Raw genomic sequence first — 54260 nt, 5'->3', positions numbered from 1 at the left:
CCCGCTCCCGTCAGCGCCCGCACCCGTTCCGCCTGGCCGGCCGTCTCCGACCCGTGCAACTGGATGAAGTCGGGCCTCAGCGTCCGCGCGATCTGCTCCAGCAGCGCATCGTCGGGATCGACCGTCACCGCCACGATCCCGGCCCGCCCCCGCGCCCGTTCGAACAACGTCGCCGCCGCCTCGGGCGCGATGTGACGCGGGCTCTTCGGGAACACCACCGCCCCCACGAAATCCGCCCCGCCGTCCAGCGCGGCGTCCAGAGCGGCTGGCGTGGTCAGGCCGCAGATCTTGATCAGGGTCGTCATGTCAGTGGAAGTGCGCGTCGCCCCCTGGATCGTCAAGCTCGATAGAGGTCCGCGTCGGGATCCACCTGCCCCCGGATCGCCCGGCCGACGATTTGCGAGGCGATGACCGAATAGGTGATGCCGTTGCCGCCGAAACCCATGACGGCGTGGACGTGGTCCATGCCCTCGACAGGGCCGATCTGCGGCAGGCCCGTCGCGCTTTCGCCGAACGCCCCGGCCCAGGCGTAGTCGATGTCGAAGTCCAGGTCGGGCAGCAGGTCGCGCAGTTTCGCGGCGATGGTCTCGCACTTGCGCTTCAGCTTGGCCTCGTCTTCGTGCGCGGTGGCGGACTCCTCGTCCTCGCCGCCGACGATCAGACGGCCGTCGCCGCCCATGCGGAAATAGAGATACGGGTCCGACCCTTCCCACACCAGCATGTCGCGCAGCCAGGTCGGGCGTCGCGTCCGGGGTTCGGACGCCAGCGCCCAGCTGGAAATGATCCGGGCGCCCGGCGTCGGCACGCCCTTGGGAATCTCGTAGCCGCAGCAGAACACCACCTGCCTGGCCCGCACCGCATGGCCCGCATCGGTCAGCAGGGTGACGCCGTCCGGATCGCTGACCGCTTCCAGGACCTCCACCGGCGAATAGATTCGGGCGCCCTTGTCCCCCGCCCGCCGCAGCAGTCCCGCCGCCAGCCTTGCGGGATCGGCGCTGGCCGATCCGTCGGAGACGATGGCGCCGGTCCGGTCGATGCCGTAGGTGTCGCGCAGTTCCGCCGGCCCGACATAACGACTTTCCAGCCCAATCTCGGCGCGCGCCTGGGCCTCCGCCTCCAACGCCCGCCAGCCGTATTCGTCCCCGGCCAGATACAATGCGCCCTTTGGCTTCAAACCACAGCGGATGCCTTCCCGCGCCACGATCTGCTTCAGGTCGTCCACCGCCGCGCGAGAGCGGAGATAGGCGCGCCGGGCCTTGTCCGCCCCGATCCGGCGGCTCAGGTCCGTCAGGGTCAGATCGATCTCCCATTGCAGCATGGCGGTCGAGGCCAGGGTCGAGCCCATCACCGGCGGCCGTCGATCCAGCACCGCCAACGAATGATCCCGCGCCAGTTCGTGCGCCATGAAGGCGCCGCTGATCCCCGCCCCAACGACGGCGACATCGACCGAGATCGCCTGGGTCAAGGCTTGCGTCCTGACGCCCAGCCCGGGGCTATCGGCCCACAGCGGGCGTCCGGTCCTCAGGTCTCTCTTGATGGTCGCGCCGGTCATGTCCGCTCCGTGTCAGCGGAGCCTTAGAGCTTCAGACGGCGGTCGGTTCCGCAAATATGGCCGCGACCTCCTCGGGCGTCAGCAAGCGCCACTGGCCCGGCGCAAGGTCGGCAGGCAGAGCCAGCCCCCCCACCCGTTCGCGGTGCAGGGCCTCGACATGGTTGCCGACGGCGGCGAACATCCGCCGCACCTGATGATAGCGGCCCTCGGTCACGGTCAGCAGGGCCTCGGTCGGCGTCACCACCTCAAGCACGGCGGGCGCCAGGGGCTTGTCCTCGCCTTCCAGCACCAGTTCGCCGGCGGCGAACAGATCGCGTTCCGTCCCGGTCAGCGGCCGCGCCAGACCGGCCCGGTAAACCTTGGCCACATGGCGTTTGGGGCTGATGACCCGGTGCAGCAGATCGCCGTCGTCGGTCAGCAGCAACAGGCCCGTCGTCTGCTTGTCCAGCCGCCCGATGGTTGAGATGGCCGGATCGCGCCGACGCCAGCGGTCGGGCAGGATGTCATAGACCAACGCCCCCTCTTCCTTGTGCGAACAGGTCATGCCCAGCGGCTTGTTCAGCATCAGGACCAGCCCCTGCACGGGGTCCAGCGGCGCTCCGTCGATCTCCATCCGGGTCGGCAGGTCGGGCGTCACCGGAATGCGTCTGGACACGTCCGTCAGGTCCGCCCCGTCCAGCACGATGCCCCCCGCCCGCGCCATGCGCGCCATCTCGGCGCGTGATCCATAGCCCATCGAGCCCAGCAGACGATCGACCCTCGACGTCGGGACTTTCTTCATGCGCTATAGCCCTTCGGGCTGTTTGAGCGCGGTCACTTCACCGCCTCGAACAGCTTGTATCCGCCCGCCTCGGCGACCAGCCGCACCCGCTTGAACGCCGCATCCAGCTCCGCCTCATAGGGCAGGTGCCGGTTGGCGACGATCCAGGCCACGCCGCCCTTCTTCAGCAGTTCCGCCGCCTTGCGAATGAAGGCCTGTCCCAGCCGCCGGTCCTCGGCCCCGCCGTCGTGAAAGGGCGGGTTCGAGACCACGAAGTCCTTGTCGCCCTGGGCCTCCAGCGTCCGGGCGTCGGACCACCAGACCTTGGCCCGGTCGTCCGTGATATTCTGGCGCGCGGCCTGGATGGCGCGGCGGTCCAGATCGACCAGCTTCAGCTTCGTCACCGCCGGCGAGCGCAGCACCACGGTCGCCAGCGCGCCGTATCCGCAGCCCAGATCGACCCCCTCGCCCTTCATCGGCGGCAGGTGTTCGGCCAGCAGGGCCGAGCCCGGATCGATCCGGTCCCAGGCGAAGATTCCGGGTTGGGACCAGGCGTCCAACCCCGCCACGATCTGCGGCCCGCCCGCGGCGATGGCCGCCTCGATCCCCTCGACCCTCTCGGGCCGGATGACGGTGCAACGGCGGTGGTGGGCCTTGGCCGTTTCGGCGACCTCCACCCCGAACGCCTTCAACTCCTTGCCCAGGCGCGAGCCGCCCTTGTCCTTGGGCGCCATCACGTCCAGCCGCCCGCCGACTTTGAGCGCTTTCAGCGCCAGAGCCAGGACATAGCGCCGCTCCAACACGCCAGGGGGGGCGTAGATCATGATGCTGTCGGCCGAACCGACAGGCTGGATCTCCAGCGCGGCGGAATCAGGAATCAGCGGCGAGGTCTGGGTCGCATCGCCGGGCGGATCAAAGACAACCGGCGGACGGCCATAGAGAAGCGTGCTCATGCCCGCCCCTTAACGCCGCGAGACGGCGCGGGCCAGTCTTCAGAATCCCATCTGCAACAGCACGATGCCGACCACCCCGACCACGATCCGCCACCAGGCGAAGACGCCGAACCCGCGCCTGGACACGAAGTCCAGCAGGAACCGCACCACCGCCAGCGCCGAGAGGAAGGCCACGACAAAGCCGATGACGATCAGGCCGATGTCGCTGAAATCCAGGGTCTTGTGGTTCTTCAGCAGGTCATAGGCGACCGCCGCCCCCATGGTCGGCAGCGCCAAGAAGAAGCTGAACTCGGCCGCCGAACGCTTGTCCGTTTTCAGCAGCAGGCCGCCCGCGATGGTGGCGCCGGATCGCGACACGCCGGGGATCATGGCCAGGCACTGGAACAGGCCGATCAGGAAATAGACCCGCATCGGATAGGTTTCGGCGTTCAGCCACTGGGGTCGCTTGTCCATCTTGTCCAGCGCCAGCAGGATGACGCCCCCGACGATCAGGGCGATGCAGATGACCATGGGCGTCTCGAACAGCACGGTCTTGATGAAGTCATAGGCGAAAAAGCCGATCACCACGGCGGGGGCGAAGGCGACCAGAAGCCCGATCAGGAACCGCCGCGCCTCTGGATCGAAGGGCCAGCGCGTCGCCAGCGCCCACAGCCGTTTGAAATAGACGCTGACGATGGCCAACAACGCGCCCAGCTGGATCACGATCTCGAACGTCTTGCCCGCGCTGTGGAAGCCCAGGAAATGGCCCAGCAGCAGCAGGTGGCCGGTCGAAGACACGGGTATGAACTCGGTCAGGCCCTCGACCAGACCCAGGATGATCGCGGACAGCCAGTCAGACATGGATTTCCCGTTGTCGCCGGCGCGCGACAGGCGGCCGGTTCGCGCCCCCCATAGCGCAGTCGGGGCGCGCTAGGCGAGCCGTCAATCGCTCCGGCCTCGGTTGGCTTTCGCCCCCGATTGCGCGACAAGGGGCCTGAATGACGACACCTTCCGCCCCTCCGTCCTCCCAACCCGGCCCGCTGGACGACGCCCATCGCGCGGCGCGGCGCATCACCCGCCTGTCGGTCGGGGTCGCCATCCTGTTGATCGCGCTGAAGGCCTTCGCCGTGGGCGCCTCGGGCTCGGTCGCCGTCCTGGCCTCGCTGACGGATTCGGCCCTGGACCTGGTCGCCTCCCTGGCCGTCTTCTTCGCCGTGCGCTGGGCCGCCGCGCCGCCGGACGAAGACCACCGTTATGGCCACGGCAAGGCCGAGGCTTTGGCCGCCCTGGTCCAGGCCGGGCTGATCTTCGCCTCGGCCGTCTTCGTCGGCTGGGAGGCGATCCAGCGCATCTTCGACCCGCGCCCCGTCGTCTCGGGCGGCTGGGCCACGGGGGTGATGGTCGTCTCCATCGCCATTACCGCCGGCCTTGTCTGGATGCAGACCAGGGCCATGAAAACCACCGGCTCCCTGGCCGTGGCGGGGGACCGCGCCCATTACGCCGCCGACCTTGGGGCCAATCTGGTCGTTCTGATCGGCGTGGTCTCGGGCGCCTTCCTGCACGCGCCCGGACTGGACGCCGCCGCCGGCCTGATCGTGGCCGTCTGGCTGTTCTGGGGAGCGGTGGGCCTGCTCAAGGACGCCGCCGATCCCCTTCTGGACCGCGCCGCGCCCGAGGCGGACCGCGCCGCCGTGGTCCGCGCCGTCCTGGCCGATCCGCGCGTTTCGGGCGTCCACCAGTTGCGCACCCGCCTGTCGGGCCAGGTGATGATGGTCCAGATGCACGTCGACCTGGACCCGACCCTGACGCTGGAAGCCGCCCACGCCATCGTGGTCGAGGCCGAGAACCGCATCCTGGCCCTCTATCCGGCCGCCGACATCCTGATCCACGCCGATCCGCGCGGCCGGACACGGACCGCGCCGGCCCAAACGACGGATCAGACGCCCGACCCGGCGCCGCCTTCGGAGCCCGCCCCGCGCGACGCGACGCCGGACGCCGCCCCGGCCAAGGGCCCGTGGTCCTGACGCGGTAAACGCGCGTTTAACAGGTGTGGGCGCATTGAGGCGCCATGGCCGACCCCAGCGTTCTCTACCACTTCCCGTTCCAGCCCGCCTCGCGCGCGGCGCGGCTGGCCCTGGGGGAGGCGCGGATCGACTGGATCGACACCCCCGTCCGCCCCTGGGAAGAGGACTGCCCGGTCCATGACCTGAACCCCTCAGGCCTGCCGCCCGTGCTTCAGACCAGCGAGCGCGGCCGCCCCCTGACCCTGTGCGAACTGCCCGCCGTCCTGGGCTGGATCGAGGATCAGCAGAAGGGTCCGCTGCTGCTGCCCGCCGACGCCGCCGAACGCGCCGAGGCGCGCCGCCTGACCGGCTGGTTCGAACGTCGTTTCACCGACGACGTGGACGCCGTCCTGCTGCACGAGCGGATGGAGAAACCCCTGCTGAAGCTGGGCCCGCCCGAGGCCCGCGCCCTTCGCGACGGCCGCGACGCCCTGAAGTCCCACCTGGCCATGCTGGAGGACCTGGTCGCCGTGCGCGACTGGCTGGCCGGCCGCCGCCTGTCCCAGGCCGACCTGATCGCCGCCGCCCACCTGTCGGTGCTGGACTATTTCGGCGAAATCCCCTGGCAGACCTGGCCCGCGCTGAAGACCTGGTACTCCAAGCTGAAATCCCGCCCCTGCTTCCGCCCTCTTCTGGCGGACAGGTTCGTCGGCGTACCGGCGTCGTCGTGGTACGCGGATCTGGATTTCTAGGCTTCAAGCAGACGCGTTTGATGATCGCTTAAGGTGGAAAGCGATCGTGGATCACCGCAAGCGATGAAAAAGCTTGTGACCCAGATAGAAAGCACCGGATCCGCTGGCAAAAACAGCCACCCCCAAGAGAAACACCAGCGGATTTCCGTCACTCCGAATACTAGGGATAAAGCTGGCGACAAAGCCGACGAGGCAAAAAGCGGCACCTATTCCGCCGAGAACGCTCCCCCACTTCAGTATCGTTGCCGAGCCGGGCCCAGGCCGAAGGCGCACGTTAAGCTTCGACTTTGGATCGTCGTAATCCGGCGCTGACATGGTGGCTTCCGTTCGTGAGAACGTCGCATCTCCTCCAAAGCTCCGCAATGGGTTTAAGGCAGACCCGAGCGCAGTGTTCAAAATTGCTCCTCTCAAGACGCATCGGCGCTCTCATGCTATCCCCCGCCCCCGTGTCCGATCGCCTGAAAACCTTCATCCGCCAGCGCGCGGCCGAGCTGGGCTTCGATGTCTGCCGGTTCGCCTCGGCGGCCGACGCCTGGCCGGCGGGCGAGCGGCTGCGTCATTTCGTGGACGAGGGCCGGCATGGCGACATGGAGTGGATGGAGACGACGCTGAATCGCCGCCAGCACCCCACCGCCATGTGGGACGAGGCGAAAACCGCCATCGTCCTGGGCCTGAACTACGGCCCGGAGCAGAACCCGCTGGATCAGCTGGCCGACCGTTCGGCCGGATACATCTCGGTCTATGCGCGCGGCGACGACTATCACGAGGTCATCAAGGGCCGGCTGAAACAGCTGGCGGGCCAGATCGCGGCCCGAAACGGCAAGGACATCAAGGTCTTCGTCGACACCGCCCCCCTGATGGAAAAGCCCCTGGCCCAGCGCGCGGGCCTGGGCTGGCAGGGCAAACACACCAATCTACTCAGCCGCACTCACGGCAACTGGCTGTTTTTAGGCACCATCCTGACCGCCGCCGAGATCGCGCCGGACACGGCCGAGACCGAACACTGCGGCCGCTGCACCGCCTGTCTCGACGCCTGTCCGACGAACGCCTTTCCCGCCCCGTTCCAGCTCGACGCCCGGCGCTGCCTGTCCTATCTGACCATCGAATTCGCCGATCCCTGGCCCGAGGAATTCCGCATCGCGGCCGGTTCGCGCATCTATGGCTGCGACGACTGTCTGGCGGTGTGTCCCTGGAACAAGTTCGCCCAGGAGGCGCGCGAGATGCGGCTCCTACCCCGTCCGGCGCTGGAGAGCCCGCCGCTGGCGGAACTGGCGGCGTTGGACGACCCAAGCTTTCGCGCCCTGTTCGCCAAGAGCCCGGTCAAACGCATCGGCCGCGACCGCTTCATCCGCAACGTCCTTTACGCCATCGGCAACAGCGGCGATCCGACCTTGAGGGTTTGCGCCGAACGCCTGATCGACGACCCGGCGCCGGTGGTGCGCGACGCGGCGACCTGGGCGGTCGGGCGGCTGTCCGAACAGGACTCGGTTCAGCCCTCGACGGCCGTGGAACGCTGAAGCGCGCGATAGGCCCGAGGCGTGGTTCCCGTCTCCTCGCGAAAGGCCCGGTTGAACGGCCCCAGGGAGGCGAAGCCGCAGTCCAGGGCGATCTGCAGGATGGACCCGGCCTGATCGGGCGACGCCAACAGACGTTTCGCCGCCTCCACCCGGTGATGATTGATCAGGCGATTGAAGTTGGGAAAGCCGGTCGCCGCGCCGATGCAGCGTGAAACCCGGTGTTCCGGCGCATTCAGCCGGGCGGCGACGTCCCCGATCCTCAGATCGGGATCAAGATGGAGGGCCGTGTCGCGCAACAGCCTTTCCAGCCGTTCGGCCAGCAAGAGGTCGTCCGCCGTGGCGGGCTTCCTCGCGGCCGTCGCGCGCTCGACCAGGACCAGGGGGCGCTTCAGGCGATACACCGTCGCCCCGATCGCGCCCGCCAGACCCACGACGGCGCAAGCCGTCTCGACCCGCTCCGGCGCCGTCCAGGCCGCCAGGACCGCGACGCCGACCAGCAGGGCGAACACGCCGAAAAAGATCGCCCGGAACAGGACCTCGTCCCGCGCCAGGGCGCAGCCGCGTCTCTGGAACGGCTCCACGAAGGTCATCAGCAAGGCCCCCGATCCGCTCAGGACATAGAGGTTGTTCGCCACGGTCGAAGCGGGCTGATGGGCGGGCGCCAATACCGCCGTCGCCCCCGACGCCGCCAGGACCAGCACCACCAGACGCGGCCACAGGGCGTCGTGTTTCGCTGGGTCGAACAGGGCGCGGGCCAGAAGCCAGGACCAGCCGCAGGCCGAAACCCCGAAGGCGGCGAAAGCCGTGGAAAATCCTCCGTGCGTCTCGCGCGCCAGGATGTAGGCGCAGAAGGCGACGACGGCGACGCAGGCGTGGGCCGCCAGCCGGTCCGGGCGCGGCCCCGACGGCCCCTGTCGATCCACGCCGAACAGGGTCGCGGCTTTGAATGCGGTCGCGGTCATCCGCCCTCCTGAAGCGATCCCCCGTCATCGCCCGGCGCGGCCGTCCCTGTCCAGCAGGACCTTGCAGCCAAAGAGACGGAAAAAGACCGGCCGAATTCCGAATCGGCGAGACCCCGTTCCAGCAGGCCCGCATGCGACGCCGTCTCTCCTTCATGTCCTCGGATATCTCATGCCCGTTCCCTCGCCCTCCCTCCTCTTCGCGTCTCGCCTGTTGCGTTGGACCGGCGCCGCCTGGTTCGTCGCGGCCGTGGTCGGTCAGGCCGCCTTCATCGTCTTCATCCTGGCCTTCTACGGTCTGCGGACGGCGACCGGGAACTTCGCCGGATGGAACGACAAGCCGCTGATCGACGGCTATGTGGCCGGCGACGCCCTGGGGAACCTGGTCTTCATCACCCATGTCCTGATGGCGGCGGTCGTCACCCTGGGCGGCCTGATGCAGCTGTGGCCCGCCCTGCGGCGCCGCCTTCCACGCCTGCACCGCTGGACCGGCCGCGCCTTTCTGGTCGTCGCCGTCTTCATGGCGCTCAGCGGAGCGTGGCTGACGCTCGTCAGGGGAACCTGGCTGTCCGAAGTCTCGGCCGTCGCCATCCTGGGCGACGCGGTCCTTATCCTGGTCTTCGCCGCCCAGGCCTGGCGACGCGCGCTTCAACGCAGGTTCGAGGCGCACCGCGTCTGGGCGATGCGCGCCTTCATGGCGGTCAGCGGGGTCTGGTTCCTGCGCGTCGGCCTGATGGCCTGGATCATCCTCTGCCGGGGTCCGGTCGGCATGACCAAGACCCTGTCCGGCCCGATCGACATCGTCCTGGTTTTCGGCAGCTATCTGATCCCGCTGGTGGTTCTGGAGCTCTATCTGGCGGCCGGGCGCAGCCGTCGAATAGCGCTGAAGATCGCGGCCGCCGCCCTGGTCGGCCTGGCCGCCCTTTATACGGCCGTGGGCGTGTTCGGGACCGTCGCCTTCATGTGGGGCCCGTATCTCTGACCCGCACAGGCTTTCGACCCCGTCGGGAAGCGTTTCAGCCCATCGCGGTCCCGACGCCCGATCCGCCGCCCGGCACCGGCGCCACGTCCAGCAGTTTCAGCCGGAAGATCAGCACCGAATTGGCCGGAATCCTGGGGCGCGGCGTGTCGCCGTAACCCAGCTCGGGCGGCACATAGAGGATCCACTCGTCGCCGACGCGCATCTTCTGCAAGGCTTCTGTCCAGCCCTTGACCACCTCTTCCGGCGTGAAGATGGCCGGGGCGCCGCGCGCGAACGAACTGTCGAACACGGTGTTGTCGACCAGCTTGCCCTCGTAATCGACCTTGACCAGATCGTTGCGGTCGGGGCTGACGCCGCCCGCCGGGCCAGACTGGACCACCTTGTACTGCAGGCCGCTGGGCAGGGTGACGACGCCCTCTTCCTTGGCGTTCTTGGCCATGAAGGCGGCCACCTCGGCCTTGCCTGCGTTCGGATCGACCGGCGTGGCCTGACCGCAGCTCGCCAGCAAGAAGGCCGCGACGACTGCCGCCTTACCCCATCCGAAGTTCATAGCCGCGTTCCTTCAAGGCCTCGCCGATCTCGTCGGCGTGGGCGCTATCGCGCGTTTCGACCATGATGTCGAACTCGGCGCCCTTGGCCGGCACGTCCAGCGCCAGGCGGTTGTGGACCACGTCGATGATGTTGCCGCCCAGCCCCCCGATCACCGCCGCCATGGCCGACAGCATCCCCGGCCGGTCGTCGCCCAGGATGCGATAGACCAGCAATCTCCGTTCACGGACCATCTCGCGGTTCAGCACGACGGCCAGCATCCGCGCGTCGATATTGCCGCCGGTCAGCTCGATGCCGACCTTCATCCCCTTGAACCGCTCGGGATAGCGCAGCAGGGCCGCCAGGCCCCCGGCCCCAGCGCCCTCGCACACCGTCTTCTCCATCGTCGCCATATAGGAGACGCCGCGTTCGAAATCGGCCTCGTCCACCACGAAGACCTCGTCGATCAGCCGGTCGGCCAGGCCGAAGGGGATGTCGCCCACCGCCTTGATGGCGATGCCCTCGGCGATGGTCTGGCCGGTGCAGACCGGCGGCTGGCCCGCCCGTTTGGCCGTGAAGGACGGATAGCGGGCCGCCTCCACGCCATAGACATTGATGTCCGGTCGCATCGCCTTGGCCGCGATGGCGCAGCCGGCGATCAGGCCGCCGCCGCCGATCGGCACGATCAGGGCCTCGATCTCGGGCGCGTCCTCCAGGAATTCGATGGCGCAGACGCCCTGGCCCGCCACGATCCCCTCGTCGTCGAAGGCCGAGACGAAGACATAGCCCTTCTCGGCCTCCAGCCGCTTGGCCTCCTCGGTCGCCCCGGTGAAGTCCAGGCCGTGGATCACCACCGTCGCCCCATGCTGGCGGGTGCCGTTGATCTTGGCGAAGGGTGTGCCCTCGGGCATGACGATGGTCACGGGCACGCCCAGCCGCCCGCCGTGATAGGCCAGGGCCTGGGCGTGGTTGCCGGCGCTGGCCGCCACCACGCCGCGCCGGCGTTCGTCCTCGCTCAGCAGCAGCAGACGGTTCAGGGCGCCGCGTTCCTTGAAGCTGCCGGTGTAGTGAAGATTGTCGAACTTCACCCACACCTGCGCGCCCGTCAGCTCCGACAGCCGGCGGGAATACCGCGCGGGGGTGTGGTCGACCTGACCTGCGATTCGCGCGCGGGCGGCCTGAATGTCGGCGAAACTGACGGTCATGAGGGCGTTCCCGGTCTGTCGCCGGTCGGGCCGGCGAATTTTCTTTCGCCTCTTTCGCGCGTTGTCGCCCCCTGGTCCAGAGGCCGCATCGACGCCGATGGCGTCGGCCCCGCCGACCGTGCGATAAGGCGAGCGCGATCCGGCCCCCGCCGCCGCCAACAGGAGGAATGCCCATGTCGATCCGCCCCATCGCCGCCGCCGGCCTGGCCTCCACGGCCCTGATCGCCGCCCTTGCCGCCTGCGCCCCCACCACCTATTCGCCCCGCACGCCGCTCCCCGCCGCCGCCGTCTTCAACGAGAACGAGTTCGCCTGGTCCCAGCGCGGCGGTCAGGCCGCCATCGAGGGGCGCGTGACCTATGTCCAGGACGGCAGGGCCTATGGCTGCGTCGGCTCCGCCGGACTGACGCCCGACACCCCCTATACGCGCGCGCGGTTCCGCACCCTGTACGGCTCCACCGACCGGGCCGCCGTTCCGGCCGCCGTGGTGCGCGCCCGCACCGTGGCCGACGCCAACGCCAACTACAGCGCCTATGTCCGCTCCGAACGCTGCGAGAACGGGCGCTTCGCCTTCACCGGCCTGCCCGACGGCGGCTGGTTCCTGATCGTGCCGGTGACGACGCCCGGCGCCGAAGGCCCGGTCGTCCTGATGCGCCGGGTGGAGACGCGAGGCGGCCGCGCCGTCAGCCTGACGCTCTGACCCCCCATCTCACGAAGATGCGACCCCGGTAACGCGGGTCGCCATCTTCTGGCCGTCTGCGCCCCGGACTGATCCCTTTCAGATCACAGTCGGGGGAATGCGTTCTTGTCCCAGCACAACATCATCGGTTCCGAAGCCTTCACGCGCGGGCCGTCCGTCATCATCCGCAAATATCGGGCGGGCGGCATGCGCCGTCGCCGCGCCCGCACCGCCATGGCCTTTGTCGCCGGAGCCGGGGCCATGCTGGCGGCCGGCGCGGTCGGCGCCGTCGCGGTGTTCGGCGCCGGCCTGCCCTGAGGCCGCCGTCAGGCCAGCCAGACCATCATCCGCGTATCGGCCTGGGCTCGGCGCGCCTGGCTCCAGGCCCGGCGCGTCTCGCCCGTATACAGAAAGCCGGCCTTTTCCAGCACGCGGCCCGAGGCGGGGTTGTCGGCGAAATGGCCGGCGATCAGCGCCCGGCGCTTCCACTTGCGGCTGGCCCAGACGACGGCGGCGTCCAGGGCCTCGGTGGCGAAGCCCCGCCCCCAGTAGGGCCGCCCGATCCAGTAGCCGGTCTCCGGCACGCGATCCTCGCCCTCGAACAGGCCGATGACGCCGACCGGGCCCAGATCCTCGTGCTCGATGACGAAGGTGTTGGCCCGGGCCGGATCCTGAGCCGCGACCTGCAGCACGAAGGCGTCGGCGTCGGCCATGCGAAACGGATGCGGCATCCGCTTGGTCATGCGCGCGATGTCCAGATCGTTGGCCAGGGCCGCGATGCGCGGCGCGTCCTGAGGCGCTGGCGCGCGCAGCAGCAGGCGCCGCGTCTCGACGACAGGGGAGGTTTCGATGACGCACATAGGCTTCGCCTCTTGGTCGGACCGCCTCCTTGGAGGGCTCGGGCGGTCTTCGAGGCGGGGAAACGCAAACGGGGAGCCTGGTGATCCAGACTCCCCGCGGAATAATTCCCTGGTCCGGATCGGCTGCTTTGGAGAGCAACGCGATCCGGTGAAATCCAGACTGCGTTACTCGGCGGCCATCGCCACTTGGGCGTCTTCGTTGGCCGCGAGGATCGACACGTAACAACGGCCGCCACGCTTGGTCGTGAATTTCACTGCGCCGCCGGTCAGGGCGAAGAGGGTGTGGTCACGGCCCATGCCGATGTTCTCACCCGGGTGGAAGGTGGTGCCGCGCTGACGCACGATGATGTTGCCGGCCAGCACGCGCTCGCCGCCGAACTTCTTCACGCCGAGGCGCTTCGACTCGGAGTCGCGACCGTTGCGCGACGAACCGCCGGATTTCTTGTGAGCCATCGTAATGCTCCTTCTTGGTGCGCTACCGGCCGTTCGGCCTGCTTGAGCGCGTCCATAATATCATATGGCGCTATGAAGCGCCGGTGAAAAGTCTCAGGCTTCGTCGCCGGCGGCTTCGGCCTTGGGCGCGGCCTTCTTCTTGGCCGGGGCCTTCTTGGCGGGAGCCGAGCTCTCGACCACGGCGGCCTTGACCTCGGCGCCTTCGCCCTTGGTCACGACCGTCTCGGTCGAACCCAGCGAGGAGGTCGCGCCGCGGGTGGCCAGGTTGCGGGCCCGCATGTTGATTTCGGCCTTGGTCGTCAGTTCGATCTTGCCGTCCCACTTGGCGGTTTCGCCGGCGCCTTCGATGCCGGTGATGCGCAGGACCGATTCCAGCTGGCGGTGGCCGTTCGTGCGGCGATAGCCCTGACGACGGATCTTCTTGAAGACCTTGATCTTCTCGCCCTTGCGGGTCTCGATCAGGGTCGCGCCGACGAAGGCGCCGTCGATCAGCGGCGCGCCGACGGTGACGCCCTTGTCGCCGCCCAGCATCAGCACGCTGTCGAACTTCAGCTCGGAGCCCGCATCGCCGTCCAGCTTTTCGACCACGATGGTGTCGCCCGGTTGGACCCGGTACTGCTTGCCGCCGGTCTTGATCACCGCGTACATGTTGAAGCCTCAGCGCAAACGCAAAAAAGAATGCGCCCGCCGGAGGGACCCCCGCGGGCGAAGAGCGGCGACATATACGGAAGGCCGCCCGAGAGTCAACGCCGAACCGGCCGCTTTATGCTCAGTCCAGCGCGCAGATGTCGGGAAGGCCACGCAGGCCGCCCGCATGATCCAGCCCATAGCCCACCAGGAAGCGGTTCGGGGCCTCCCAGCCGACGAAGTCGGGTTCGGGCGCGCGGGGCTTGGGCCAGGGCTTGCGCGCGAAGACGCAGGTCAGCACCTCGGCCGCCCCGGCCTCTCGCGCGATCCGCACCGCCTCGGCCAGCGAAAGACCGGTGTCGAACACGTCGTCCAATATGAGGACGCGGCGACCGGCGATGGGGCGCTGGAACGGCGCATAGACGTCGATCCGTCCCCGGCTGGACTGTTCGTCGCCGTAGGACGCCAGCCACAGGGCGTCGAAGCGGACGTGGCGCCCCGCGCGGGCCAGGGCGCGCGTCAGGTCGGCGGCGAACCACAGGCCGCCGGTCAGCAGGACGGCGGCGACGGTGTCGTCGTCTATGACCGGCGCGATTCGTTCGGCCAGGTCGGCGACGATGCGGGCGATGTCGGCCTCGGCCAGGAGAACCGTGGGCGTAAGCGGGGTGTCAGCCATGATGGCCGGCCGATACCTTCGCCCCATGCCCCTTGTCCACCGCCGCGTCCGTCGAGGCGACGGGTTTGGCGTCGATCGGGGCGGTCGCGGCCACGCCCGGCGACACGGCGGACCGCAGGCCGGCGGCGGCCGGAGCAGGCGCAGCGACCCTCGACGGCGCGGTCTCGGTCCGGGCCGGCGCAGGCGCAGCATGATCGTCAGGCTTGGCGACGCTGGCGTGGGGGGCTGGCGTCGGGGGCGCGAAGTCGACGTTGATTCCGGCCGCGTGCCCGCTGGGATCGGGGATCAGAGCGGCGAAACCCTGAACCTTGCCGGGCAAGACGGGGGCCGCGTCGATGCGGACGATCTTGAACCCCACCTCGGCCCCGTGATCGTCCAGCAGGGCCACGCGCACGGGCGGGGCGGTGATTTCGGCGTCGCGCACGTTCCTGAGGGCGCCCGAGACCACGACCATGCCGGGCAGGTTGGGCGCAGGCTTGGCCGACACGGCCTCGAAATCCAGCCCGACGGTGTTCACATCGATCCCCGCCAGGGCGTAGGCCGAGGCCGCGCGCGGCAACAGTTTGACGATCTCGACCCGGAACAGGAAGGCCGAGACGATCAGGCCGACGAAGACGGCGGCCAGGCCCGCCCAGACGATGCCGTGGGCGGCGGCGCGGCGCAGGCGGCGCTGCTGCTCGGCCCGGGCGCGAAAGGCCTTGGGCAACTCGGGCGCCGGGGTCTCCGCCAGACTTTCCGGTTCCGGATCGACCGCTGCGGGCGATGTCGCAGGCTCGGCCGGCGCGACCGCATGCGGCTCGGGCGCCAAGGTCAACTCCAGGGGTTCCTCGCTGGTGGCGCGCCACACTTCGCCACACGCCTGGCACCGCACCTTGCGGCCATTCGGCCCCATGGCGTCGTCGGGAATGAAATAGCTGGTGGCGCAGGCGGGGCAGGTCAGTATCATATGGCTGACTGCGAGGCTGTCGCCCCCTCCCGTAAGGCGCGACGCCGCGCCCGTTCCAGAAACAAACTCGATGCCGTCCCCGTCCGCAAGCGCCGCCGTTTCCTCCGCCGTGACCGAGACCGTCCGCCTGTCGGGCGTGGCCTTCGGCTATGCGGGCGCGCCCGACGTGCTGCGAGACGTTAACCTCATCTTGCCGCGCGGCTCTTTCCACTTCCTTACCGGACCGTCCGGAGCCGGCAAGTCCTCCCTGCTGCGCCTGCTGACCCTGGCGGACCGTCCGATCAAGGGGACGATCCGCCTGTTCGGAACCGACGTCACCCGCATTCAGCGGCGCGACATCCCGGCCTTTCGCCGCCGCATGGGGGTGGTGTTCCAGGACTTCCGCCTGCTGGACCATCTGTCGGCCTTCGAGAACGTGGCTCTGCCGCTGCGCCTGGCGGGCCAGGAACGCGCCCGCTACGCCGCCGACGTCGAAGAGATGCTGAAATGGGTCGGGCTGGGCGACCGGCTGTCGGCGCGGCCGCCCACCCTGTCGGGCGGCGAGAAGCAGCGCCTGGCCATCGCCCGCGCCGTCATCACCCGCCCCGGCCTGATCGTCGCCGACGAACCGACAGGCAGCGTGGACGCCGCCATGGCCGACAAGCTGCTGCGGCTGTTCCAGTCGCTGAACCGGCTGGGCGCCACCGTCCTGATCGCCAGCCACGACCAGGCTCTGGCCGAACGCTCCGGCGCGCGGGTGCTGCGGCTGAACGGCGGCCGGTTGTCCGAGACGGGGGGGCGGACCGCCGCATGATCCGCCTGTCCGACTTTCGACCCCGCGCGCGGCCGGGCCTGTTGCCGCCGACGGCGGCGGGCGAGCCCTGGCTGATGACGGTGATCGCCGTCCTGTGTTTTCTGGCCTGTCTGACCGCCGTCGCCGCCTCGGCCGCCGACCGGGCCGCCCACGGCTGGGCGCGCCGCCTGGGCGCCGAGGCGACCGTGCAGGTCCGCCCCCGCGTCGGCGAGACCGGCGACACCGCCGCCGCCCGCGCCGCCGAGACCCTGGCCGGGGTCGACGGGGTCGAGGAGGCCGCCGCCCTGGACCGCAAGGCGGCCGAGGACCTGGTGCGGCCCTGGCTGGGCGACGCCGTCCTGCCCGACCTGCCCCTGCCCCATCTGGTCGCCGTGCGGCTGAACCCCGATGCGCCCGCCGGCGCCGCGACCCTGAGCCGCGCCCTGGCCGAGGCGGGTCTGGACGCCACGGTCGACGACCACAGCCTGTGGCGCGGCGAGGTCGAGCGTTCGGCCGCCCTGATCACCGCCCTGGCCGGCGCGGGCTTTCTGGCCGTGGCCTTCGCCGCCGCCGCCGCCATCGCCTATGCGACCCGCGCCGGTCTGGCGGCCGGGCGGGGGGTGATCGAGACCCTGAGCCTGAACGGCGCCACAGACGGCCGCATCGCCTGGCTGTTCCAGCGACGCTTCGCCCTGCTGGCGGCCGGCGCCGGGGCCATCGGCGCCGGGGCGGCGGCCCTGATCCTGGCCTTCCTGCGGTTCCTGGGCGGATCGGGCGGCCTGACCCAGGCCCTGCCGGTGGCGTGGAGCGACCTTCTGCTGCTCTCGCCATGCCCGTTGCTGGCCGCTACGGTGGCGCTCCTCGCGGCCAGATTCGCCGCAATGCGCGTATTGGCCTCAGGCAGGGGAGAGGCATGAGGCTGCTGACCGTCATCGCCATCGTCGCCCTGATCTGGCTGGTCGGCCTGTTCGCCTTCGCCCACCGGGTGCGCGAGCTGACGCCGGCCGACGATCCCGCCCCCGCCGACGCCATCGTGGCCCTGACCGGCCCCTCGGCCGAGCGCGTAAACGCCGCCATCCGCCTGCTGGAGCAGGGCAAGGGCGAGCGGGTGCTGATCTCGGGCGTGAACCGCGACGTGCGGCGGCGCGAACTGCGCGAACTGGTGCCGGGCTCCAGCCGTCTGTTCAACTGCTGCGTCGATCTGGGCTTCGAGGCTGAGGATACCGTCGGCAACGCCCAGGAGATCGCCGCCTGGGCGCGCGACAAGGACTATCACAGCCTGATCGTCGTCACCTCCGACTATCATATGCCCCGGTCGCTGGTGGAAATTCGCGGCCAGTTGCCGGGCGTGAAACTGATCCCCTACGCCGTCTCCACCCCGTCGCTGGACAACGCCCGCTGGTGGCGCGCGGCGGTCACGGCCCGGCGCATGACGCTGGAATACATGAAATATCTGGCCGTCCTGGGGCGCGAGGGAATGCGCCGCATCCTGCGCGAACCCCCGGCCCGGACCCCGCCCTCCGTTCCGACCGAAAAGGCCCCTGCCTAAGTGTTGACGCTGCGCTCCCTGCTGTTCACGGCCTGGCTCTATCTGTCGATGCCGATCTTCGCCATCGGCCTGTCGCCGGCGCTCTTGATGCCGCATCGGTTCGCCATGGGCGTGGTCAAGCTGTGGGCCAGGACCGCCCTTTTCGGCCTGCGCTGGATCGCGGGCGTCAGGGTCGAGTTGCGAGGTCTTCGGAACATGCCGTCGGGCGCGGCCCTGGTCGCCTCCAAACATCAGGGCATGCTCGACGTGGTGGCTCTGCTGGCTCTGCTGCCCGACGCCTGTTTCGTGATGAAGAAGGAGCTGATGCCCCTGCCCTTCTTCGGCTGGTTCGCCTGGAAGACCGGGATGATCCCCGTGGACCGCGCCGGTCACGCCAAGGCGTTGAAGGACATGACCCGCCAGGCCCGGGATCGTCTGAGCAAAGGCCGCCAGATCGTCATCTTCCCCGAGGGCACCCGCAACGATCCCGGCGCGCCCGGCGACTACAAGCCCGGCGTCGCGGCCATCTATCGCGATCTGGAAGGCCCCTGCTGGCCCGTCGCCACCAACTCCGGCGTTCACTGGCCGGCCCATGGTTTCCGCCGTCTCCCGGGCGTGGTGGTGTTCGACTTCCTGGAGCCGATCCCCGCCGGGTTGAAGCGCGGGGCCATGATGGCGTTGCTGGAAAGTCGCATCGAGACGGCTTCGTTGGCCCTGCTGGAGCCAAAGGCGGCGCTGGCGCATTCCGACCCGGCCTGAAGCCTCCCCCGTTCGGGCGCAGTCAATGGAAACGCCCGTGCTTCGTCCCCTTCTTCTGTCCGTCGCCTTCGCCGCCGTCGCCGGTTCGGCCCTGGCCCAGTCCCAGCCCTATGAGCAGGTCGAAACGCCCAGGACCTGGCGCGTCGATGTCGGCGGCGGGATCACCCACGGCTTCAGCGCCACGGGCAATACGGGTGACGACGTCAACTACACCGCCTGGGGATCTGCCAACTACAAGGACGTGATCTACGCCAACGGCCTGGACGGGCTGGGCTGGAACGCGGTCAAGACCGACGACCTGCGCGCCGGCGTTCAGATCCGCCCCCGTTTCGCCGCCGGCGACATCGAGGGCTCCAGCCTGGATCGACCGGGCCTGGGCGCCGATGCGGCCCTTTACGCCTACAAGCGGTTCGGCGGGATCGTGGTCGGCGGCCGCATCGCCCACGACGTCTCGGGCGACCATGCCGGAACCCAGTATTTCGCCTCGGTCGGGCATCAGCGTGTCACGCCCGTCGGCCTGCTGCGCGTCACCGGCTATGTCGTCGGCGGCAGCGACGAACGCATCCAGCGCTATTACGGCGTCACCGCCGAACAGGCGCCGGGCAGCGGCTTCCAGCCCTATCAGGCGTCGGGCGGCCTGTCGGGCGCGGGCGCCGTCGCCTTCCTGGCGGTTCCGGTCGGCAAACGGTTCGGCATCGGCGGCTTCGTCAACTACGAACAGCGGCTGGGCGACGTGAAGGACAGCCCCCTGGTCAGCGACGACCACGTCTGGCGCGCGGGCCTGATCGGCGTGGTGCGGTTCTCCAGCGCGGACTGATAGCAGGCGAACCCCCGACTGGAAGCGGGCCTCGCCGTTCGCATGGTCGCACGGGCTTTCAAAGCCTGGCGTTACGAGCGTAGCATGGCGTCATGTCGATCACGCTGCGCATCATCGGAAGCTTGTGGATCCTTAGCTTGCCGCTCTTGGCGGGCGCCTGCGGCACAGCTGCGCGCCCGATTCCACTGACCGATCTGACCCCAAGGCCCAACCGGGCTATTGTCTTGTTCTCGCTTCAGGTTCTTGAGGACACCGCTCCTGTCAGCACATCGCCTGAACAGCCGGCCGGCCGATATGAAGTGGCCCTGGATCGTTATGACCTGACACGCCAGACCATCGTGGGCGGCTGCTTCAGCCGCCGGGACATCGTTCAGGCGAAGATCGCAGGCAAGCCAGGCTCGCCCGCCTATTTTGCATTCGATGTACCGGCAGGGGCCTACGTCATCAGTCCATTCATGTCTCATCGGGATCACCACGACCAAGCATGGATGGTTCCCGTTGGATCAATCACCTATGTCGGCGCCTTTACTCGCACACCATCGCCTTCATCTGTTGCGGGTTACGATTTCACAACCGAGCACACGGATCATTTGGCGCAGGCGCGCGAAGATACTGGACTGGATTTAAGCCCGGCCCAAACGCTCAACGTTACGCCTCCGAGAATTTATATCTGCACGCCTTAGAAGCTATAGTCGCATCCGGTCAGCCCGCCGCGAACTCGCTCAGGGCGTCGATCACCGCGCGGTTCTGGTCTTCCGTGCCGATGGTGATGCGCAGGGCCTGGGGCAGGCCATAGCCGCCGACGGGGCGCACGATGATCCCCTTGCTGTTCAGATAGTCGTTGGCGGCGGAGGCCTCCTCGGCCCCCTTGAACACCACCAGCACGAAGTTGCCGGCGCTGGGCAGAACCTCGAAGCCGAAGCCTCGCAGGGCCTGGGTCAGGCGCGGCTTCCACGTCGTGATCAGTTCGCGCGACGCCTCTTGGTGGGCCGTGTCGTAAAGGGCGGCCGTCGCCGCCTCCAGCCCCGGAACCGAGACGTTGAACGGCAGACGGATGCGGTCCACCGCCTCGGCGACCGCGACCGGCGCATAGCCGAAGCCGATGCGCAAACCGCCCAGACCGTGGATCTTGGAGAAGGTGCGGGTGACGACGACGTTCGACGCGTCGCGCGCCAGGGGGAAGGCCGTCTCCCAGTCCGGCTCGGTCACATATTCGGCGTAGGCCTCGTCCACCACCAGAAGGACATGGGCCGGAAGGGCGGCGTGCAGGCGGCGGATTTCCTCGCCCGAATTCCAGCTGCCGGTCGGGTTCGACGGATTGGAGACATAGACGATCCGGGTCCGGTCATCGACCTGGGCCAGCAGGGCGTCGACCTCGGCCTTGAAGTTCGGCTCGGGCGCCAGCTTGACCTCGGCCTCGCAGGCCTTGGCGCTGATGCGGTAGGCCAGGAACCCGTACTGGCCGCTGACGATATTGTCGCCGGCCGTCAGATAGGTCTGGTTCAGAAGGGCGAACACCTCGTCCGAACCATTGCCGAAGATCAGCCGTTCGGGCTCCAGCCCATGCACCTCGGCGACGGCGGCGCGCAGCTTGCCGGCCCGGCCGTCGGGATAGATGTGGATGTTGCGGACCGCCGCCTCATAGGCCGCGCGCGCCTTCTCGCCGGCGCCCAGCATGTTCTCGTTGGACGACAGCTTCATCGGCTCGGCGACGCCGGCGATGGACGACTTGCCGCCGACATAGGGGGCGATGTCCAGGATGCCGGGCTTGGGCGTGGGGCCCTGTTGCGCGGGGGCGTTGGGCGCGGTCGCGTCGGTCATGGGAAGCCTTGATCTCAGAAAACGGGGGCGGCGCCGATGACGCCGTTCAGACGTCCGGGCGCAGTCCTCAGCCGCCCGTCGTCGATCTGCACATAGCCCGCCAGCATGAACAGCTTCAAGCCGCCCGCCGCCGCCAGGGGTTCTCCGACCAGGCCCAGTTCGCTGAGGGCCGCGACGATCTTGGTCTCTGACCAGCCGCTGTCCGTGACCCAGAAGCTGCGGTCCTCGCCGGTCGGACCCGACGCCTCGCGCGAGATCATATAGGCCTGCGGCCGTCCGCGCCTGTCGTCGGGCAGGGCCCAGACGATGCGGATGTCGGGCCGCGCCAGCAGCCGTCCCCACCACGGCCGGTCCGGCGTCAGGTCGATCAGGGCGCGCGATCCCGCCTCGGCCGCCTTCAGGGCATCGTCGGCCGACAGAGGCCGCGCCCCTAGGCCGAACCGATCCGTCGCCAGCGCCTGGGCCAGGCCGCCGCAGGCGACCATCGCGGGGCCGTTCACCGCATCCACCCGGCCCCATACGGCCTTGACCGCCGCCGCCTCGGCCGGACCGACATCGGCCAGCAGCGAACGCAGGGCGATGGCTGCATCGTCAAGCCGCGCGCGTGGTCCAGCCGCCGTCCGCGCCCGCACGGCCTCGACCAGGGCGCGATCCAGGGCGTTCAGGGCGTCGTTCGGTTCGGGCGCGTCGAGCAGGCTCATCAGAACAGCTTGGGCGCCGGAGCCAGAGGGAAGGGTCCAAGCCAGGTGCGGCCGTCGCGAAACACCAGGGTCAGGGGCGTGTGGTCCTGCCCCGTCGCCTGACCCGCCGCCTGGGCGGCCCCGGCGGCGGCGACCGCCCCGGCGGCGCCGATGCGATTGATCGCGCCCTGGCGACCAGAGGTCAGGCCCGCCAGCGCCGGCAGGGGCTTTTGCGCCTGCAGGGTCAGGACGCCGGTCAGACGACCGTTCCCATCCGCGCCCAGGACGGGGCTGGACAGGGTGGCGCGGCTCTCGCCCGCCTGCAGATCGCCGCGCACGTTGCGAAAGGCGCCGCCCGCCCTGGCCCAGGCGGCGAGCACCCCGGCGGCGTCGCCGCCCCGTTTCAGCAGGCCGGCCTTGTCCAGCGTGGCCTCCAACTGGGTCGTCAGCTTGCCGTCCTGGGCGAACCCCTCCACCGGCCCGTCCGCGCGGCCCTGGCCGTCGACCAGGCGGAACATCACGTCGATGGCGTCGCCAGAGGCGTCAGCGGGCGCAGGCGCCGCCTTCGCATGCGGCCGGACGTAGAACTCCACCCGCGCCGCCCGCGCGATGGGAAAGGGCTCGGCCTGGGTCTGGGTCGTGAAGACAGGATTGACCATTTCCAGCGCCAGATCGGGCCAGGCCTGGTCGATGCCGCTGGCGCTCATGCGGATGGCGTCGCCCTTGACCGCCACCTGCCCCTTGCCCGCACGGGTCAGCATCAGGCCCTCGGGCGCGACCAGCACCCATTTGGTCGGCTGATAGGCGTTGGCCTCAGCGTTCAGGACGGGAAAGTCCAGAGCGTGGCCCGACGGCGCCTTCAGCTCCAGTTGCGTCAGACCCAGCCGGGTGCGGAAGGGCCAACCGGTGATCGACTTTCCGGCGTAACGCACCTCCCAGCCCGCCTGCCGCAGCATCTGGGCCTGGGCCTCCAGCCGACCGTCGATCTGGCGCGTCAGATACAGCCACCAGCCGCTCCAGACGGCCAGGGCGACCAGCACCAGGATGAACGGCGCATAGAGTCCCCGGCGGCTGTGGCGCTTGACGGCGGCGTCGATCATGAAGGCTCCGGTGTTCGGCTGTCCTATAGCGCGAGCGGCGCGCGCCTTCTAGGCGGCCACGTCGGCCAGGACGGCGTTCGTCGCCTTCACGGCGTCCTCGGGCGCGATCTCCAGCAGCAGGCCCCTCTGACCGGCGTTGATCAGGATGCGGTCGAACAGGATCGCGGTCTCGTCCAGTGCGGTCCTGACGGCCTTGCGCTGGCCGAACGGGCTGACGCCGCCGACCTTGAAGCCGGTCAGGCGTTCGGCGTCGGCGGGCTTCATCATCTGGGCCGACTTGCCGTCGAACACGGCCGCTAGTTTCTTCATGCTGACCTCGCAATCGGAGGGAACTACGACGCAGGCGGGCGCGCCGTCCACCAGGGTCATCAGGGTCTTGAACACCTGTTCCGGCGCCCAGCCCAGGGCCTCGGCCGCCTGCAACCCCGTGCGCGGCGCATCAGGATCGTAGTCGTAGGGATGCAGGGCGAAGGCGATCCCACCCTTGGTCAGGGCCAGGGTCGCCGGCGTGGTCTTCGACATCTCAGGTCGTCTCGGGATCGAGGAAGCTTCGGGTCAGCTCCACCGCATCGGCCAGACCCATGCGCTGGACCTCGGTTCCCGGCGGCAGGCTGGCGAACAGGCGGGTGGGGGTGGCGGCGTCCAGCATCAGGAACACCCCCTTGTCGTCGCCGCGCCGGATCAGCCGCCCGAACGCCTGGGCGATACGGGCGCGAGCCAAAGCGTCGTCATAGCCCTTGCCCCCCAGCCGCTCGCGCCGCGCCTTGTGCAGCAGGTCCGGGCGCGGCCACGGCACGCGATCGAAGGCCAGGACGCGCAGCGACCGACCCGGCACGTCCACCCCGTCGCGCACGGCGTCGGTGCCCAGAAGGCAGGAGTTCTCCTCCACCCGGAACATATCCACCAGCGCCCCGACCTCCAGCGGATCGACGTGCTGGGCGTACAGCGGCACGCCCGACCGGGCCAGGTCCGGCCCCAGCCGCTCATAGACCGCCTTCAGCCGACGGATGGCGGTGAACAGGCCCAGCCCCCCGCCGCCCGCCGCCAGGAACAGTTCGCGCATCGCCGCCGCCGTCTGGCGCGGGTCGTCCTTGACCAGATCGTTGACGACGATGACCCGGCTGTTTGCGGCATAGTCGAACGGGCTTTCGACCTTCAGGGTGCGCGGCGGCTCGATCAGGCGCGCCGATCCGGTCCGCATCCGCGCCAGGTCGAACGGGTCGTCCTGCAAGGGATCGGACAGGGTGGCGGACGTGACCAGCACCCCGTGCGAGGGCGCGATCACGGCGGCCTCCAGCGGCACGGTCGGATCGATCCAGTGGCGGCGCAGGGCCACGTCGTGGATGCGGCCGAACGCCGTCTCGGCCGACAGCCAGTCGACGAAATCGGGATCGGGCTGATCCCCGCCGTCCTCCAGCGCCGCCAGCATGGATCGCCAGCCCGGCAGGGTCATGCGCGCGCGCCGGTCCAGACCGCGCAAGGCCCCCTCGATCCGCGACCGCTGCGAGCCGTCCAGCTCGGCCGCCTCGTCGTCAAGAATGTCCTCCAGATGCCGCGACAGGGCCAGCAGCGGCGCCTCGATGGCGGCCAACGCCTGGGCCGCCGCCCGCGCCGTCTCGGCGACCGGATCGGTGACGGGTTTCAGCGCGCACTCCATGCCGAACTCAGGCCCGCCATAGGTGTTGGTCTCCGCCGTGCGGGCGCGCAGCTGGTCCAGGGCGGCGGCCAGGAAGGCTTCGATCGGGCCGATGGGATTGACCTCGCCCGAGGCCGGGGCGACGCGACCCGACACGCCTTCGCCCGGCAGGGCGGCCGAGGCGCGGATGGCGTCCTGAAGCGATTTCAGCGCCGCCTCGTTGTCGTTGACCATGTCGCCCAGCCTCTGCTCCAGCCCGCGCCCACGACGCCCCCGCCCCTCCGGCCCGCGTATCCAGCGGCGCAGCTCCGCCGCCTCCTGACCCGAGAGGCAGGCGGAAAAGGCGCTGTCGGCGGCGTCGAACAGGTGGTGGCCCTCGTCGAAGACGATCCGCTTCAGCGCCGCCGTCTCACCGTCCTGTTTCTGCCCCCGCGCCGAGCGCGCGCCGTCGAACGCCGCCTGGGTCAGGACCAGGGCGTGGTTGGCGATGACGAGATCGGCGCGGCGGCTGGCGCGGATGGTCTTTTCGACGAAACAACTGCGGTAGTGCGGACAGGCGGCGTGGACGCATTCGCCCCGCCGATCCACCAGATTGGCCGCCCCCGCCGCATGGGCCGCGGGCGTCGCGAACAGGCCGGGCAGCCAGCCGGGGAAGTCCCCGCCCGTCATGTCGCCGTCGCGCGTATGCAGCGCCCAGCGCCCGACCAGGGCCAGGCCGATCAGGTCGCCGTTCCCCAACTGGGCCGCCTGCACCATGTCCTGAAGGTTCAGGACGCACAGATAGTTCTCGCGCCCCTTGCGGATCACCGCCTTCTTCTTGCGCTCGGCCGGATCGGGCCACAGCGAATGGCTCTCGCGGTCGATCTGACGCTGCAGGGCGCGGGTGTAGGTCGAGATCCAGGCCGCCCCCTGATTCCGCTCGGCCCACAGGGAGGCGGGCGCCAGATAGCCCAGGGTCTTGCCCGTGCCGGTCCCCGCCTCGGCCAGCAGCACGCGGGGCCGCCCCTCTTCATTCCTCGGCGAAAAAGCGAAGGCGGCTTCGGCGGCGTAGTCGGACTGGCTGGGTCGCGTCTCGTCCAGGCCCGAGGCCTGAAGCAGTTTCTCCAGCCGGATGCGCGCGCTCTCGCTGTCGACCGGCGCCGAGCCCGCCTCGCCGCGCGGCGCCTCGTCCTCCCACTCCGTCAGGCGCGACCAGACGTCCATCCCCGATCCGCGATGCTGGCGCGCCCGCACCCCGCCCGCCTCCAGCGCCCGGACCACACGATCCCCCACGCCCACCCGGCCCGCTGCATCGTCAACGCCAGCCCATAGGCCGCCTCCCGCTCGGGATAGGCGGGCTGCGCCAGTTCGCGCAGCAGCAGCCCGGCCGCCTCGCGCAGCGCCGTCGCCTGCGCCTCGGCCGACTTCGGCTCGACCAGCCCCAGGGCCAGCGCCAGCCCCGTCGGCGACGGCGCGCAGAACCGCGCGGGCCGCACAAAGGCGTACAGCTCCAGCACATCCATCAGATCGGACGACCGCCCAGGCGGCGTCAGCCCCAGCCGCCGCGCCGTCAGCGACGCATGTGCGACCAGCACCGCCCCGGTCGAGAACACCCCCTCGGCCGCGCCCCGCCCGATCTTCCTGGCCCCCGCCCCGTCGCATACCGCCCCCGCCCCCGGCGGCGTCGCCAGCGCGGGAGGCAGATCGGCCCAGGGCTCGGCGCCGGCCGGGCGGGTTTCAGCGATGACGGATTCGTCGGACACGACAGATAGATAGCGACCTTGGGGCTGAAACGGAACGGGAACATTTCATTGACCAAGCCGCTTGCGAAGAGTATGGCCATCAACAATAGCCAGATCGGAGATGTCGCGATGAACTGGAGCGTGGCCAAGGCCAAGGACAACTTCTCCGAGGTCATCCGCAAATCTCGCACCGAAGGACCGCAGGAAATCTCGCTGCACGGCGAGGCGGCCGCCGTGGTAATCTCAGCCGAGGATTTCAGACGCCTGAAAGACCCCCGTGCGTCGCGAGACTTCAAGGACTGGCTGCTGAACGGCCCATCCCTTGAGGGTGTCGATCTGGAACGCGACCGACGACCTGCGAGGGAAATCGACCCCTTCTGATGTTCCTGCTCGACATCAACGTCATCAGCGAACCCAAGCGAGCGCGTCCCGACGCCGGCGTGATCGCGTGGCTGGCCGATCAGTTGCTTTCGGACCTGCACCTCAGCGTCATCACCGTGGGCGAGCTTCGACGCGGCATCGTGCGGCTGGAGCCGGGACGTCGACGCGACGATCTGGATTATTGGCTGTCCGACCTTTTGCTGAGGTATGGAGAACGCATCCTGCCGGTCGATCTGGAGGTCACCGAGCGTTGGGCGGCGTTGGCGGAATCCGCGCGAAAGCTGGGCCGGATTTCGGAGATGACGGACGAACTCATCGCCGCGACCGCCCACGTCCACGGCCTGACCTTGGTCACCCGCAACATTCGCCATTTCGAACATAGCGGCTGTCGATTGCTGTCGCCGTGGAGTGAATGAAGGACCTCCCCCCGCTCTTCGCCGACTGGTTCGCGGCGCGCGGCTGGTCGCCTCGGCGGCATCAGCTGGAGATGGTCGCGGCGGGCGCGGCGGGGCGGCACGCCCTGCTGGTCGCGCCGACCGGCGGGGGCAAGACGCTGGCGGGGTTTCTGCCCAGTCTGATCGACCTGGCCGAACGGGGGCCCAGGCCGCAGAGCGGGCCGGGGTCGGGGGTGCATACCCTCTATCTGTCGCCTCTGAAGGCGCTGACCACGGATGTCGAGCGCAATCTGATGACGCCGATCCGCGAGATCGGGCTGAACATCCATGTCGAGACGCGCACCGGCGACACCAAACAGTCCAAGCGCCAGAGGCAGCGGGACTTTCCACCCGACATCCTGCTGACCACGCCGGAGCAGTTGGCCCTGTTCTGCGCCTGGGAAGGGGCGCGGGCCTATTTCGCCGATCTGAAATGCGTCGTGCTGGACGAAGTGCACGCGATCTGGAGCGGCAAGCGCGGCGACCTGCTGTCGCTGGGCCTGGGGCGGCTGCAGCAGTTTGCGCCGGGGATGCGGCGCGTGGGGCTGAGCGCCACCATCGAAGACCCTGACCTGATCCGGGGATGGCTGAGCCCGTCGCCACGCATCGCAGATGTGGACCTGGTCAAGGGCGACCCCGGCGCGCCTGCCGTCATCGACGTGCTGATCTCGGAGGGGAAGGTGCCGTGGGCGGGCCATACCGGCCAGCACGCCATCCCCGAGGTCTATGCCGCCATCCAGCGTGCGACCCTGGCCCTGATCTTCGTCAACACCCGCTGGCAGTCCGAGTTCGTGTTCCAGCAGCTGTGGGCGATCAACGACGACAATCTTCCCATCGGTCTGCACCACGGTTCATTGGCGGCCGAGCAACGTCGAAAGATCGAGGCGGCGATGGCGCGGGGCGATCTGCGCGCCGTGGTCTGCACCTCGACGCTGGACCTGGGCATCGACTGGGGCGACGTGGACCTGGTGATCCAGATGGCGGCGCCGAAGGGATCGAGCCGCCTGGTCCAGCGGATCGGCCGCGCCAACCACCGGCTGGACGAGCCGTCGCGCGCGCTTCTGGTGCCCGCCAGCCGGTTCGAGATGCTGGAGTGCCAGGCGGCGCGCGAGGCCGTCGCCGCCAACGCCTTCGACTGGGAGCCGATCCACATCGGCACGCTCGACACCCTGGCCCAGCACGTCATGGGCGTCGCCTGTTCCGAGCCGTTCGACATGCAGGTCCTGTATGCCGAGATCACCGGCTGCGGCCCCTATCGCGCCCTGACCTGGGAGCAGTTCGAGGAGGTGGTCGATTTCGTCGCCACCGGCGGCTATGCGCTGCGCACCTACGACCGGTTCGCGCGCATCGTGCGCACGCCCAATGGCCGTTGGAAGGTCCGCAACCAGCATATCGCCCAGCGCCACCGAATGAACGTCGGCGCCATCGTCTCGGCGGGCACACTGAACGTCCGCGTCGCCAGCCGTCGCGGCGGCGCCTCGCGCCAGCTGATCGGCGGCCGCAAGGTGGGCGAGGCCGAGGAGTGGTATTTCGAACAGCTGACGCCCGGCGACACCTTCCTGTTCGCCGGTCAGGTCTGGGCCTTTCAGGGCATCGCCGGGACCGACGCCCTGGTCACACACGCCAACGACAGCGATCCGAAGATTCCGTCCTGGGGCGGGTCGAAGTTCCCCCTGTCCACTTCTCTGGCCGACCGTGTCCGCACCATGATCCACGACCGCGACCACTGGCGCGTCCTGCCGCCCGACGTGCAGGAATGGATGGAACTGCAAGAGACCCGCTCGGTCATTCCCGACGCCGAATCCATGCTGGTCGAGACCTTTCCCCGCGGCAGCCGCCATTTCCTGGTCGCCTATCCGTTCGAGGGCAATCTGGCTCACACGACGCTCTGCATGCTGCTGACCCGGCGGCTGGACCGGCTGGGCGTCGGGCCGCTGGGGTTCGTCGTCACCGACTATGCCCTGGCCATCTGGTCCATCAAGCCGATGGACGACATCGATCTGGACGCCCTGTTCCAGTCCGACATGCTGGGCGACGATCTGGAGGCCTGGCTGGAGGAAAGCTTCATGATGAAGCGGTCCTTCCGCAATTGCGCCCTGATCTCGGGCTTGATCGAACGCCGCCAGCCCGGCGCCGAGAAGACCGGCCGTCAGGTGACATTCTCCACCGACCTGATCTACGACGTGCTGCGCCGCCACCAACCCGACCACCTGCTGCTGAAGACCGCCCGCGCCGATGCGGCCTCGGGCCTTCTGGACGTCGCGCGGCTGGGCCAGATGCTGGCGCGGATCGAGGGGCGCATCCGCCATCAGCCTCTGAACCGCGCCTCGCCCTTCTGCGTGCCCGTTCTGGTCCAGATCGGACGCGAGCGGGTCAGCGGGGACGCCGCCGAAATGATCCTGGACGAGAGCGCGGAAGCCCTGATCGCCGAGGTCCTGGAGGGCGAGGCGTGAACGCCGCCCTGCGCCTGACCCTCGCGCCGGCCCGGCGGACCTGCGGCTCGCTGAGCGTAAGAATCGCGGGCGAGGTCTGTGTGCTGCGCTGTTCAGGAGCGATGTGGGTTCCGGCCCACGGCGCCCTGATCGTCGCGGACCTGCATCTGGAAAAAGGCTCAGCCTTCGCCGTGCGCGGCCAGATGCTGCCCCCCTATGACAGCCGCGCGACCCTGGACCGGCTGGAGGCCGAGATCGAGGAACTGGCGCCGGATCTGGTCGTCCTGCTGGGCGACAGCTTCCATGACACCCGGGCCGTGCCGCGCATGGCGCTCGAGGATCGCGCGCGGCTGGATCGGCTGGCGACAGGGCGCGACTGGCTGTGGCTGGAGGGCAATCACGACCGCGAGGCCCTGAACCGCAGCATGGCGCGCGACGCCGTAAGCGACGCTCGCCTGCCCGGCCGGATCGTCGGCGACATGATCCTCGGATCGCTGCGTCTGACCCACGAACCCGAACCGCTGACCGCGACCGACGACCGGCGCGGCGAGGTCGCGGGCCACCTGCACCCCGCCGCCAAGGTCGCCGCCTATGGGCGCGGCGTGCGCCGTCCTTGCTTCGTCACCGACGGATCGCGCATCGTCCTGCCGGCCTTCGGCGCCTTCACCGGCGGGCTGAACGTGCTGGATCCCGCCATCGCCGACCTGTTCGCCGCCCCGCCCCTGGCCGCCGCCTTGGGACGCGACCGGGTCCACGCCCTGGATTGGAGCGTGCTGCGCTAGAGGGCAACGGATCGAGCGGCGGGCGCGTTGAAGGAGATCGAACCGCGCGGAGACCGCCATGCCTGGACGCAACTCCGGCCGCCCCCTGTGGCAAGGCCATCTGAAACTGTCTCTGGTGACGTGCCCCGTCGCCCTCTATCCGGCGACCAGTTCCAGCGCCCACGTCAGCTTTCACCTGATCAATCCCGACACCAACAACCGCATCCGCATGGTGCCCACCGACCCCGATGCCGGTCCGGTGGAGCGGTCGGATCTGGTCAAGGGCTACGAGGTGTCCAAGGACGAATACGTCCTGTTCAGCGACGCCGACTTCGACAAGGTGCGGTTGGACAGCACCCGCACCATCGGCATCGACCAGTTCGTGGACGTGTCAGACATCGACCGGGTCTATTGGGACGCGCCCTTCTATGTCGTTCCCGACGAAGGGGTGGGCGTCGAAGCCTTCGCCGTCATCCGCGATGCGATGAAGTCGGCCAGGAAGGTGGCCATCGGCAGCCTGGTCCTGCGCGGGCGCGAGCGGCAATTGGCGCTGGAAGTGCGCGACAGGGGGCTGGTCGCCTGGTCCCTGCGTTCGCATGACGAGGTGCGCGACGCCGACGCCTATTTCGACGACATCCCGGCGGTGAAGGCCGACAAGGACATGGTCGAGATCGCCGGCCGGATCATCGCCCAGAAGGAGGCGCCCTTCGATCCGTCGAAGTTCGTCGATCGCTACGACGACGCCCTGCGAGCCATGATCAAGACGAAGCAGAAGGGCGGCAAGGGCGTGGTCGCCGCGCCCGAACCGGACGACACCAATGTCATCGACCTGATGGCCGCGCTGAAGAACAGTCTGAAGGGCGCCGCCCGTCCGGCCGTGAAGAAGGCCGCCCCTAAGAAGACCGCTTCGAAAAGTCCCGCCAAGTCGGCCGGCCGCAAGAAGTCCGCCGGGGGCAAGGCCGCCTAGAGGCCCAACCGTTTCAACGCCGGCCGCAGACTGGCTTCCGCCTTGCGGAAATCCGCCCAAGGATCGGCCTTCTTCAGCAGCCCGTCGGCCTCGGCCAGGGTAAAGGCTTGAGGATCCAGACCCGTCTTCACCTGGCTCCACGCAATTGGCGTGGCCAGGGGCGCGCCCGGCCGGGCGCGTGGAGACCAGGGCGCGACCGCCGTGGCCATTCGCCCGTTCCGCAGATAGTCGATGAAAATCTTTCCGCCTCGCGCCTTCTTGGCCAAGGTGGTGGTGAAGCGGTCGGGGGCGTCCTGACGCATCGCTTCGGCCACGGCCTTGGCGAAGGCCTTGCACTGGTCCCAGTCCACCCGGCTGCGGCTGTCGGAACGGATCGGCGCCACCACATGCAGCCCCTTTCCGCCGGTCGTCTTGACGAAGGGCGTCAGACCCAGCTCCTCCAGCCTGGCCTTCACCGCCTTGGCCGCCGCGATCACGGCGGCGAAATCGACGGCCGTGTCGGGATCCAGGTCGAACGTCACCTGGTCGGGCGTCTCCGGATCGCCAGGTCGGCAGCCCCAGGGGTGCAGCTCCAGACCGCCGCTCTGAGCCAGGGCGACCAGGCCGCCGACGTCCGTCACCCCGACATAGGGCTGGCGGTCCCCGACCTCGAACCGCTTCAGGCGCGGGCCGGCGCCCGGACCGGCATGGCGTTGAAAGAAGGTCTGACCCGTGATCCCTTCGGGCGCGCGGATGATGGACAGCGGCCGGTCGCCGACATGGGGCAAAAGCCGCTCGGCCGCCCTCTCGTAAAAGCGCGCCAGGTCGGCCTTCGTCACCTCCGGCGTGCGCTCGGTGGCCGGCCACAGCACCTTGTCCGGATTGGACAGGGTGACTCCGGCGATCACCGTGCGGCCGGATTTCCCGACCTTTGCCGGGATCTGGGGCCGGGCCGTCACCTCCTTGGCCGTCTTGTCCTCGCGCAGGCCCTTGAACGCCGCCTGGCGCAACGATCCTCCCTCCGTGTAACCGCCGTGCTCCACCTCCGCGATCAGGATCGGCTTGATCCAGTGGACCCCGCGCCCCGACGGCGCCGTCTTGCCGACAAAGGGCGAGGCGTCGGCCGCCGCCGCGTCCAAGGCCGGGCGCAGCGTCTTCATCAGGGCGGCGGAATAGCCCGTGCCGACCCGGCCCAGATAGGTCAGCCTGCCGCCCTTCATCGTCCCGACCAGCAGGGACCGGAACCGTCCCGCCTCCGACGACCAGCCGCCGATCACCACCTCGTCGCGTCCCCGGCATTTCGACTTCACCCAGGTCGCGGACCGGCCGCCGCGATAGGGGGCGTCCAGCTGTTTGGAGATCACCCCTTCCAGGTCCATGCGACAGGCGCTTTCCAGCACCGCCTGGCCCGAGGCGCCGAAATGATCGACATAGCGCAGACGCCCGCGCGCCTTGGCCGGAACCCGGTCCACCAGGGCCTCCAGCCGGGCCTTGCGGCGCGCCAGCGGCAGGTCGCGCAGGTCCTCGTCCCCGTCGCGCAGCAGGTCGAAGGCGAAGAAGACCAGGCCGCCGGTCTTCTGTTCCGACAGGGCCGTCTGCAGGGCGGAAAAATCGGGCGCGTCTTCGGCGTTCAGGGCGCAGACCTCGCCGTCCCAGACGCCCTCGGGCCAGGCGGCGGCGTCGCGCGCCAGTTCGGGAAACCGGTCGCTCCAGTCCAGGCCCTTGCGCGTATAGAGCCGCGCCTGCCCCCCGCCCGTGGCGATCTGGATGCGATAGCCGTCGAACTTGATCTCATGCACCCAGCCCGCGCCGCCGGGCGGATGATCGACCGTCTTGCACAGTTGCAACGGCAGGAAGGCGTGGGGCCCGGCCGCCGTCCGCCGCGCCTTCGGCCTAGGCGCCGGCTCGGGTTTCGTCCTGGCCCGTGCGCCGCCGGCCTTGGGCCGTGTCGGCCAGCTGGCGTCGCCCTTCGCGATCTCCGCCAGGGTCCGGCCCGTGGCCACCGAGGCGTCGATGTCCATATTGGCGTCGCCCTCGCCGGGGACGGCATGCTCGTCCTTTTCCTTGATCAGCAGCCAGTTGTTGCGCTGGGACGGCTTGCCGCGGTCCGACTTCATCCGCACCAGGGCCCAGCCTCCGGACAGCCGCTCGCCGTGCAGGATCATCTTCAGGGAGCCGCGCTTCAGCGCCGCCTCCACGTCCGGCTCCTGCGGCGTCCAGGTCCCGCGATCCCACAGCTGCACCGTGCCGCCCCCATAGTCGCCCTTCGGGATCGTCCCCTCGAACGTCCCATAGGCCAGCGGGTGATCCTCCACCTCCACCGCCAGTCTTTTGACGGCGGGGTCGCGCGACGGCGCCTTGGTCACGGCCCAGGATTTCAGCACCCCGTCGTGCTCGATACGGAAGTCATAATGCAGGCGAGTCGCATCGTGCCGCTGGATCAGATAGGCCCCGCCCTCGCCCCTGGCGCGCCCCTGCTTCCCGCGCGGCTCGGCGGTGCGCTTGAAGTCGCGTTTGGCGCGGTAAGGCGCCAGCTTGTCGGCCATCCGCCCCTCCCGGGTCATCGCCTGCGCCAGTCGTTGAACCCAACGCCGCGCCGCCGCGAAGGCTCCCGCCGCACGGGAACCCGGCCGATCACGACGCGAACGTCAATGTCCATGACGTCGCCCTGTCCGCCCTGCGCACCCTTGCGGCGCGCCCTTGCGGTGTGTTCGAGGTCCGAGCGCGAACGGATTTTGTTTGGCGGGAAATGGCGACCCCGGCAGGACTCCAACCTGCGACCTCGGCTTTAGGAAAGCCTTGCTCTATGCAGCTGAGCTACGGGGCCACGCTGTGTGCAGTAGCGGTTCACGCGGCGGGGCGAAAGACGTTCGATGTCAGTTCGCCAAAAAGCCCGACGCGACAAGGCGCCGCCGGCGCTGGGCGACGACCGATTGTGGTTAATCCACGTTAAGATACAATATGTTGCAGTGAACAAATCGCGAATCGAGCGGTGTCGATGATTCGGTCCTGATTCGTTTCTCCCCTGTTCCGCGCGCCCGCGACGCGCGTTAACCGCCGCCAGGGCGAGAATATCCATCGATGGCCTTGGTGGGCGCGTCCCTCAGAACAGCAGCAGATCGCCCGCATTGGCGGCGGGGGCCGGCGGTTCGCCGTCCACAGGGTTCAGACGCGCGGCCAGATCGGTCAGGGTCACGCCCGCGACGGCGCGGGCAGGTGTGACGCCGCCGCCCAGGCTGCGCAGGACGCCGGACAGGGCCTCGACCCTCTGGATCAGCACATCCAGGCTCTGCGCCTCGGTCAGGATGCGGGGGCGATCCTGCGACGGGGCATGGCGTGTCAGGTCGCCGACCAAGGTTTCGACGCCGTCCAGTTCCTGGCGCACCTGCGCCAGTTCGTCCGCGACGGCCTCCAGCAGTCGGGCGTGATCGGACGGCAGGCTCATCAGAACAGTTCCAGCGCCCCGGTCTCGACCGGCGGCGCGATCGGAACGGGACGGGGCGCGACGGTGTCCGTGACCCCCCGCTGCAGGGCCCGGCCCGAGACCGGCCAATAGTGGACGCGCCGCCCGCCGTCGCCCCTCAGGCTGCCGCCGACGACAGGTATGCCCTCGTCGCGCAGGAAACGTTCGGCGAAGTCGGCGTTGGCGCGGCCGACGTCGCGCAGGGAATCGAACATGCGGCCGCCGCCGAACAGCTTGGCCTCGAGCCGTTCGCGTCGCCCGCCGGCCTTGAGCACGTCGTTGATCAGCAGTTCCATCGCATAGGCGCCGTAGCGGCGGCCGGCGTCGGTCCCCGCGCCCGCACCGTCCGGCAGCAGGAAGTGGTTCATGCCGCCGACGCCCGCCAGCGGGTCGCGCAGGCACATGGCCACGCACGAACCCAGAATGGTCGAGAGCACGACATCGGGATCGGCCGTAACGTGATGTTCGCCCTGACCGACGTGCAGGCGCCGTTCCGCGCCGATCCTCAGGGCGGCATGGGTCATGTCAGGGCGCCGAAGACGGCTTCCAGCTTGCCTTTCAGCTGGGCCACGGTGAACGGCTTGACCAGATAGTTGTTGACCCCGAATTGGACCGCCTGCTGCACCAGTTCGCGGTCGGCCCGGCCGGTCAGCATGATGAAGGCGGTCTTGGAGATCGGCGGGTGGGCGCGCACGGCGCGCAGCAACCCCAGCCCGTCCAGATTGGGCATGTTGTAGTCCGAGATGATCAGGTGCGCGGGCTTGGTGACGATTTCGCGCAGGGCGATCTCGCCGTCGGCGGCTTCGCGGATTTCCCTCACCCCCAGTTGCTGCAGGCTGGTGCGGACCAGCGAGCGCATCGTCATCTGATCGTCGACGACCAGGCAGTGGAGAGAGGCGGCGGCGGGCATGATGAAGGCTCCCGGTTAGGCGACGGACCGTGCGGCCGGATCGGCGCACAGGTCAAGAATGGCGGTGGACAGGCGGTGCAGCGGCAGTTGCCGTTCCACGGCGCCCAGTTCGAAGGCGGCCTTCGGCATGCCGTAGACCACGCAGCTGGCTTCGTCCTGACCCAGCGTATGGCCGCCGGCCTCGCGCATGGCCAGAAGACCGCGCGCGCCGTCCTTGCCCATGCCGGTCAGGATGACCCCGGTCATCGGCCGTTTCAGCCGGGCGACGGATTCGAACAGGACATCCACGGATGGGCGATGGCCGTTGACCGGATCGCTGGCGACCAGGCGGCAGCGCGGCTGAACGCCAGGCGACACCTCGAGATGGGCCACGCCGCCGGGCGCCAGATAGATATGACCGGGCTTCAGTGGCGCCCCCTCGACGGCCTCGCTGACGGTCGGCGCGCAGACCCGGTCCAGACGCGCGGCGAAGCTGGCGGTGAAGGCGGCCGGCATATGCTGGGTGATGACCGTCGCCGGGCAGTCGGCGGGAAAACCGCCCAACACCGTCAACAGGGCCTCGACCCCGCCGGTGGACGAGCCGATGGCCAGGATGTGGTCGGGCGCGGCGCGATAGGCGCTGGGCGCGGCGGCGCCGGCGGGCGCATCGCCGCGCGCGCGCACCCGGGACCGGGCGGCGGCCTTCACCTTGGCGATCAGTTCATGGAAGGCCTCGGCGCTGGCGACGGCCGGCTTGGCCACGGCGTCCACGGCCCCGATCTCCAGCGCCGCCAGGGTCACGTCGGTGCCCGCCGCCGTCAGGGTCGAGACCATGACCACCGGCATGGGCCGCAGCCGCATGATCTTTTCCAGGAACTCCAGCCCGTTCATGTTGGGCATTTCGACGTCCAGTGTGACGACGTCGGGGTTCAGCGCCTTGATGGCGGCACGCGCCTCGATGGGATCGGCGGCCGTGCCGACCACCTCGATCTCGGGATCCGACTTCAGCGCGGCCGAGATCAGCCCGCGCATGGTCAGGCTGTCGTCGACGACCAGGACGCGAACAGGCGCCGTCATGCCGCGCCGCCCAGGCGATAGGTGGTCAGGCCGGCGGTCTGCAGCTGGGCCGCGGCCGGGCCGGACACGCGCTCGGAATGGCCGATGTAGAGGGTCGCGCCCGGCGTCATCAGCGGGGTGAACCGCTTCCACACCCGTTCCTGCGTCGTCTCGTCGAAATAGATGACCACGTTGCGGCAGAAGATGACGTCGAATCGGCCCTTCATCGGCCAGTCGCCGATCAGGTTCAGTTCGCGAAAGGCGACCAGCCGCTTCAGCTGGGCGCCGGCCGTCCACTGGCCGCGGTCCGCCCGGTCGAAATATTTGCGCCACAGTGTGACCGGCGCGGGCTCCAGCGCCTCTTCGGAATAGGTCCCGTCGTGGCCCTGGGCGACCATGTTGGGGTCGATGTCGGTCGCCAGGATGCGCACGTCTAGGTCCGCCGCCTCGGGCAGGACCGACAGGACCGTCAGCGCCATCGAATAGGGTTCCTGCCCGTTCGAGCAGGCGGCCGACCACAGGCGCACCCGCCCGCCGGCGCGCGCCCGCTCGGCCAACCGCGGCATGACCCGGTCGCGCAGATCGTCGAAATGGTGCGGCTCGCGGTAGAAGCGGGTGACGTTGGTGGTCAGGGCCGCCGTCATCTTCTGGCGCTCGTCCACCCCGTCCACGCCCTCGACCAGGGCGCAGTATTCGCGAAAGCTGGACAGCCCCAGCGTCCGCAGGCGCTTTGCCAGGCGGGAATAGACCAGCGCGGCCTTGCCCTCGTTCAGGGCGATGCCCGCATGGGCGTGCAGCATTTCGGCGATGTGGCGAAAGTCATCGGCGGTGAAGACGAACTCGCCTTCGACGATGGAGCCCCGGCCGGCGACGGAATTCATGCGGCCTCGGCCTCGACCTGCGGCAGGATGTGTTCCAGGTCGATCAGGCTGATCATGCGGCCGTCGATGGAGAAGATGCCCTTGACGAAGGTCTTGACCCGGTCGCTGGCCACGTCCGGCGTCGGCTGCACGGCGGCGTCGCTCATCTGCAGGATGTCGGACACGGCGTCGACCAGAAGACCGACCATCCGCCCGCCGATATGGGCGACCATGATGACGTGGCGGGCCGTCGGCTCGGACGTCTCGAGACCGAAGCGGGCGCCCAGGTCGATGATCGGCAGGACCGTGCCGCGCAGGTTGATGACGCCCTTCATATAGCCGGGCGAGCGCGGCAGCGGCGTCGCCGGCGTCCAGCCGCGGATTTCGCGCACCGACATGATGTCGACGCAGAATTCCTGGCTTCCGATGCGAAAGGCGATGAGTTCGCGGGAATCGTTGGCTTCGGTCATGGGTCAGCTCGCAAGCTTGAAGTCGGGTCGAAAGGATTTGCGGCGCATGTCGGTGACGAGGACATCGACATCCAGGATCAGGGCCACGCGGCCGTCGCCCAGGATGGTGGCGGCGGCGACGCCCTCGACCGGCTGATAGTTGGTCTCCAGGCTCTTGATGACGACCTGGCGCTGGCCCTGGATGGCCTCGAACAACAGGGCCGCCTGCTGACCGCCTTCGGTCTCGACCACCACGGCGACGCCGTCCGTCGGCGTCATCGGCGTGTCGCGGAAACCCAGGGTCAGGGCCACGTCGATCAGCGGCAGGAAGCGGTCGCGGAACCGGATGACGGGATCGACGCCGCCGACATGGTGCAGGTCGGCCGCCTGCGGCGTCAGGCTCTCGACGATGGTGGGCAAGGGCGTGATCAGCGTCTGTTCGGCGGCGGTGACGACCATGCCGTCCAGCACCGCCAGCGTCAGCGGCAGGCTGAGGGTGAAGGTCGAACCCTTGCCGGGAACGGAACTGATGGAGATGCGGCCCCCAAGCGCCTGGATCGAACGCTTGACCACGTCCATGCCCACGCCTCGGCCCGAGATGTCGGACACGACGGCGGCTGTTGAGAAGCCGGGCAGGAAGATCAGATTGTCGGTCTGTTCGTCGGTCAGGACGGCGTCGGCGGCGATCAACCCCTTGTCGACGGCGATCTTGCGGACCCGCTCGCGGTTGATGCCCCTGCCGTCGTCGGAAATCTCGATGACGATCCGGCCCGAGCGATGCAGGGCCGCCAGCCGCACCACGCCCTCGGCGGGCTTGCCTGCGGCGAGGCGCTCCTCGGGCGTCTCCAGCCCGTGGTCGATGGCGTTGCGCAGCATGTGGGTGATCGGCTCGGCCAGGCGTTCGACCACGGTCTTGTCGACCTCGGTGTCCTCGCCCGCTGTGACCAGACGCACCTGTTTGGAGACCATGTCGGCGACTTCGCGGACCAGGCGCGGCATGCGCTGGAACACCGACTTCACCGGCTGGGCGCGGATGGCCATGACGCTGTCCTGAATCTCGCGCGTCAGCAGCTCCAGGTCCTCCATGCCCAGGGCGATGCCGGACGACCGGGCCAGGCCGCTTTCCAGCACGCGCTGGGACAGCATGGCCTGTTGGATGACCAGTTCGCCGACCACGTTGATCAGCCGGTCGACGCGATCCAGATCGACGCGGATCGTCACGGGCGCCGGAGCGGCGGCGGGGGCGGGGGCGACGGATTGGGGCGGCGCGCTGACCAAAGGCGCCGGCTCGGGCGCGACTGGTTGGGGCGCGACAGGTTGGGGCGTGATTGGTTGGGGCGCGGGGGCCGGCTCGGCGACGGCCGTCGCCTTGGCCAGCAAGGCGGCGATGTCCAGGTCGTCGCTCGCGGGCAGGATCGCCGGCGGCTCGTCCTCGAAGACCGGCGCCGACCCGGCGGCGTCCAGCGGCGTGAGGGTCAGGTCGCAATCGGCCTCGACGAAGTCGAACACTTCGCGCACCGCGGCCTCGTCGACGGCGGCGCTCAGCTCGACCGTCCAGGTCAGGCAGCCGTCCTCGACGTTCAGGGTCTCCAGCATCGGGACTTCGCCCTCGTCCAGGGCGACCGTGGTCGGCCCCAGCCGCGCCAGTTCGCGCAGCAGCAGGCCGGTCTCGTTGGCGCTGGCGTACATGCGGCCGTGCGGCCTGAACACGATGCGCCAGCCCGATGCGGGTTCCGCAGCAGCGGAGATGTCCGGAAGCTCCAGCGGCATGTCGAAGGCCATGGGGGTGAAGCCGAAGTCGTCTTCCTCCGCCTCGACGACGACCGGCGCCTCGCCGCCGTGGGTCAGCATCTCCAGTTCCGCGACCAGACCGGCCGAGCGGGCCTCGTCCACGGCGGGCGCCAGACCCTGCGCGGCCTGGATATGGTCGGCCAGCACGTCGGACGCGCGCAGCAGGGTCTTGATCGTCACCGGATCGCACGGCTTACGACCCGCGCGCAGTTCGTCCATCAGGGTCTCGAAGACGTGGGCGAACCGCACCAGGTCCTCCAGACCGAACGCCCCGGCGCCGCCCTTGACCGAATGGACGGCGCGGAAGACGGCGTTGATCGTCTCCAGGTCGGTCTGCCCCTGCTCCAGCAGCATCAACTTCTGTTCCAGGTCCGCGAGCAGTTCGTCGCATTCCTGAAAGAAGGTGGCCTTGATGGCTTCGAAGGCGTCCATGCGTCCAGCCTGATCGGTCTCTTGGATTAAGCCGCCACGCGGCGGACGGCGTCCACCAGCTTGGCGGGGTCGAAGGGTTTGACGATCCAGCCCGTGGCGCCGGCGGCGCGGGCGCGGGCCTTCTTCTCGGCGTCGCTCTCGGTCGTCAGCACCAGCACCGGCGTGGTGCGATGGTTGGGATCCGCGCGCATGCCCTCGATGAAGCCGAAACCGTCCATGCGCGGCATGTTGATGTCGGTGATGACCACGTCCGCGCCCTTGGCGGCCAGGGTCTCCAGCCCATCCACGCCGTCGACGGCCTGGATCACGGTGTAGCCCGCATCCTCCAGCGCCATCAGCAGCATGTCGCGCATGGTGCGGGAATCGTCGACGGTCAGAACGGTCTTGGTCATGCAAGCGCCCCCTCGGCGTTGAAATCGGGCGCGCCGAACGCCGCCCATTGCTCGGCCAGAGCTTCGGAGACAAAGCCTAACCTTAGGTTGAGACCGTCCGCCGCCCAGGTCTTGCGGGCGGCCAGCAGCACCTGCAGGCCCAGCCCGCCCAGGCGTTCGACGGCGGAGCCGTCCAGCGTCAGGTCCTTGCCCCTGCGGACCAGGATGTCCGCCTTCAGGGTTTCGGCCGCCTTCAGGTCCAGTTGGGCGGGCAGAAGCAGGGTCTCGCTCATCAGAACTCCTCCCATCCGTCTTCGACGACGGTGGTCTGTGGCTTCAGGGCGGCGCCGCCGCGACCGAGGGTCTTCAGCGCCTGGACGATGCGACCTGCGGGCTTGGGCGCGGCCGCCGAAGCCGCGGCCTGCGGCCGGGCGTGCGACACGGGCGGGGACGCGACAGCGCCCACCTGGAAGTGCGACACCGAGGACTGAAGCGACTGCGCCTCCTGCGCCAGCGAATGGCTGGCGGCGGTGGATTGTTCGACCATGGCGGCGTTCTGCTGCGTGACCTGGTCCATCTGGTTCACCGCCGTATTGACCTGGGCCAGGCCGACGGCCTGCTCCTGGGCCGAAGCGGCGATTTCCGAGACCAGGCTGTCGATCTCGGCGACGCGGCCGACGATACGCTGCAGGGCCTCGCCGGTCTCGCCGACCAGTTTGACGCCCGCGCCGACCTGTCCGGCCGAGGCCGAGATCAGGGTCTTGATCTCCTTGGCCGCCTCGGCCGAGCGCTGGGCCAGGGCCCGCACTTCGGAAGCGACGACGGCGAAGCCGCGTCCCGCCTCGCCCGCCCGCGCGGCCTCGACCCCGGCGTTCAGCGCCAGCAGATTGGTCTGGAAGGCGATCTCGTCGATCACGCCGATGATCTGGTTGATCTGGTTGGACGACTGTTCGATGGCGGTCATGGCCGACACGGCGTCGGCGACGACCACGCCGCTGCGTTCGGCGTCGCCGCGCGCGGCCTGGACCACGTCCGAGGCCTGGCGGGCGCCCGAGGCGGTCTTGTTCACCGTGGCGGTGATCTCGTCCAGGGCGGCGGCGGTTTCCTCCAGCGAGGCCGCCTGCTGCTCGGTGCGACGCGACAGGTCGTCGGCGGCCTGAGAAATCTCGCCGGCGCCCGAACGGATGCCCGCGACGTTGGACACGACCACCGAGACCGCCTGCTGAAGCTGGGCGATGGCGGCGTTGAAGTCGGATTTCAGTTGCTCGGCCTTCGGTGCGAACTCGACCTCGATGCGGTGCGTCAGGTCGCCGTTGGCCATGGCCGACAGCCCCTGGCCCAGGGCGGCGATGGCGATCTGGTCGGCCTCGGCCTCACGGGCCTTTTCGGCTTCGCGGGCGGCGCGCTCCTGCTCCGTCTGCGAACGCTGCGACAGGGCCTCGGCCTCCAGGCGCGTCTTCTCGACGGCGGCGTCGCGGAAGGCGACGATCGCCTGCCCCATCTTGCCGAACTCGTCCTTGCGGTCCGCGCCGACGACCTGGATGGCGGTGTCGCCGGCCATCAGCTTCTGCATATAGCCGATCATGGTGAAGATCGGCCGCACGATGGCGCGCGTCACGACGAAGCCCGAACCCAGGGCGATGGCGATGGCGGCGATCATGCCGATGACGACGGCGATCATGGCGTCGTGCGCCGCTTTGCTCTGCCCGTTGCGCGCCGCCGTCAACGCCGCCAGGTTGGTTTCCTGCAGTTCGTTGATCGCATCTTCGCTGGGGCCCATGTAGTTGTCCGCGACGCCCTGGCGGCCGACCATGGTCGCGGCCTCGGCGACCTTGCCTTCGGCGATCAGCGCCTGCCCGGCTTCGACCACGTGCTTGTACCATTCGGCGTTGGCCTGAAGCGCCTTTTCGACCGGCGCATCGCGCTCAGCCGGCAGATCGGCGCGCAGCTTCTCCATCGCCTCCAGGAATTTGGCGCGGTGCTGGTTCACGCGATCCAGATAATAGCCGTCCCGCGACAGCAGATAGCCGCGATAGGCGTTCTCCTGGCGAGCCAGATAGAATTCGGCCGTTGCGGCGGTGCGGTTGATCTCGTTCTCATGTCCCCGGACCTCGCCCGCGGCGTTCAGCGCGCTCAGGCTGCTGACCACGACCGCGCCCATGACGGCGATCGCCGCCAGCACCATGGCGAAGGCCACGAACAACTTCCGGCCGACCGGCATATTCTCAAGAAACTTCACGCGCTTACACCCCAAAAATCTGTCACAAAGCAGCCGCGCGCGGTCATGGCGAGGGGACGGTTCCCTCGCATCGCGAAGCGCAGGGCTGCTGCATCGCGACGAAGGTGCCTTGGCGGTTCATATTATTCCTGAACCGGGGAATAAGTAAGATTACCTAGACCGAGCCCCGGCTCTGACGGCGAGGGTCCGTCGGAAAAGCAAAATCGCTTCAAAACAGGCGATTGATTGCGTATTTATACGGAATAGTATCCTAAACGGCGTCGCGCCGAATTCGGCCGGCCGGGAGCGGGAAAATTTCGGATGCGCTGTTCCGCATGACGCGGGATCAGGTTGCGAGCAGGATCGCGGCCGATCCCCAGCGGCCGTGGCTTTCGGTGGCGAAAGGCTGGCGGAGCGGACTCCTGATCGCCTGCGTCTCGGTCGGCGTCGCGGCGACGCTGCGGGCGCTGCTTCAGAACATCGGCCATTTTCACTATCTGCCGCTGCTTCCCGCCGTCATGGTCGTGGCGCTCATGGCGGATCGCCGGGCGGCGGCGGTCGCCGTGGCGCTGTGCGTCGCCGTCGACCTTGTCCTGACCCGCAGCGAACAGACGGACGCCATCGTCCAAGCCGTCGTCTTCGTCGTCGTCGCCGCCGTCGTCGCCGAACTGTGCCGCCGCTTCGCCGAAGCCGTCGAGGCGCTGCGCGACGCGCGCGACGCCGTCGATCTCGTCCAGTCCCCGCGCGAACAGGGTCCGAAAGACCAGCCTCACGGCGTCTGGCGGCTGAACGCGATGGGGGAAATGGCCGCGACCCTGGCGCATGAACTGAACCAGCCGCTGTCGGCCGCCGCCGTCTATCTGCACGCCGGCCGCCGCGACGCCGCCCTGGCGGGGCCGATGGGCGACAGCGTCACCCGCTCGCTGGATCTGGCCAAGACCCAGATTCTGCGCGCCGGCGACATCATCCGGCACATGCGCGAGCGGATCTCGACGGGCGACCACGCCATCCGGCCCGAGCGGGCGTCGTCCCTGGTGGAGGAGATGGCGCCCGTCTTCGCCATGATCGGCCGAGACGCGGGCGTGACCATACGGTTCGACATCGACGGCGAGGATGACCACGTCATGGCCGACCGCATCCAGATTCAGCAGGCCGTCTCCAATCTGGTGCGCAATGCGGTGGACGCCGTGAACGGTCGGGCCGAGCCGCTGGTCCTGATCGTCGGCCGTCGCATAGGATCCGAAGCCTACGAGTTCCGGGTCGAGGACAACGGCCCCGGCATATCGCAGGACCGGATCGACCAGATCTTCCGCCCGATGGCCACGTCCAAGACCGGCGGCATGGGCCTGGGCCTGTCCGTCACCCGCTCCATCGTCGAGAGCCACGGCGCGACCCTCAAGATCGACCGCAGCACTCTGGGCGGCGCCGTCTTCGCCTTCCGCCTGCCCCGCGTCACGGAGGCAGAGACCTCATGTTGACCCCCTATTCGGTGTTCATCGTCGACGACGACGCGCCCATGCGGGACTCGCTTTTGATGCTGTTGCGAGGGGAGGGCTTGCGCGCCCGCGCCTTCGTCGGCGCCGCCGACTTCCTGAACGCCCTGCCGGACGACCGCTACGCCTGCGTGGTGACCGACGTGCGGATGCCGGGCATGGAGGGACCCGAGCTGATCCGTCGATTGCGGTCGCTGCGCGGCGACGCCTGGCCGATCATCGTCATCACCGGCCATGCCGACGTGCCCCTGGCCGTGCAGACGATGAAGGCCGGCGTGACCGATTTCATCGAAAAGCCGTTCGATCCCGACCGCATCCTGGAGTCGGTTCGGGGCTGCATGGCCGCGCTGGACGTGCTGACCGCGGAACGGACACAGCAAGAAGAGACGCAGTCCCGCCTGCTGACCCTGACCCCGCGCGAACGACAGGTGTTCGACGCCCTGATCGAGGGCCGCTCCAACAAGGAGATCGCCCAGGCGCTCGACATCAGCCCCCGCACCGTCGAGATTTTCCGCGCCAAGGTCATGACCAAGATGCAGGCCGGCAGTCTGTCGGTGCTGGTCCGCATGGGCCTTCGTGCGCACGGCCGGTAGCCGCCGCGCTTGCCGTCGCCGGAAATCGTCGCCACCTTGACACCATCATGAGCGACCGGTCCGCAGGTCTGGCCCCCTCGCGCGTCACCGCGGTCCTGGGCCCCACAAACACCGGCAAGACCCATCTGGCGGTCGAGCGGATGCTGGGTCACGCCTCGGGCATGATCGGCCTGCCGCTCAGGCTGCTGGCGCGCGAAATCTATGAGCGGATCGTCAGACAGCGTGGGGCCTCAGCCGTCGCCCTGATCACCGGCGAGGAGAAGATCGTCCCGCCGCGCCCGCACTATTTCGTCTGCACCGTCGAGGCCATGCCCCTGGAGCGGTCGGTCGAATTCCTGGCCATCGACGAAATTCAGCTGGTCGCGGACCCTGAGCGCGGCCACGTCTTCACCCAGCGGCTGCTGCACGCGCGCGGCCGGTTCGAGACCATGTTCCTGGGCGCCGGGACCATGGAGCCGCTGATCCGCCGCCTGGTCCCGGACGTGGAGATCGTGACGCGCGACCGGCTGTCCACCCTGTCCTATGCCGGATCGAAGAAGCTGACCCGCCTGCCCCGCCGCAGCGCCATCGTCGCCTTCTCCACCGACCGGGTCTACGCCATCGCCGAACTGATCCGGCGCCAGAGGGGTGGGGCGGCCGTGGTGATGGGCAGTCTGTCGCCCCGCACCCGCAACGCCCAGGTCGCCCTTTATCAGTCGGGCGAGGTCGATTTCCTGGTCGCCACCGACGCCATCGGCATGGGGCTGAACATGGACGTGGACCATGTGGCCTTTGCGGGCTTGCGGAAGTTCGACGGGCGCCGGACCCGCTGGCTGCATGCCCATGAGATCGGCCAGATCGCCGGGCGGGCGGGCCGCCACCTGCGCGACGGGACGTTCGGCGTCACGGCCGAGGCCGAAGACCTGGACCCGGACCTCGTGGAGCAGGTGGTCGAGCATCGGTTCGATCCGGTCGAGGCGGCGGAATGGCGCAACGCCCGTCTGGACTTCGACACCCTGCCCGACCTGTTGCGGTCGCTGACGGTGACGCCGGGCCGGTCGGGCCTGAGCCTGACGGCCGAGGCGCTGGACGAGACCCTGCTGCGCCGCCTGATCAAGGACGAGGAGATCGCCCGCATCGGCCGATCGCGCGGGGCGATCATGCGGCTGTGGGAGGCGTGCCAGCTGCCGGACTTCCAGAAGACGACGCTGGACGAACACGCCCGTTTGGCCAAGGACGTGTTCCACGCCCTGACCGGCAAACGCGGGCGGCTGAACGACGACTGGATGGCGCCGCGCTTCGCCTTCGTGGACCGCGACGACGGCCAGATCGACCAGTTGTCAGCGCGGCTGTCGGCGGTGCGCACCCTGTCCTACATCGCCAACCGGCCCGACTGGGTTCACGACGCGCAAGGGTGGCGCGACAGGACCCGCGCGCTGGAGGATCGGCTGTCCGACGTGCTGCACGAACGGCTGACCGCGCGGTTCGTGGATCGGCGCACCACGGCCCTGATGCGCGCCCTGAACGTGCGCGACGACACATTTGCAGGCGTCGCCGACGACGGCGAGGTGACGGTCGAGGGTCAGGTGGTGGGCCAGCTGGAGGGGGTGCGCTTCCAGATGGAGAAGGGCTCCTCGGCGCTGGAGGACCGCACCCTGCGTCAGGCGGCGGTGCGCGCCGTGACGCCCGAGATCAACCGCCGCCTGGGCCGTCTGGCGTCAGAGCCGGACGAGGCGTTTTCCGTCACGCCCGACGGCGCGGTGCTGTGGCGCGGCGTGCTGACGGCCCAGGTCACGGCGACGCCGCAGGGAGCCGATCCGTTTTCGCCCGCCGCCCGCCTGTTGGGCGATCTGGGTCCGACACCCGCCCGCGAGCGCGCCCAGCGCCGCATCGAGGCCTGGCTGGCGTCCGAGGCGGGCCGGGCGCTGCGCGACCTGCGCCGTCTTCGCCAGGCGGTCGAGACCGGCGCCCTGAAGGGCCTGCCGCGCGGCGTCGCCTTCCGCCTGATCGAGGCCGGGGGCCTGATCGACCGGCGCGAGGTCGAGCGCGATCTGGCGGTCCTGAGCCAGGTGGAGCGCCGCACCCTGAGAAGCTTCGCCATCCGCGTCGGCGTCCATTCCATCTGGCTTCCGGGCCTGCAGAAGCCGCGCGCGCGCCATTTCGCACAGGCCTTCGTCGCCGCCCCTCTGATCCCGGCGACGCCCGACCTGATCCCCGCCCCGGTCGAGACGCCCTCGCCGCGCCTGTTGTCGGCCCACGGCCTGCGGCTGGCGGGACGCTGGCTGGCGCCGGTGGAGACGCTGGAAAAGATGGCCGAGCTGCGCGCCGCCAATCACGGGCGATTGTCGGACGAAGCCCTGACCGAACTCGGCTGGAACGCCGCTCAGGCGAAACAGGTCATCGCCGCCCTGAAGACCGAACGCGCCCGCCAGGCGGACAAGCCCGGCGTCCAGCCCAGGCCGGTGAAGGATTCGCCGTTCGCGGCGCTGGCGGCCCTGACGGAGACGCCGCCCGCGCGGCCCAGACGCCGCCGCCCGCGTCGGAAGGCCAAGGCTTGAGCGAGGACGCCTGCCGCATCGACATCTGGCTGTGGCGCGCGCGGTTCGTGAAGACGCGGGGGCTGGCCGCCGATCTGGTCGAGCGCGGCGCGGTGCGGCTGACGCATCACGGGCGCGAGACGCGGCTGGACAAGCCCAGTCGCGGCGTCCACGTCGGCGACCTGCTGACCTTCGCCCAGAACGGACGCGTCGTCAGCCTGCGCGTGGAAGCCTTGGGCGAAAGGCGCGGACCCGCCGAGGAGGCCCGCGCCCTTTATTCGCTTACAGCCTAAACGGCCTCATGTCGCGCGAAGCGCGGTAGGCCAGGAATGACCTCATGTAGCGCAAAGCGCGGTAGGCCTACTTCTGAATCACGAACTCGCCTTCGATGTGCAGCTTCACCTCGTCGGACACGGCCGGCAGGGCGTAGTTGATGCCGAAGTCCGAGCGTTTGATGGTCGCCTCGCCGTCGAAGCCGGCCTTGTAGGCGCCCATGACGGTGCCGGCGCCGTTGAACTCGACCTCGATGGTGACGGGCTTGGTCACGCCCTTCAGGGTCAGGTCGCCGACTACCATGGCCTCGTTCGGATCGGACGGATCGACCGTCACCGAGCGCGAGACGAAGGTGGCGGTCGGGTGATTGGCGGTGTCGAAGAAGTCGGCGGTCTGCAGGTGGGCCTTCAACCGGTCGTCGTTCGGCGCCACGTCGGTCAGCGGGATGGTGGCGGTCAGGGTCGAGGCGGACGGGTTGGCCGGGTCCAGCTTCAGTTGGGCCTTCACGTTCACGAACTGGCCCGTATAGGTCGACAGGCCGAAGTGGTTGACCGACCAGGTGATCTTGCCGTGGCTGGATTCCAGGTCGTAGTTCCCGGCGGTGACTTCGGCGGGGATCTTGGTCAGGGCGGCCTGGGCGACCACGGCGCCGCCGGCGGCGAGGCTGAGCGCCAGGGCGCCGACAACGGCGTATTTCACGAAGGGAGAGCGCATGGAGGAATCCTGTCGGTGGGATGAATATGCAATCGATACAGTTGCGATTAAGCCCTGCCGTTGTCAAGGCGGACGCGCCGGCCTTGAGAACCGCTCTCGCCTTAAGCCCCGCTGTTGACAGTTGGTTGCGCGGCCGCCATGTCGCAGGCCTCTCGCCCACAGACCGACGCCCGCCCTTCGCCTCATGACCTACATCGTCACCGACGCCTGCGTGAAATGTAAGTTCATGGACTGTGTCGAGGTGTGTCCGGTCGACTGCTTCTACGAAGGCGAGAACTTCCTGGTCATCGCGCCCGACGAATGCATCGACTGCGGCGTGTGCGAGCCCGAATGCCCCGTCGACGCCATCGTCCCCGACACCGAGGACGAGCCGGACGGCAAATGGCTTCAGGTCAACGCCGAATACGCCAAGGTCTGGCCCAACATCACCGTCAAGGGCACGCCTCCCGCCGACCGCGAACAGTACGAGCGCGAGACCGGCAAGTACGAGAAATACTTTAGCCCCAAACCGGGCAAGGGCTCCTGAAGTCCGGGCGCGGGCCCGGCCGGGCCTTGCCGCAAATCCACGTCCGCCTTGTGGACGTTTTGAAATTCCGCAGATTTGTGATAGGTTCTGTTTCATTGGATCGGGCGGTCCGCGAAATCTTCGCGCCGCCCGTGTTTGCGACAGACTCCCGCCCTCACGGGAGCGGCCAGAGGTTTGGTGATCCGTTTCCGCATTTGACGCCTGACAGCCTTCGCCCGACGGATCGTTCCGCCGGCGAGACCCTGTTTGCGTTCGACGCGCCTTCGCTTCGCCCGTCCCTGACCGGGAAAGGACGAATATGACGAGCAAGACTGGTCTGGAGTTCAAGGTTGGCGACGCGGTCGTCTATCCGGCGCACGGCGTCGGCAAGGTGGCGGCGATCGAGACCCAGGAAGTCGCGGGGATGTCGCTGGAGGTCTATGTCGTGACCTTCGACCACGAGAAGATGACCCTGCGCGTCCCGACCAAGAAGGCCGTGACGGCCGGCCTGCGTTCGCTGGCCGCCGACGACGTCGTGACCAAGGCCCTGACCACCCTGAAGGGCCGCGCCCGCATCAAGCGCACCATGTGGTCGCGACGCGCCCAGGAATACGAGGCCAAGATCAACTCCGGCGACCTGATCTCCATCGCCGAAGTGGTCCGCGACCTGCACCGCGCCGACACCCAGCCGGAACAGTCCTATTCCGAGCGTCAGCTCTATGAATCGGCCCTGGACCGCATGGCCCGCGAAGTCGCCGCCGCCAACAAGATCGACAAGGACGCCGCCGTCGAGCTGCTGGCCAAGTCGCTCAGCGCCAAGAAGCCGGTCCCGACCGCCGAAGCGGCCTAAGCTTCGACGTCGAACAAACGAAAAGGCCCCGGAGCGATCCGGGGCCTTTTTGCTGTGCAGATTCCGCCTTCACCCCGTCATCCTCGCTCTGGCGGCCAGGACGACAAACGTTCGGGCGAGCCGCCGCCTCAGAAATACTCGGCGTTGGCCGGGCACTGGGCGGCGAGGCGGCGCGCGGTGATGCTGGCGGGGATATAGGGGGTGCCGCGCACCAGCTGGGCGCCGCCGCGGAAGCTGAAGCTGGTGTCGGTGTAGGTCCCGCTCAGGCGCACGGCGATGCGGCGGCCCTTGCGGTCCTGACACGTGCCTTCGAAGCGGGCGTTTCCATCGCCGACCACGCGGGTCGGATAGGTGCAGCGCCATTTGTTGGTCGACAGGCCGCCGAAGAAGCGGTTGATCTCGCTGGGGCGCACGCACTTCTGTTCGGTGTCGCGCTGGCCCACCGCGCTGGTGGTGTATTCCCAGTAGCCGGGCAGGACTTCGGTCTGGGCCGCCGTCTGGGCCGGCGCCAGGGCAGGGGCGGCCAGCAGCACCCCGCCGGCGACGACAGGCGCCAGGACGGCCAGACTGCGAAGGGGCAGGCTGCGACGGGGCAGGCTGCGACGGGGCAGACGATCGATCAGGGTCGGACGGGACATGGCGGACTTCTGTTCATCTGTGGTCTTCATCATATGGCCCATAGGCCGCGTCATTTGAATGACGCCTGAACGGGCCGGTTCCCTGCCGTCCAGACTCGGCGGAGTCGCATCGGCCAAGACTCGGCTTGACGCCCACGCCGCTGATCCCTTATACGGCCCCCTCTCGCGCGGGACACCCTCCCGCGCGCACTCGTTTCATGCGTTCGCTCCCCGTATCGGGTCGGACGCCGCACCTTAAGGATCTGACGATGTCGCGTCGTTGCGAACTCACCGGTATCGGCCCGATGGTCGGCCACAGCGTGAGCCACTCGAACATCAAGACCAAGCGCCGCTTCCTGCCGTCGCTGAAGACCGTCAAGGTCACTTCGGACGCCCTGGGCCAGACCTTCAGCCTGCGGATTTCGAACGCCGCCCTGCGCACCCTGGACTACAAGGGCGGCCTGGACGCCTTCATCGTCAAGGCCCGCGACGAGCAGCTGTCGATCGCCGCCCAGCGCATCAAGCGCCAGGTCCGCGCCAAGCTGGCCGAGCAGGCCGCCGCCTAAGTCGGGCGACGCAAGCACGATCTGGAAAGGGCCGGCGGCGACGCCGGCCTTTTTCTTTGCCCGGCGCCGGGTCTTGACCGCCGCCCGCTGGAAACGCCGAAAACCCTCCGTCGCGATGAACGCAGGGCCCAGACGCCTGAGAGACGGCGCAAAAGAAAACGGGCGTGGATCGCGTCCACGCCCGCTTCCCTTGTCTCGACTTAGAGGAGCTTGAGGTCCACCGCCGAGGTCTTGCCGCGCTGGTTTTCCAGCTCGTATTCGACCTTGGCGTTCTCATCCAGCCCCTGAAGGCCGGCCTTCTGAACGGCGGTGACGTGCACGAACACGTCGGAACCGCCGCTGTCGGGCTGGATGAAACCATAGCCCTTGGTGGGGTTGAACCACTTGACCGTACCGGTCGCCATGTCTGCGTCTCCGTAAACGCGCTTTTCCAGGCGGATCCCTCTCGAGGTGATCCGACAATCCATCTGGACAGCTCGTTCAGTGAAGGAGCGAGACGCGGGTGTGGACCCCACGCAAAATCCGGATTGCGGCGATGTTGTCACCCGCCTTTTCCGGTCGGTCAACAGCAAAGCGAATCGCGCCCGGCCCAAACACCCTTAACGGCAGACCCCGCCCGAGGCCGCGTCCAGGTGCGGACGGCCCTTGTGCGCAGCCTTGTATTCGGGGCTGGAGCCCATTGGGAAACAGGGCGCACAGCATCGGGGCCGCCTTGCCGATCCCGCCCGTTTCGCGCCGACCGCTGCGGCCCGGTCGACGTCCGGCCGGTCCATCGGCTCCGCCCTTGCTCCCGCGTCAAACCTGGCCCAGTCTCGCCCCATGGGAAAGAAATCCGACGCCTACGACGCCGAGCTCGAACATCTGCAGCTTGCCCTGGTCCAGACCCAGGCGTGGACCATCGAACACGGCTCGCGCGTGGTCATCGTGCTGGAAGGCCGCGACACCGCCGGCAAGGACGGCGCCATCAAGCGTGTGACCGAATACATGTCCCCGCGTCAGACGCGGGTGGTCGCCCTGCCCAAGCCCAGCGACCGCGAAACCAGCCAGTGGTATTTCCAGCGTTACGTCCCCCACCTGCCGGCGGCGGGCGAGACGGTCATCTTCAACCGCTCCTGGTACAATCGCGCGGGCGTTGAGCCGGTGATGGGCTATTGCACGCCCGAACAGTACGCCCAGTTCATGACCGACGCCCCCCGGTTCGAGCGGATGCTGACCGACGACGGCATCGTCCTGATCAAGATCTGGCTGGACATCTCGCGCCAGGAACAGGCCAAGCGGCTGAAGGAACGTCGCGTCGATCCGCTGAAGAAGTTCAAACTTTCGTCCCTGGACGCCGAGGCCGAGGCCCGGTTCGACGCCTATTCCGACGCCCGCGACCGGATGCTGGACGAGACCGACCGCCCCTTCGCCCCCTGGACCGTGATCGCCACCGACGACAAGAAGATCGCGCGGATCAACCTGCTGCGCTATGTCCTGCGCACCCTGGACCACACCGACGCCAAGATCGAAAAGCCCGACCCCGACGTGGTCCTCACCGCCGCCAAGGCCAAGGGGCGGCTGGCGCGGTAGGTTCCCGCCTTCTCCTCATTGCGGTTCTTCGCTGCGGCATGAGGGGAAGACGTCCGCCAGGCCGATCCGATGGATGTCGCGCGACCGGGCGCCGTCGCCGCTTTCGTTTCAACCGCTTACCGCAGCCCCAACCGTTTCCCGTCGCCTGGGTCGGGCGGCGTGCCATCCTTCGGACGACGCCCCGCCCCGGCGGCCGCCAGCGGAATTTCGGACAAGTCGGACTGTTCGGACTCTGTTTTTTCCGCCGCCCCGTCCGACGCCCTGTCCGACGCCCTGTCCGAATCCGTCGCGGCAGGTGACGAACGGCCCCGGAGACCCTACCTAGCGACCATGACCGTTCACGCCGCACCTCCCCCCATCCTCGACGCCGCCGGCGTCGATCCGGACGAAGCCCTGTCCATCCTGAAGGCGGCCCTGACCGGCGCCGACGACGGCGAACTGTTTCTGGAGCGGTCCGAAAGCGAAAGCCTGGTGTTCGACGACGGTCGGCTGAAATCCGCCGCCTATGACGCCAACGAAGGCTTCGGCCTGCGGGTCGTGGCGGGCGAGACCGCCGGCTACGCCCACGCCAATGAAATCTCGGCCGCCGCCCTGCGGCGCGCCGCCGACAGCGCCGCCCTGGCCAAACAGGGCCACGCGGCCCGCGTCGCCGACAGCCCCCGCGCCACCAACCAGAAACTGTATGGCGAGGTCGATCCCCTGGCCGCGCCCGCCTTCTCGGACAAGATCGCGCTTCTTGCCGAGATCGACGCCTGGGCGCGGGCGCGCGATCCGCGTGTGGTCCAGGTGTCCGCCTCTCTGATCGGGGAACGCCGCGCCATCGAAATCCTGCGCGCCGACGACCGGGCCGTGCGCGACATCCGCCCGCTGGTCCGGCTGAACGTCTCGGTCACGGTCGAGCAGAACGGCAAGCGCGAGAGCGCCTCGTCCGGCGCAGGCGGCCGCGCGGGCTTCGAGGAATGGATCGCCCCCGACCGCTGGCAGGCCCAGGTGGACGAGGCCCTGCGCCAGGCCCTGGTCAACCTCGACGCCGTCGACTGCCCGGCCGGAGAGATGGACGTGGTCCTAGGCGCCGGCTGGCCCGGCGTCCTGCTGCACGAGGCCATCGGCCACGGCTTCGAGGGCGACTTCCACAGGAAGGGCTCGTCCGTCTTCAACGGCATGATGGGCAAGCGCGTCGCCGCACCGGGCGTGACCGTAGTGGACGACGGCTCCATCGCCGGGCGTCGCGGTTCCCTGTCCGTCGATGACGAGGGCACCCCCACCTCGCGCACCGTCCTGATCGAGGACGGGATCATGGTCGGGCTGATGCACGACCGACTGTCGGCGCGTCAACTGGGGGTCGCGGCCACCGGCAACGGCCGGCGCCAGTCCTTCGCCCATATGCCCATGCCGCGCATGACCAACACCTTCATGGAAGGCGGCAAGGATTCCAAGGCCGACATGATCGCCAATACGAAGCGCGGCCTCTACGCCGCCAACTTCTCGGGCGGCCAGGTGGACATCACCAACGGCAAGTTCGTGTTCCAGTGCAACGAGGCCTATCTGATCGAGGACGGGGTGATCACCGCCCCCGTGCGCGGCGCCACCCTGATCGGCGACGGGGCCACGGCCCTGACGAAGATTCAGATGATCGGCGACGACTTCGCTTTCGATCCCGGCGTCGGCGTCTGCGGCAAGGCGGGTCAGGGCGTGCCGGTCGGCATCGGCCAGCCCAGCCTGAAGATCGGCGGCCTGACGGTCGGCGGCACCGCCGTCTGACCGCGTGCGGAACCGGATCGCGCGACCGTGAGTTTCCCCGCCACACTGGAGAGGAGA

Annotated in this window: 59 protein-coding genes and 1 tRNA gene (1 of these 60 only partly in view); 26 read left to right on the top strand and 34 right to left on the bottom strand. The window is 68.9% G+C overall.

Annotation, left to right across the window (positions count from 1 at the left end; translation table 11 throughout):
• The 5 genes in view from ACWPV3_RS05590 to ACWPV3_RS05570 are tightly spaced (at most 39 nt apart) and all read right to left on the bottom strand, a layout consistent with a single transcriptional unit that may run on beyond the window.
• Window positions 1-305 carry the start of a phosphoribosylanthranilate isomerase gene (locus ACWPV3_RS05590; RefSeq protein WP_453977149.1) on the bottom strand. Its footprint begins 337 nt before the window's first position, so 305 of the gene's 642 nt are visible here — the first part of the coding sequence; it begins with the start codon at window positions 303-305; the stop codon falls past the left edge of the window.
• A gap of 32 nt (window positions 306-337) precedes the next feature.
• Window positions 338-1552: an NAD(P)/FAD-dependent oxidoreductase gene (locus ACWPV3_RS05585; RefSeq protein WP_453977148.1), complete on the bottom strand. Its 1215-nt coding sequence runs from the start codon at window positions 1550-1552 to the stop codon at window positions 338-340.
• A gap of 31 nt (window positions 1553-1583) precedes the next feature.
• On the bottom strand, window positions 1584-2333 hold the full coding sequence (locus tag ACWPV3_RS05580) for a pseudouridine synthase (RefSeq protein WP_453977147.1): 750 nt from the start codon (window positions 2331-2333) through the stop codon (window positions 1584-1586).
• 32 nt (window positions 2334-2365) lie between these two features.
• Window positions 2366-3265, bottom strand: coding sequence for a class I SAM-dependent methyltransferase (locus ACWPV3_RS05575; RefSeq protein WP_453977146.1), 900 nt, complete (start codon window positions 3263-3265; stop codon window positions 2366-2368).
• Between the two features lie 39 nt (window positions 3266-3304).
• Window positions 3305-4105 (bottom strand): undecaprenyl-diphosphate phosphatase, encoded by an 801-nt coding sequence (locus ACWPV3_RS05570; RefSeq protein WP_292087972.1) that lies wholly within the window; start codon window positions 4103-4105, stop codon window positions 3305-3307.
• Between the two features lie 137 nt (window positions 4106-4242).
• Between ACWPV3_RS05570 and ACWPV3_RS05565 the strand changes: the two genes are divergently transcribed.
• From ACWPV3_RS05565 to queG, 3 genes are all read left to right on the top strand, one after another.
• Window positions 4243-5268 carry a cation diffusion facilitator family transporter gene (locus tag ACWPV3_RS05565; RefSeq protein WP_453977145.1) on the top strand — a complete coding sequence of 342 codons (1026 nt, stop codon included), beginning with the start codon at window positions 4243-4245 and terminating at the stop codon, window positions 5266-5268.
• A gap of 44 nt (window positions 5269-5312) precedes the next feature.
• Window positions 5313-5999 carry an FtsZ-binding protein FzlA gene (gene fzlA, locus ACWPV3_RS05560; protein WP_453977144.1) on the top strand — a complete coding sequence of 229 codons (687 nt, stop codon included), beginning with the start codon at window positions 5313-5315 and terminating at the stop codon, window positions 5997-5999.
• Window positions 6000-6427: 428 nt separating this feature from the next.
• On the top strand, window positions 6428-7516 hold the full coding sequence (gene queG, locus ACWPV3_RS05555) for a tRNA epoxyqueuosine(34) reductase QueG (RefSeq protein ID WP_453977143.1): 1089 nt from the start codon (window positions 6428-6430) through the stop codon (window positions 7514-7516).
• On the opposite strand, the gene ACWPV3_RS05550 is transcribed toward queG, so the two are convergent.
• Window positions 7489-8478, bottom strand: coding sequence for a helix-turn-helix domain-containing protein (locus ACWPV3_RS05550; protein ID WP_453977142.1), 990 nt, complete (start codon window positions 8476-8478; stop codon window positions 7489-7491). The two genes, queG and ACWPV3_RS05550, sit on opposite strands and share 28 nt — an antisense overlap.
• A gap of 169 nt (window positions 8479-8647) precedes the next feature.
• Between ACWPV3_RS05550 and ACWPV3_RS05545 the strand changes: the two genes are divergently transcribed.
• Window positions 8648-9457, top strand: coding sequence for a DUF2306 domain-containing protein (locus ACWPV3_RS05545; RefSeq protein ID WP_453977141.1), 810 nt, complete (start codon window positions 8648-8650; stop codon window positions 9455-9457).
• 34 nt (window positions 9458-9491) lie between these two features.
• Here the strand turns inward: ACWPV3_RS05545 and ACWPV3_RS05540 are convergent, their stop codons facing one another.
• Entirely contained in the window at window positions 9492-10007 is a 516-nt protein-coding gene (locus ACWPV3_RS05540) for an FKBP-type peptidyl-prolyl cis-trans isomerase (RefSeq protein ID WP_453977140.1), read from the bottom strand.
• Window positions 9988-11190, bottom strand: coding sequence for a threonine ammonia-lyase (locus ACWPV3_RS05535; RefSeq protein WP_453977139.1), 1203 nt, complete (start codon window positions 11188-11190; stop codon window positions 9988-9990). Before ACWPV3_RS05535 ends, ACWPV3_RS05540 begins: the two co-directional genes overlap by 20 nt.
• Window positions 11191-11363: 173 nt before the next feature.
• On the opposite strand from ACWPV3_RS05535, the gene ACWPV3_RS05530 reads away from it, so the two are divergent.
• Both ACWPV3_RS05530 and ACWPV3_RS05525 read left to right on the top strand, forming a co-directional pair.
• Window positions 11364-11888 (top strand): hypothetical protein, encoded by a 525-nt coding sequence (locus ACWPV3_RS05530; protein ID WP_453977138.1) that lies wholly within the window; start codon window positions 11364-11366, stop codon window positions 11886-11888.
• A gap of 105 nt (window positions 11889-11993) precedes the next feature.
• Window positions 11994-12185 (top strand): hypothetical protein, encoded by a 192-nt coding sequence (locus ACWPV3_RS05525; protein WP_312735931.1) that lies wholly within the window; start codon window positions 11994-11996, stop codon window positions 12183-12185.
• Between the two features lie 8 nt (window positions 12186-12193).
• Here ACWPV3_RS05525 and ACWPV3_RS05520 read toward each other — a convergent pair whose 3' ends face one another.
• From ACWPV3_RS05520 to ACWPV3_RS05500, 5 genes are all read right to left on the bottom strand, one after another.
• Window positions 12194-12727, bottom strand: coding sequence for a GNAT family N-acetyltransferase (locus ACWPV3_RS05520; RefSeq protein ID WP_292087993.1), 534 nt, complete (start codon window positions 12725-12727; stop codon window positions 12194-12196).
• Window positions 12728-12892: 165 nt separating this feature from the next.
• A complete protein-coding gene (gene rpmA, locus ACWPV3_RS05515; protein ID WP_292087994.1) occupies window positions 12893-13180 on the bottom strand; it encodes a 50S ribosomal protein L27 in 288 nt (95 codons plus the stop codon).
• A 93-nt stretch (window positions 13181-13273) separates the two neighbouring features.
• Window positions 13274-13828: a 50S ribosomal protein L21 gene (gene rplU / locus ACWPV3_RS05510; protein WP_292087995.1), complete on the bottom strand. Its 555-nt coding sequence runs from the start codon at window positions 13826-13828 to the stop codon at window positions 13274-13276.
• Window positions 13829-13949: 121 nt separating this feature from the next.
• On the bottom strand, window positions 13950-14483 hold the full coding sequence (locus ACWPV3_RS05505; RefSeq protein WP_292178764.1) for a phosphoribosyltransferase: 534 nt from the start codon (window positions 14481-14483) through the stop codon (window positions 13950-13952).
• Complete coding sequence (locus ACWPV3_RS05500) at window positions 14476-15429, bottom strand: MJ0042-type zinc finger domain-containing protein (RefSeq protein WP_453977137.1); 954 nt, start codon at window positions 15427-15429, stop codon at window positions 14476-14478. Before ACWPV3_RS05500 ends, ACWPV3_RS05505 begins: the two co-directional genes overlap by 8 nt.
• Window positions 15430-15499: 70 nt before the next feature.
• On the opposite strand from ACWPV3_RS05500, the gene ACWPV3_RS05495 reads away from it, so the two are divergent.
• From ACWPV3_RS05495 to ACWPV3_RS05470, 6 genes are all read left to right on the top strand, one after another.
• On the top strand, window positions 15500-16222 hold the full coding sequence (locus ACWPV3_RS05495) for a cell division ATP-binding protein FtsE (protein ID WP_453977136.1): 723 nt from the start codon (window positions 15500-15502) through the stop codon (window positions 16220-16222).
• Window positions 16219-17118 carry a cell division protein FtsX gene (locus ACWPV3_RS05490; RefSeq protein ID WP_292088003.1) on the top strand — a complete coding sequence of 300 codons (900 nt, stop codon included), beginning with the start codon at window positions 16219-16221 and terminating at the stop codon, window positions 17116-17118. Before ACWPV3_RS05495 ends, ACWPV3_RS05490 begins: the two co-directional genes overlap by 4 nt.
• On the top strand, window positions 17115-17750 hold the full coding sequence (locus ACWPV3_RS05485) for a YdcF family protein (protein ID WP_292088004.1): 636 nt from the start codon (window positions 17115-17117) through the stop codon (window positions 17748-17750). The genes ACWPV3_RS05490 and ACWPV3_RS05485 overlap by 4 nt, the downstream gene beginning before the upstream one ends.
• Window positions 17751-18488 carry a lysophospholipid acyltransferase family protein gene (locus tag ACWPV3_RS05480; RefSeq protein ID WP_453977135.1) on the top strand — a complete coding sequence of 246 codons (738 nt, stop codon included), beginning with the start codon at window positions 17751-17753 and terminating at the stop codon, window positions 18486-18488. It begins immediately after the preceding gene.
• A 37-nt stretch (window positions 18489-18525) separates the two neighbouring features.
• The gene (locus tag ACWPV3_RS05475; protein WP_453977134.1) at window positions 18526-19305 is read left to right on the top strand and encodes a MipA/OmpV family protein; all 780 of its coding nucleotides are present in this window, start codon (window positions 18526-18528) and stop codon (window positions 19303-19305) included.
• Window positions 19306-19397: 92 nt separating this feature from the next.
• The gene (locus ACWPV3_RS05470; protein WP_453977133.1) at window positions 19398-19988 is read left to right on the top strand and encodes a hypothetical protein; all 591 of its coding nucleotides are present in this window, start codon (window positions 19398-19400) and stop codon (window positions 19986-19988) included.
• Between the two features lie 19 nt (window positions 19989-20007).
• Here the strand turns inward: ACWPV3_RS05470 and hisC are convergent, their stop codons facing one another.
• The 6 genes from hisC to ACWPV3_RS05440 are packed head-to-tail and all read right to left on the bottom strand — an operon-like array spanning window position 20008 to window position 26284.
• Entirely contained in the window at window positions 20008-21126 is a 1119-nt protein-coding gene (gene hisC / locus ACWPV3_RS05465; protein WP_453977132.1) for a histidinol-phosphate transaminase, read from the bottom strand.
• A gap of 14 nt (window positions 21127-21140) precedes the next feature.
• Window positions 21141-21827 (bottom strand): hypothetical protein, encoded by a 687-nt coding sequence (locus tag ACWPV3_RS05460; protein ID WP_453977131.1) that lies wholly within the window; start codon window positions 21825-21827, stop codon window positions 21141-21143.
• Entirely contained in the window at window positions 21827-22906 is a 1080-nt protein-coding gene (locus tag ACWPV3_RS05455; RefSeq protein WP_453977130.1) for a DUF2125 domain-containing protein, read from the bottom strand. Before ACWPV3_RS05455 ends, ACWPV3_RS05460 begins: the two co-directional genes overlap by 1 nt.
• Before the next feature lie 48 nt (window positions 22907-22954).
• Window positions 22955-23428, bottom strand: a complete 474-nt coding sequence (gene ybaK / locus ACWPV3_RS05450; RefSeq protein ID WP_453977129.1) for a Cys-tRNA(Pro) deacylase — start codon at window positions 23426-23428, stop codon at window positions 22955-22957.
• 1 nt (window position 23429) lies between these two features.
• A complete protein-coding gene (locus ACWPV3_RS05445) occupies window positions 23430-25814 on the bottom strand; it encodes an ATP-dependent DNA helicase (RefSeq protein ID WP_453977128.1) in 2385 nt (794 codons plus the stop codon).
• Window positions 25724-26284 (bottom strand): hypothetical protein, encoded by a 561-nt coding sequence (locus ACWPV3_RS05440; protein ID WP_453977127.1) that lies wholly within the window; start codon window positions 26282-26284, stop codon window positions 25724-25726. The genes ACWPV3_RS05445 and ACWPV3_RS05440 overlap by 91 nt, the downstream gene beginning before the upstream one ends.
• Before the next feature lie 18 nt (window positions 26285-26302).
• Between ACWPV3_RS05440 and ACWPV3_RS05435 the strand changes: the two genes are divergently transcribed.
• From ACWPV3_RS05435 to ku, 5 genes are read left to right on the top strand one after another with little or no spacing between them, the layout of a single operon-like run.
• Window positions 26303-26644 carry a type II toxin-antitoxin system Phd/YefM family antitoxin gene (locus tag ACWPV3_RS05435; RefSeq protein ID WP_313453178.1) on the top strand — a complete coding sequence of 114 codons (342 nt, stop codon included), beginning with the start codon at window positions 26303-26305 and terminating at the stop codon, window positions 26642-26644.
• On the top strand, window positions 26644-27060 hold the full coding sequence (locus ACWPV3_RS05430; RefSeq protein WP_453977126.1) for a PIN domain-containing protein: 417 nt from the start codon (window positions 26644-26646) through the stop codon (window positions 27058-27060). The genes ACWPV3_RS05435 and ACWPV3_RS05430 overlap by 1 nt, the downstream gene beginning before the upstream one ends.
• Entirely contained in the window at window positions 27057-29531 is a 2475-nt protein-coding gene (locus tag ACWPV3_RS05425) for a ligase-associated DNA damage response DEXH box helicase (RefSeq protein WP_453977125.1), read from the top strand. The genes ACWPV3_RS05430 and ACWPV3_RS05425 overlap by 4 nt, the downstream gene beginning before the upstream one ends.
• Window positions 29528-30292 (top strand): ligase-associated DNA damage response endonuclease PdeM, encoded by a 765-nt coding sequence (gene pdeM / locus ACWPV3_RS05420; RefSeq protein ID WP_453977124.1) that lies wholly within the window; start codon window positions 29528-29530, stop codon window positions 30290-30292. Before ACWPV3_RS05425 ends, pdeM begins: the two co-directional genes overlap by 4 nt.
• Before the next feature lie 58 nt (window positions 30293-30350).
• Window positions 30351-31238 carry a non-homologous end joining protein Ku gene (gene ku / locus ACWPV3_RS05415; protein ID WP_453977123.1) on the top strand — a complete coding sequence of 296 codons (888 nt, stop codon included), beginning with the start codon at window positions 30351-30353 and terminating at the stop codon, window positions 31236-31238.
• Here ku and ligD read toward each other — a convergent pair.
• From ligD to ACWPV3_RS05355, 12 genes are all read right to left on the bottom strand, one after another.
• Entirely contained in the window at window positions 31235-33763 is a 2529-nt protein-coding gene (gene ligD, locus ACWPV3_RS05410) for a DNA ligase D (protein ID WP_453977122.1), read from the bottom strand. The two genes, ku and ligD, sit on opposite strands and share 4 nt — an antisense overlap.
• A gap of 204 nt (window positions 33764-33967) precedes the next feature.
• Window positions 33968-34044, bottom strand: a tRNA-Arg gene (locus ACWPV3_RS05405).
• 276 nt (window positions 34045-34320) lie between these two features.
• Window positions 34321-34662, bottom strand: a complete 342-nt coding sequence (locus ACWPV3_RS05400) for a hypothetical protein (protein WP_453977121.1) — start codon at window positions 34660-34662, stop codon at window positions 34321-34323.
• Window positions 34662-35204: a chemotaxis protein CheD gene (locus ACWPV3_RS05395; RefSeq protein WP_453977120.1), complete on the bottom strand. Its 543-nt coding sequence runs from the start codon at window positions 35202-35204 to the stop codon at window positions 34662-34664. Before ACWPV3_RS05395 ends, ACWPV3_RS05400 begins: the two co-directional genes overlap by 1 nt.
• Complete coding sequence (locus ACWPV3_RS05390; RefSeq protein ID WP_292088026.1) at window positions 35201-35590, bottom strand: response regulator; 390 nt, start codon at window positions 35588-35590, stop codon at window positions 35201-35203. The genes ACWPV3_RS05395 and ACWPV3_RS05390 overlap by 4 nt, the downstream gene beginning before the upstream one ends.
• A gap of 15 nt (window positions 35591-35605) precedes the next feature.
• Window positions 35606-36646 (bottom strand): protein-glutamate methylesterase/protein-glutamine glutaminase, encoded by a 1041-nt coding sequence (locus tag ACWPV3_RS05385; RefSeq protein ID WP_453977119.1) that lies wholly within the window; start codon window positions 36644-36646, stop codon window positions 35606-35608.
• A complete protein-coding gene (locus ACWPV3_RS05380; protein ID WP_453977118.1) occupies window positions 36643-37506 on the bottom strand; it encodes a CheR family methyltransferase in 864 nt (287 codons plus the stop codon). The genes ACWPV3_RS05385 and ACWPV3_RS05380 overlap by 4 nt, the downstream gene beginning before the upstream one ends.
• Complete coding sequence (locus tag ACWPV3_RS05375) at window positions 37503-37955, bottom strand: chemotaxis protein CheW (protein ID WP_292088029.1); 453 nt, start codon at window positions 37953-37955, stop codon at window positions 37503-37505. Before ACWPV3_RS05375 ends, ACWPV3_RS05380 begins: the two co-directional genes overlap by 4 nt.
• 3 nt (window positions 37956-37958) lie before the next feature.
• Window positions 37959-40157, bottom strand: coding sequence for a chemotaxis protein CheW (locus ACWPV3_RS05370; RefSeq protein ID WP_453977117.1), 2199 nt, complete (start codon window positions 40155-40157; stop codon window positions 37959-37961).
• Between the two features lie 26 nt (window positions 40158-40183).
• Complete coding sequence (locus ACWPV3_RS05365) at window positions 40184-40549, bottom strand: response regulator (RefSeq protein ID WP_292088030.1); 366 nt, start codon at window positions 40547-40549, stop codon at window positions 40184-40186.
• A complete protein-coding gene (locus ACWPV3_RS05360) occupies window positions 40546-40821 on the bottom strand; it encodes an STAS domain-containing protein (protein WP_453977116.1) in 276 nt (91 codons plus the stop codon). The genes ACWPV3_RS05365 and ACWPV3_RS05360 overlap by 4 nt, the downstream gene beginning before the upstream one ends.
• Complete coding sequence (locus ACWPV3_RS05355) at window positions 40821-42749, bottom strand: methyl-accepting chemotaxis protein (protein WP_453978504.1); 1929 nt, start codon at window positions 42747-42749, stop codon at window positions 40821-40823. The genes ACWPV3_RS05360 and ACWPV3_RS05355 overlap by 1 nt, the downstream gene beginning before the upstream one ends.
• A 332-nt stretch (window positions 42750-43081) precedes the next feature.
• On the opposite strand from ACWPV3_RS05355, the gene ACWPV3_RS05350 reads away from it, so the two are divergent.
• Genes ACWPV3_RS05350 through ACWPV3_RS05335 form a run of 4 tightly spaced genes read left to right on the top strand, consistent with a single transcriptional unit; the run spans window position 43082 to window position 47641 of the window.
• Window positions 43082-44224: a sensor histidine kinase gene (locus ACWPV3_RS05350; protein WP_453977115.1), complete on the top strand. Its 1143-nt coding sequence runs from the start codon at window positions 43082-43084 to the stop codon at window positions 44222-44224.
• Window positions 44218-44832, top strand: coding sequence for a response regulator FixJ (gene fixJ, locus ACWPV3_RS05345; protein WP_453977114.1), 615 nt, complete (start codon window positions 44218-44220; stop codon window positions 44830-44832). The genes ACWPV3_RS05350 and fixJ overlap by 7 nt, the downstream gene beginning before the upstream one ends.
• 47 nt (window positions 44833-44879) lie before the next feature.
• Window positions 44880-47369 carry a helicase-related protein gene (locus ACWPV3_RS05340; protein ID WP_453977113.1) on the top strand — a complete coding sequence of 830 codons (2490 nt, stop codon included), beginning with the start codon at window positions 44880-44882 and terminating at the stop codon, window positions 47367-47369.
• On the top strand, window positions 47366-47641 hold the full coding sequence (locus ACWPV3_RS05335) for an RNA-binding S4 domain-containing protein (RefSeq protein WP_292088035.1): 276 nt from the start codon (window positions 47366-47368) through the stop codon (window positions 47639-47641). Before ACWPV3_RS05340 ends, ACWPV3_RS05335 begins: the two co-directional genes overlap by 4 nt.
• Window positions 47642-47708: 67 nt before the next feature.
• Here ACWPV3_RS05335 and ACWPV3_RS05330 read toward each other — a convergent pair whose 3' ends face one another.
• Window positions 47709-48335, bottom strand: coding sequence for a YceI family protein (locus ACWPV3_RS05330; RefSeq protein ID WP_453977112.1), 627 nt, complete (start codon window positions 48333-48335; stop codon window positions 47709-47711).
• A 184-nt stretch (window positions 48336-48519) separates the two neighbouring features.
• On the opposite strand from ACWPV3_RS05330, the gene fdxA reads away from it, so the two are divergent.
• Together fdxA and ACWPV3_RS05320 are read left to right on the top strand one after the other, a co-directional pair.
• Window positions 48520-48861 carry a ferredoxin FdxA gene (gene fdxA, locus ACWPV3_RS05325; RefSeq protein ID WP_017505910.1) on the top strand — a complete coding sequence of 114 codons (342 nt, stop codon included), beginning with the start codon at window positions 48520-48522 and terminating at the stop codon, window positions 48859-48861.
• Between the two features lie 298 nt (window positions 48862-49159).
• Window positions 49160-49690, top strand: a complete 531-nt coding sequence (locus ACWPV3_RS05320; RefSeq protein ID WP_017505911.1) for a CarD family transcriptional regulator — start codon at window positions 49160-49162, stop codon at window positions 49688-49690.
• Window positions 49691-49818: 128 nt separating this feature from the next.
• Here ACWPV3_RS05320 and ACWPV3_RS05315 read toward each other — a convergent pair whose 3' ends face one another.
• Window positions 49819-50328, bottom strand: a complete 510-nt coding sequence (locus ACWPV3_RS05315) for a DUF3617 domain-containing protein (protein ID WP_453977111.1) — start codon at window positions 50326-50328, stop codon at window positions 49819-49821.
• 248 nt (window positions 50329-50576) lie between these two features.
• Between ACWPV3_RS05315 and rpmB the strand changes: the two genes are divergently transcribed.
• A complete protein-coding gene (gene rpmB / locus ACWPV3_RS05310) occupies window positions 50577-50873 on the top strand; it encodes a 50S ribosomal protein L28 (protein WP_054764747.1) in 297 nt (98 codons plus the stop codon).
• 200 nt (window positions 50874-51073) lie between these two features.
• Here rpmB and ACWPV3_RS05305 read toward each other — a convergent pair whose 3' ends face one another.
• Entirely contained in the window at window positions 51074-51277 is a 204-nt protein-coding gene (locus ACWPV3_RS05305) for a cold-shock protein (protein ID WP_291536502.1), read from the bottom strand.
• A gap of 415 nt (window positions 51278-51692) precedes the next feature.
• Here ACWPV3_RS05305 and ppk2 point away from each other — a divergent pair, with 415 nt between their 5' ends.
• On the top strand, window positions 51693-52442 hold the full coding sequence (gene ppk2, locus ACWPV3_RS05300; RefSeq protein WP_312735984.1) for a polyphosphate kinase 2: 750 nt from the start codon (window positions 51693-51695) through the stop codon (window positions 52440-52442).
• Between the two features lie 330 nt (window positions 52443-52772).
• Window positions 52773-54203, top strand: a complete 1431-nt coding sequence (gene tldD, locus ACWPV3_RS05295) for a metalloprotease TldD (RefSeq protein ID WP_453977110.1) — start codon at window positions 52773-52775, stop codon at window positions 54201-54203.
• Window positions 54204-54260: the final 57 nt, after the last annotated feature.

The organism is Brevundimonas sp. Marseille-Q4549, from assembly GCF_976940555.1.
Note: the sequence above shows the minus strand (reverse complement) of the source record. Positions and strands in the feature narration are given on the sequence as shown.

Bases quoted from the DNA above. Each gene is read 5' to 3' on its own strand.
- ACWPV3_RS05585 (WP_453977148.1), bottom strand. From the start codon at position 1,552: ATGACCGGCGCGACCATCAAGAGAGACCTGAGGACCGGACGCCCGCTG.
- ACWPV3_RS05580 (WP_453977147.1), bottom strand. From the start codon at position 2,333: ATGAAGAAAGTCCCGACGTCGAGGGTCGATCGTCTGCTGGGCTCGATG.
- ACWPV3_RS05575 (WP_453977146.1), bottom strand. From the start codon at position 3,265: ATGAGCACGCTTCTCTATGGCCGTCCGCCGGTTGTCTTTGATCCGCCC.
- ACWPV3_RS05570 (WP_292087972.1), bottom strand. From the start codon at position 4,105: ATGTCTGACTGGCTGTCCGCGATCATCCTGGGTCTGGTCGAGGGCCTG.
- ACWPV3_RS05565 (WP_453977145.1), top strand. From the start codon at position 4,243: ATGACGACACCTTCCGCCCCTCCGTCCTCCCAACCCGGCCCGCTGGAC.
- fzlA (WP_453977144.1), top strand. From the start codon at position 5,313: ATGGCCGACCCCAGCGTTCTCTACCACTTCCCGTTCCAGCCCGCCTCG.
- queG (WP_453977143.1), top strand. From the start codon at position 6,428: ATGCTATCCCCCGCCCCCGTGTCCGATCGCCTGAAAACCTTCATCCGC.
- ACWPV3_RS05550 (WP_453977142.1), bottom strand. From the start codon at position 8,478: ATGACCGCGACCGCATTCAAAGCCGCGACCCTGTTCGGCGTGGATCGA.
- ACWPV3_RS05545 (WP_453977141.1), top strand. From the start codon at position 8,648: ATGCCCGTTCCCTCGCCCTCCCTCCTCTTCGCGTCTCGCCTGTTGCGT.
- ACWPV3_RS05540 (WP_453977140.1), bottom strand. From the start codon at position 10,007: ATGAACTTCGGATGGGGTAAGGCGGCAGTCGTCGCGGCCTTCTTGCTG.
- ACWPV3_RS05535 (WP_453977139.1), bottom strand. From the start codon at position 11,190: ATGACCGTCAGTTTCGCCGACATTCAGGCCGCCCGCGCGCGAATCGCA.
- ACWPV3_RS05530 (WP_453977138.1), top strand. From the start codon at position 11,364: ATGTCGATCCGCCCCATCGCCGCCGCCGGCCTGGCCTCCACGGCCCTG.
- ACWPV3_RS05520 (WP_292087993.1), bottom strand. From the start codon at position 12,727: ATGTGCGTCATCGAAACCTCCCCTGTCGTCGAGACGCGGCGCCTGCTG.
- rpmA (WP_292087994.1), bottom strand. From the start codon at position 13,180: ATGGCTCACAAGAAATCCGGCGGTTCGTCGCGCAACGGTCGCGACTCC.
- rplU (WP_292087995.1), bottom strand. From the start codon at position 13,828: ATGTACGCGGTGATCAAGACCGGCGGCAAGCAGTACCGGGTCCAACCG.
- ACWPV3_RS05505 (WP_292178764.1), bottom strand. From the start codon at position 14,483: ATGGCTGACACCCCGCTTACGCCCACGGTTCTCCTGGCCGAGGCCGAC.
- ACWPV3_RS05500 (WP_453977137.1), bottom strand. From the start codon at position 15,429: ATGATACTGACCTGCCCCGCCTGCGCCACCAGCTATTTCATTCCCGAC.
- ACWPV3_RS05495 (WP_453977136.1), top strand. From the start codon at position 15,500: ATGCCGTCCCCGTCCGCAAGCGCCGCCGTTTCCTCCGCCGTGACCGAG.
- ACWPV3_RS05490 (WP_292088003.1), top strand. From the start codon at position 16,219: ATGATCCGCCTGTCCGACTTTCGACCCCGCGCGCGGCCGGGCCTGTTG.
- ACWPV3_RS05485 (WP_292088004.1), top strand. From the start codon at position 17,115: ATGAGGCTGCTGACCGTCATCGCCATCGTCGCCCTGATCTGGCTGGTC.
- ACWPV3_RS05470 (WP_453977133.1), top strand. From the start codon at position 19,398: ATGTCGATCACGCTGCGCATCATCGGAAGCTTGTGGATCCTTAGCTTG.
- hisC (WP_453977132.1), bottom strand. From the start codon at position 21,126: ATGACCGACGCGACCGCGCCCAACGCCCCCGCGCAACAGGGCCCCACG.
- ACWPV3_RS05460 (WP_453977131.1), bottom strand. From the start codon at position 21,827: ATGAGCCTGCTCGACGCGCCCGAACCGAACGACGCCCTGAACGCCCTG.
- ACWPV3_RS05455 (WP_453977130.1), bottom strand. From the start codon at position 22,906: ATGATCGACGCCGCCGTCAAGCGCCACAGCCGCCGGGGACTCTATGCG.
- ybaK (WP_453977129.1), bottom strand. From the start codon at position 23,428: ATGTCGAAGACCACGCCGGCGACCCTGGCCCTGACCAAGGGTGGGATC.
- ACWPV3_RS05430 (WP_453977126.1), top strand. From the start codon at position 26,644: ATGTTCCTGCTCGACATCAACGTCATCAGCGAACCCAAGCGAGCGCGT.
- ACWPV3_RS05425 (WP_453977125.1), top strand. From the start codon at position 27,057: ATGAAGGACCTCCCCCCGCTCTTCGCCGACTGGTTCGCGGCGCGCGGC.
- ku (WP_453977123.1), top strand. From the start codon at position 30,351: ATGCCTGGACGCAACTCCGGCCGCCCCCTGTGGCAAGGCCATCTGAAA.
- ligD (WP_453977122.1), bottom strand. From the start codon at position 33,763: ATGGCCGACAAGCTGGCGCCTTACCGCGCCAAACGCGACTTCAAGCGC.
- ACWPV3_RS05400 (WP_453977121.1), bottom strand. From the start codon at position 34,662: ATGAGCCTGCCGTCCGATCACGCCCGACTGCTGGAGGCCGTCGCGGAC.
- ACWPV3_RS05395 (WP_453977120.1), bottom strand. From the start codon at position 35,204: ATGACCCATGCCGCCCTGAGGATCGGCGCGGAACGGCGCCTGCACGTC.
- ACWPV3_RS05390 (WP_292088026.1), bottom strand. From the start codon at position 35,590: ATGCCCGCCGCCGCCTCTCTCCACTGCCTGGTCGTCGACGATCAGATG.
- ACWPV3_RS05385 (WP_453977119.1), bottom strand. From the start codon at position 36,646: ATGACGGCGCCTGTTCGCGTCCTGGTCGTCGACGACAGCCTGACCATG.
- ACWPV3_RS05380 (WP_453977118.1), bottom strand. From the start codon at position 37,506: ATGAATTCCGTCGCCGGCCGGGGCTCCATCGTCGAAGGCGAGTTCGTC.
- ACWPV3_RS05375 (WP_292088029.1), bottom strand. From the start codon at position 37,955: ATGACCGAAGCCAACGATTCCCGCGAACTCATCGCCTTTCGCATCGGA.
- ACWPV3_RS05370 (WP_453977117.1), bottom strand. From the start codon at position 40,157: ATGGACGCCTTCGAAGCCATCAAGGCCACCTTCTTTCAGGAATGCGAC.
- ACWPV3_RS05365 (WP_292088030.1), bottom strand. From the start codon at position 40,549: ATGACCAAGACCGTTCTGACCGTCGACGATTCCCGCACCATGCGCGAC.
- ACWPV3_RS05360 (WP_453977116.1), bottom strand. From the start codon at position 40,821: ATGAGCGAGACCCTGCTTCTGCCCGCCCAACTGGACCTGAAGGCGGCC.
- ACWPV3_RS05355 (WP_453978504.1), bottom strand. From the start codon at position 42,749: ATGCCGGTCGGCCGGAAGTTGTTCGTGGCCTTCGCCATGGTGCTGGCG.
- ACWPV3_RS05350 (WP_453977115.1), top strand. From the start codon at position 43,082: ATGACGCGGGATCAGGTTGCGAGCAGGATCGCGGCCGATCCCCAGCGG.
- fixJ (WP_453977114.1), top strand. From the start codon at position 44,218: ATGTTGACCCCCTATTCGGTGTTCATCGTCGACGACGACGCGCCCATG.
- ACWPV3_RS05340 (WP_453977113.1), top strand. From the start codon at position 44,880: ATGAGCGACCGGTCCGCAGGTCTGGCCCCCTCGCGCGTCACCGCGGTC.
- ACWPV3_RS05330 (WP_453977112.1), bottom strand. From the start codon at position 48,335: ATGCGCTCTCCCTTCGTGAAATACGCCGTTGTCGGCGCCCTGGCGCTC.
- fdxA (WP_017505910.1), top strand. From the start codon at position 48,520: ATGACCTACATCGTCACCGACGCCTGCGTGAAATGTAAGTTCATGGAC.
- ACWPV3_RS05320 (WP_017505911.1), top strand. From the start codon at position 49,160: ATGACGAGCAAGACTGGTCTGGAGTTCAAGGTTGGCGACGCGGTCGTC.
- ACWPV3_RS05315 (WP_453977111.1), bottom strand. From the start codon at position 50,328: ATGTCCCGTCCGACCCTGATCGATCGTCTGCCCCGTCGCAGCCTGCCC.
- rpmB (WP_054764747.1), top strand. From the start codon at position 50,577: ATGTCGCGTCGTTGCGAACTCACCGGTATCGGCCCGATGGTCGGCCAC.
- ACWPV3_RS05305 (WP_291536502.1), bottom strand. From the start codon at position 51,277: ATGGCGACCGGTACGGTCAAGTGGTTCAACCCCACCAAGGGCTATGGT.
- ppk2 (WP_312735984.1), top strand. From the start codon at position 51,693: ATGGGAAAGAAATCCGACGCCTACGACGCCGAGCTCGAACATCTGCAG.
- tldD (WP_453977110.1), top strand. From the start codon at position 52,773: ATGACCGTTCACGCCGCACCTCCCCCCATCCTCGACGCCGCCGGCGTC.